Here is a 56,297-nt window from a genome sequence, read left to right as displayed (position 1 = left end):
GAAAATGATCCCTGAAACCCCCGCCATCGCGCGGGGGTTTTCTTGCGGCTTGCGACGCAGCCGCCGATCTGAAACTCTGCGCCCATGCCGATGATTGCAGTGGAAACCCAGTTCGGATGCCTCGGGGTCGAAGAAGAGGACGGTGCCATCACCAGTCTGGTGTGGGACGGTCACACAACGGGTGAGACGACCCCGCTGCTGATCGAAGCGGCATCACAGATCAGGGCCTATGCCGAGGGCCGGTTGCAAAAGTTCGACTTGCCACTGCGTGTCGTTGGGTCCGAATTCCAGAAACAGGTCTGCGACTTGATGTCCGCGATCCCTTTCGGTTACACGCGGACTTACGGTGATATCGCGCAGGATCTTGGGTGTCCGGCGCAAGCTGTCGGGCAGGCCTGTGGTGCCAACCCGATTCCGGTGATCATTCCCTGTCACCGCGTTCTGGCGGCAAGCGGCCTTGGCGGGTTCTCGGGGCAGGGCGGGGTTGAGGGCAAGGTTGCCCTGTTGCGTCACGAGGGGGCTGCCAGTCTGCTGATCTGACCGCCGGAATCCGGTTGCAATCTTTCGCAAAGCGTCCCAACCTGAGACAGTTTTCGAACCCGAAGGACTGCAATTCATGACTGCGAAAATTGACCCCGCCGCCCGGAAGAAGGCCATCATTGACCAATTGATGGCGTTGGAGGCACAGGAGTTGGCGACGGCGCAGGCGCACCACGATGCCTTTCAGAAAGAGTCCCAATTGGATGACCGGGAAGGCCACGACAAGGATGATATCGCGGCATCGCGCGAAAGCGCAGATCTGGCCGCCGCGTTTGACGGGCCGGTGCATGCGCATCATGCCAAGATTGACGTGATCGAAAACACCGATTTCAGCCTGACGGATACAGTGCAGCCGGGCGCCGTAGTCTGGCTGGGCGATCGGCATTTCGTCGTCTGCGTGTCGACCACCAAGTTCGACGTGGATGGTGAAACATATATGGGGATTTCAACCCAAAGCCCGATCTATCTGGCCATGGCCGGAATGCGCAAGGGCGACGTCTTCACCCATAATGGCACCGAGTTCGAGATTCGGGAAATTCTCTGATCTGTGATTTTCGCCCGTTCGGGCCGCGTCTCAATCGCGGCTCGGCGGCATGATTTGCTGGGCGATCCCCGCCGAGACCAGATACAGGCTGGTCACAACCAGACCCCAATGCGCCCAGCTTTGCGGGTGAAAATCCACCCAAGCGGCCCATCCGGCAAAAAATGTCCATGCGAAGGCCATGGGCAGGGACAGGTTGCGCCAGCGTTCGGTGCGCACGGGGTGAATGAATTTCAGGGGCAGAAACATTGCAACGGCCAGCAACGCCACAAGGACGAGGCTGAACCAGAAGTCGGGCTTCAGCGCAAAGATCACCACCACGACCATGTTCCAGCAGCCGGGAAACCCGGAAAAGGAATTGTCCTTGGTCTTCATCCGTGTGTCGGCAAAATACATCGCGCTGGCGAATGTGATGACGATGATCGCGAACCAGCCGGTCCAGCCGTCCATCAGACCGGATTTGAACAGCGCATAGGCCGGAATGAAGACGTAGGTCAGATAGTCGATGATCAGATCCAGCAGAACACCGTCGAACTCGGGTGCGTTCTTTTTGACGTGATAGTGCCGCGCCAAGGGGCCGTCGATTCCGTCGACGATGAACGAAACGACCAGCCACAGAAACATCAGGCTCCACTTTTCCTCGACCGCGGCCAGCATGGCCAGCATCGCAAATACGGCTCCGGTCGCGGTGAACAGGTGAACGGCTAAAGCTTTGAATCTGAGTGTCATGACCCGTGTCATGTACGATGCGCGCCCGAGATGCAAAGCAAAAAGCCCCCGGTATCGGCGCCGAAATGTGGTTGCTGCAATTCCGCCGCGTCTCAGGCTTTGGGGTGCGCGCGGTTGTACACCTCCATGAGGCGCGCGGTGTCGACCGCTGTATAGGCCTGGGTGGTCGAAAGGGAGGCGTGACCCAGCAGTTCCTGAATGGCCCGAAGGTCTCCTCCGGCCGACAGAAGATGGGTGGCAAAGCTGTGCCGCATCGCGTGTGGAGTGGCCGTTGCCGGAAGACCCAGTTGCATACGCGCTTTGGCCATGACGCCCTGAATCGCCCTTGGATTCAGAGCCTTGCCCCGTACGCCGCGGAACAATGGGGCGGTCGGGCTTTGGGGATGTGGGCACAACTCAAGGTATCGGTCGACCGCTTGGCGCGCAGCGGGGATGACAGGAACGATCCTTTCCTTGTCACCCTTGCCGACAATTCTCAGCGTGTTGGGCAGGGGGGCATCCGCGCCGGTCAGGGACAGGGCTTCGGAAATGCGAAGGCCGCAACCATACAGCAGGGTCACGACGGAAACGTCGCGGGCGGCAACCCAATCTGACACGGACTGCAGCTCGACCGTCTCGATCATGGCGCGGGCGGCGTCTTCGGCCAGAGGGCGCGGCAGTTTCTTGGTGTATTTCGGGGCGCGGGTGGACAGGACGGCGGTGGGCTCGAATCCCTCGCGTTCGGCCAGCCAGCGATAGAAGCTTTTGACGGCGGACAATTTTCGCGCCAGTGACCGCGCGCCGACGCCGGATTCGCGTTGCTGTGCCATCCAAGCCCGCATGTCCGAAACGGTGATGCGCTCGAGCGCCGCCAGCCCCTGCCGTTCGCTGTGATGCAAAGTCATGAAAGACAGGAAATCCGAGACATCCCCCCGATAGGCATTGATGGTGTTTTCCGAACGGCCCGCCAAAGCGGTCAACCCCTCCAGCCACAACTGCAACGCATCGCGGCAGGCTGGAGAGATCAGGCTCACGACAGCCAGTGGCGCATCGACCGTTCGAATACGCCTGCAAAAAAGGCCAGCAGATCAGTGCCCAATTGAGGCGAGAAGTGCCTTGGGTCGCGTGCGCTCATGACAATCATGCCCGGCAGACGCCCTTTGCCGAGATCCAGCTGCATACATGCCTCTGATTCCAGTTGGTCCAGCTGATCCCCGTGCACTCTGCGGTTGGGCTGGCGAATTTCGCGCAGGACAACCTCGCGCGCGGGGTGGTTCGGTGCGTTTTCCATGTAAGAATGCACGAAACCCGGTTCCGCCACGGTCAGAACACCGTCCAGCCGGTCGATGCTTGGGTCCTGCTGGACCATCGTCGTTTCCAAGACCAGCGTGATGCGGTCGACGCGGAGGATTTCGGCAACTTCCGTACCCAGCACGCGCAGGAAGTCCTCGAATTCCGTCGGCTCAAGAAGGCGCAGGATGGCTCGGTGAACCTGGTTGGTTCCGGCGAGGTTCTCGTAGGCGGCGGCGATGACCGAGCGGTGAGTGTCCTCCAGCCGGTCCAGCCGTGCCTCAAGCCGTTGCATGGCGATTCCGCGCAGGTCGATTATGTTGTCTCCGCGGGCGCGTTCGTTCGCGGCGACCAGCGCCTGCATCAGATCCTTGTCGTCCAGTACGGCGTCCGGCTCGGCCAGAATCGCGGCGCGGAGGTTGTCCTCGAGTTTGGGATTGCTGCTCATATCCTGTCCGGTCTTTTTTTGTTGGGGGCGTTATAGCACGGGTGCCCGTAAATACCTTGGGAAAAATGCACGTTTAGGTGGATTAGGCGCTGTGTGTGGGGGCGTGGCTCCCGCCTGCAGGCGTCTGATCAAAGATCAGGCCCACTGAAGTTGGGCCAGGTGCGGCCCCAGTCGGGGCCGCGCGGTTGTACATGGGATCAATGGATCACAGAATCTTCTGACCGGTCTTGGCCCAATCCGACAGGAAGGCCTCGAGCCCTTTGTCGGTCAGCGGGTGATCAGCCAGCTTCTTAATCACGGCAGGCGGCGCGGTGATCACGTCGGCGCCGATGCGGGCGCTGTCGGCCACATGGTTTACGCTGCGGATCGAGGCGGCGAGGATTTCGGTTTCGAACCCGTAGTTGTCATAGACCTGACGGATGTCGGCGATCAGGTCCATACCGTCGAGGTTGATGTCGTCCAGCCGTCCGATGAAGGGCGAAATGAAGGTCGCGCCCGCCTTGGCCGCCAGAAGCGCCTGATTGACCGAGAAGCACAGGGTGACGTTGACCATCTGGCCTTCGTCGCTGAGCGCCTTGCAGGTTTTCAGGCCGGCCCAGGTCAGCGGCACCTTGACGGCGATGTTCGGTGCGATCTGCGCCAGCTTGCGGCCTTCGGCGATCATGTCCTCGGCCTCGGTGGCGACGACTTCGGCGGAAACCGGGCCATCGACCAGGTCGCAGATTTCCTTGGTCACTTCCAGAATGTCACGACCCGATTTCAGGATCAGCGAGGGGTTGGTGGTGACACCGTCCACCATGCCCAGGTCGTTCAATTCGGCGATGGCGTCGATTTCGGCTGTGTCTACGAAGAATTTCATCGGGGCAGTCCTTTGATGGGTTGGCCTTGCTCGCGGATGCCTTTACCTCAAAGAGACCCGTGCTGAAACCCCTGCTGAAGAAAGGCGCGCATTGAGCGACCCGGTGCATTTCGACCAAGGTGAGCTGGTGGCGGTTCTGACGACCCAGCCGCTGGACCGGACGTTGGATTACAAGGCGCCCGAGGGGGGGTGTTTCCTGGGGGCCTTCGTCGAGGTGCCGCTGGGCCCGCGCAAGGTTCTGGGTGTGGTCTGGGGCGCGGGGCGCGGCGATTTCGACCGCAGCAAGATCCGCTCGGTCATCCGGGTGCTGGACGTGGCGCCCATGCGCGAAGAGATGCGCCTGTTCCTGCAGCGCGCGGCCGACTACACGCTGACGCCGATGCCGGCCATGCTGCGGCTGGCTACTCGCGCGCCCGGGCTGGGCGACCCGCTGTCGATGCGCAAGATCTATCGGCTGGGCAGCGGCACGCCTGACCGCATGACCGATGCCCGGGCTCGGGTGCTGGAGGTGCTGCGTGACTATGGCGGGCTGGCCTTTACCCTGAAAGAACTGGCCGAGATGGCCGGGGTCACCTCGTCGGTCGTCAAAGGGTTGGTCAAGCAGGGCGCCGTGCGCGAGGAGGACAGCCCGCGCGACCTGCCTTATCCGACGCTGGACCCGGACCGGCCGGGTAAGGCGCTGACAGCCGATCAGACCGCTGCCGCCGACACGTTGCGCGCAGCACTGCGCAGCGGCGCCTATGGCACCACGCTGCTGAAGGGCGTGACCGGGTCGGGCAAGACCGAGGTTTACCTTGAAGCGGTGGCCGAAGCGCTGCGCATGGGCCGGCAGGCGCTGGTGCTACTGCCCGAGATTGCCCTGACCGCCGAGTTTCTGACACGGGTCGAGGAGCGGTTCGGCGCGCGCCCGGCCGAATGGCATTCCGGTGCCACGATGACTGAACGCCGCCGGGTCTGGCGCATGGTCGGGCAGGGCGATGCGCAGATGGTGGTCGGCGCGCGGTCGGCGCTGTTTCTGCCGTTCCGCGATCTGGGCCTGATCGTGGTGGATGAGGAACACGACACCTCGTACAAGCAGGAAGACGGCGTGCATTACAATGCGCGCGACATGGCGGTTCTGCGGGCGGCGATCTGCGGGTCGCGGGTGATCTTGGCCAGCGCCACGCCCTCGCTGGAAAGCTGGGCCAATGCCGAAGCCGGCAAGTACGACCGGTTGGACCTGACCTCGCGCTTTGGGGCGGCGGTGTTGCCGGACATGAAGACCATCGACATGCGTGCCGAGAAGATGCAGCCGGGCACCTGGATTTCCCCCAGTCTGCGCCAAGCGGTGCAGGCGCGGATCGAGAAGGGCGAACAGTCGCTGCTGTTCATCAACCGCCGGGGATATGCGCCGGTGACGCTGTGCCGGGCCTGCGGCGAACAGATCGCCTGCGACCACTGCGATGCGCGCATGGTCGAACACCGGTTCCTCAAACGTCTGATGTGCCACCAATGCGGCGAGACCAAGCCCATGCCCGAGGCCTGCCCCGCCTGCGGGGTCGAGGGCAAGCTGGCCCCGGTCGGTCCCGGTATCGAACGTCTGGCCGAAGAGGCCGAGGCGACCTTTCCCGACGCCCGCATCGCCATGCTCAGTTCCGACCTGTTCGGCTCGGCCCGGGCGCTGAAGGCCAAGATCGAAGAGATCGCCGAGGGGGACGCAGATATCGTCATCGGTACGCAGCTGGTGGCCAAGGGGCACAATTTCCCGAACCTGACGCTGGTCGGGGTGATCGACTCGGATCTGGGCCTGCACGGGTCCGACCTGCGCGCGGCTGAGCGGACCTTTCAACTGATGCGGCAGGTGGCGGGCCGGGCCGGGAGGGCCGACAAGCCGGGGGCGGCGCTGCTGCAGACCTTTCAGCCCGAACACCCGGTGATCCGCGCGATCCTGTCGGGGGACGAGGAAGGGTTCTGGCGGGCTGAGGCCGCCGGGCGTCAGGCGGCCGGGGTGCCGCCCTATGGCCGGATGGCGGGGATCGTGCTGTCCGGCCCCGAGGTCGGCCCCGTCTTTGACATCGGAAACGTATTGGCGCGCAATGACGCGCCGCTGCGGCAGATCGGGGCACAGGTCTTTGGACCAGCCCCGGCGCCGATTGCCCGTATCCGCGGGCGGCACCGGGTGCGGCTGCTGGTCAAGGCGCCCAAGGGGGCACCGATCCAGGACGCCATCGCCCGCTGGATCGCACCGCTGCGCCTGAAGGGTGACATCCGCCTGACCGTCGATATCGACCCGCAGAGTTTCTACTGACCCTGCATCAGCGCAGACCCGGTGTGCACTGGGGATTTCCTCTCGCCAGCCGGGCGGATTGGGCGTAGAGAACTCTCATGCTGAAACCGATGCCCCTGTCCCAGGCCCAGAGCCTGCCGTTCTGGCGCCGCCCCGTCACGTTGCTGTTCGTGATGGCGCTGACCATGCCGATCGCCTTCAACGCGTGGAGCGCGCTGCTGAACAACTTCGTGATCGAAGTCGCGGATTTCGACGGGGCAGACATCGGCCTGCTACACACGGTGCGAGAAATCCCGGGCTTTCTGGCCGTGTGCGTGATCGCGGTGATAATTTTCGTGCGCGAGCAGGTGCTGGCCATGATTTCGCTGATGCTGCTGGGCGTCGCCACGGCGGTGACGGCCTGGTTTCCCAGCCTCGGCGGGCTGCTGTTCGTGACCCTGTTCAGCTCGATCGGGTTTCATTACTACGAAACGGTGAATCAGTCGCTTCAGCTGCAATGGCTGCCCAAGGACCGCGCCCCGCAGGTGCTGGGCTGGCTGGTGGCGATGGGGTCGGCCTCGACGCTGGTGGTCTATGGGCTGATCGTGCTGACCTGGGATCGGTTCGATCTGTCCTACAACACGGTCTTCATGGCGGCTGGTGGGCTGACCGCGGTACTCGCACTGTTCTGCCTGATCGCCTATCCGCAATTCGATGCGCCGACACCGCAGACCAAGAAGATCGTGCTGCGCCGCCGCTACTGGCTGTATTACGCGCTGCAGTTCATGGCGGGCGCGCGGCGGCAGATCTTTGTCGTGTTCGCCGGGTTCATGATGGTCGAGCGCTTCGGCTTCGAAGTGCATCACTTGACCAGCCTGTACCTCATCAACCTGATCATCAACATGGCCGCCGCCCCTTTGCTGGGCAAGGCCGTCGCGGTGTTTGGCGAGCGGCGTACGCTGATCTTCGAGTATCTGGGCCTTGCCATCGTATTTGCGGCGTATGGCGGCATCTACTGGTTTGGCTGGGGCGTGCTGCTGGCGGCCATTCTCTACGTCATCGACCACGTGCTGTTCGCGCTGGCTCTGGCGCTCAAGACCTATTTCCAGAAAATCGCCGATCCGGCCGATATTGCCCCCACCGCGGCAGTGGCCTTTACCATCAACCACATCGCGGCGGTGTTTCTGCCGGCGCTTCTGGGGCTGCTGTGGGTCGTGTCGCCGGGGGCGGTGTTCGGCCTGGCGGCGGGTATGGCGCTGATCTCTCTGGCGCTGTCGCTGCTGATCCCGCGCCACCCCGAACCGGGGAACGAGACCATCTTTTCGAAATACGCCCCCGCGCCGGCCGAATGACACCCGGGACGCTTGACCTCGGCGGCTGACGGCCCTAGGCGCAAAGGCGGTTTCTGCAGGAGGTTCCCATGCCCACATTCACCGCCCTGACCACCCTGAAAGGCAAAGCCGCGGCCGAAAGCCTGGGCGAAGCGATGGAGCGTCTGGATCCCGAACCCACCGGCGTGGGCGTCTTCGAGGTCGAGGACGGCTCGGGCCTGTGGGAGGTCGGCGGCTATTTCACCGAAAGCCCCGACGAGGCCGCCCTGGCCCTGCTGGCGGCGGCCTTCGAAGCCAAGCCCTTCGTGGTGTCGGAACTGCCGGAAACCGACTGGGTCGCCCATGTCCGGCGCGAGCTGGCCCCGGTCGAGGCCGGGCGGTTTTTCGTCTATGGCAGCCACGATGCCGACAAGCTGCCCGAGGGGCGCATTCCGCTGCTGATCGAAGCGGCGATGGCCTTTGGTACTGGGCACCACGGAACGACGCTGGGATGTCTGAAGGCGCTGGACAAGCTGATTGAGACTGGGTTCGAGGCCAGCAAGGTCGCCGATATCGGCTGCGGTACGGCGGTGCTGGCGATGGCGGCGGCGCGGGTCTGGGAAGGTGACATCCTGGCCAGCGACATTGATCAGGTCGCCGTCGACGTAGCCGAGGCCAACCTGAAGGCCAACGGCATGGCCGGGGCCGTCCTTTGTGTCGAGGCTGCCGGATTTGACCATCCTGACCTCCAGGCGGTGGCGCCTTACGATCTGATTTTTGCCAACATTCTGAAGGGCCCGCTGGTGGCCCTTGCGCCGGAGATCGCGCAGAATCTGCGCGGAGGCGGACATGCGATCCTGTCGGGAATCCTCAACGAGCAGGCCGACGAAGTGGAATCGGTTTATGCACAAAACGGGTTCAATACGATGGATCGGTCAATGATTGGTGAATGGACGACGCTAGTCTTAACCAAACAGGGCGCAAATTAGACCATTTGCAGGAGTTTTGTGGATTTTTGCCACGGTTTTGACGCATTCTCTTTCTATCGTCATCCAATGAATTTGGGGGGCGGTTTTTGGAGGCTGCCATGACAGGAAAACAACTTGAATTCGATCAGCGCGTTCATCGGCTGACAAAGAAACACAACAAGATGAGCCGTGGCTATCGCGCGACTATGCGCAAAGATGGTCTGGTCGTCATGAAACCCCAGCGGGTACGCTCGGCGGTTCCGGCCAAGGTTCTGTTGCTGTGCCTGTGCGGATTTTTTGCTTTCAAAGCGTTCCTGCTATCCAATCTCGGCCCGACCGGATACCAGTATCGGGTGGATGCCCTGAACGAAGGGACATCGGTTGAACAGGCGGGCGCATGGATCATGCAGATCGATCCATTGTCGCAGGCCCTGTCGACACAGCTGAACAAGATTCTCTACTGAACTCTCTCTCCTAAAGAGCCTTCAAAAGACAAAAACACCGCGTACCTTTCGGTCCGCGGTGTTTTTGTGCTGCCCCGAGGGAGGATAGGGGCGAGAGCGGGTGGTTTCAGTACAGACGGCGGCGGCCAGCAGCGACTTCGTCGATGTCACCGCGGCACAGGCCGATATCTTCCAGTTCACGGTTGCTCAGACCGTTCAATGCATTGCGCGTCACGCGTGCGTCGTTCCAGGCGACAACGGCGTTCACAACAGATGCCAGAAAGGCGCCGATACGGCCGACAAGGCCAAACGAGCCAATCGAGGCGCGGGTTGTGTCAATTGCAGCCATATCCTGCTTCCTTCTGTTCAGTGTTGACGTTTGAATGTCGAATTCTCGGGCCAGTTAGTGATGTCGGATTGACCTTGCAAGTGCTGAAACTGCATGTGTCCTATGCAGTTTTTGCAATGCTTCGAAAATGATGAAAGTCCCTTAAATTATTGGTGAAAACTGCTTTGGGAATGTGTCGGTTTCAGACTTTCTAGGGTCGCAATGCGTCCGAATTGTCGTGGACGGAACAGGCGTGTCGCATTTGGGCGTCGGATCAATTTTCTTGGAAAATGTTCACGCTTCGTGCTAATCGAGAGAAAAGACAATGAAAACCCGAGCAGGCCGAGGCACAACATGCGAATTCTGGGCATTGATCCGGGGCTGCGAACCCTGGGGTGGGGCGTCATCGAATCACATGGCAGCCGACTGAGCCATGTTGCCAATGGCCTGTGCAAATCCGACGGGGATGATCTGGGCGAGCGGCTTTTGTCGCTGCACAACCAGATCGTCGAGGTGATCGCCGAACATCAACCCGACCAGGCAGCCATCGAACAGACCTTCGTCAACAAGGACGGCGCCGGGACGCTGAAGCTGGGTCAGGCGCGCGGAGTGGCGTTGCTGACCTTGGCGCAGGCTGGGTTGCCGGTGGGCGAATACGCGCCCAACCGGGTCAAGAAAACCGTGGTGGGCGTGGGGCACGCCGAGAAGGAACAAATTCTGCACATGGTCAAACTTCAACTGCCGGGATGCCAGCCCAAGGGAGCCGACGCCGCGGATGCGCTGGCGATCGCGATTTGCCATGCGTTCTACGGGGCGACGCCGCAGGCCCGCATCAAACAGGTGGCCACATGATCGGCAAGCTGACCGGACGCATCGACTATCGCGCGGCGGATCACCTTCTGATCGACGTGCGCGGGGTCGGCTACATCGTCTACTGCTCGGACAGGACCATGGCGGCCCTGCCCGGGGTGGGCGAGGCGGTCTCGCTCTACACCGATCTGGTGGTGCGCGAGGACCTGATGCAGCTTTATGGCTTTCTGTCGCTGGTCGAGAAAGAATGGCACCGGCTGCTCTGCTCGGTTCAGGGGGTGGGGGCCAAGGTGTCGCTGGCCATTCTGGGCGCGCTGGGGCCGGACGGGGTCAGCCGGGCCATCGCTCTGGGCGATTGGGGCGCGGTGAAGGCGGCCAAGGGTGTTGGCCCCAAGACCGCGCAGCGCATCGTGCTGGATCTGAAAGACAAGGCGCCCGGCGTCATGGCGATGGGCGGCACGGTGACCGAGGCGATGGACGGCCCCGTGGCCGAGGTGGTTGAGCCCACAGACCCGGCGCCGGCCCCGGTGCGGGCCCCGAAACCCGGCGCGGGTGCGGCGTCGGCGGGGGCTTTGTCGGCGCTGTCGAACCTGGGCTATGGCCCGTCCGAGGCCGCCTCTGCCGTGGCCGCGGCCGCCGCCAACCTTCCCGATGCCGGCGAGGCCGAATTGATCCGCGCGGCGTTGAAACTGCTGGCTCCGAAAGGCTGAATGAATGGTTGATGCCGACCCGACCCTGCGCCCTCAGCCTCTGCCCGAGGACAACGACCGCGCCTTGCGCCCGCAGGGGCTGGACGAATTCATCGGCCAGGCCGAGGCGCGGGCCAATCTGCGCATCTTCATCCAGTCGGCCCGCCAGCGGAACGAGGCGATGGACCACACGCTGTTCCACGGCCCTCCGGGCTTGGGCAAGACGACGCTGGCGCAGATCATGGCGCGCGAGTTGGGGGTGAACTTCCGCATGACTTCGGGGCCGGTTCTGGCCAAGGCCGGGGATCTGGCGGCGATCCTGACCAACCTCGAAGAGCGCGACGTGCTGTTCATCGACGAGATCCACCGCCTGAATCCGGCGGTGGAAGAGGTGCTGTACCCGGCGATGGAGGATTTCGAGCTGGATCTGGTGATCGGCGAGGGCCCCGCGGCCCGTACCGTGCGGATCGAACTGCAGCCCTTTACCCTGGTCGGGGCGACCACGCGGATGGGCCTGCTGACCACCCCGCTGCGCGACCGGTTCGGCATTCCCACCCGGCTGCAATTCTACACCGTGGAAGAATTGCACGAGATCGTCACCCGCAACGCCCGCAAGCTGGGCGCGCCGGCCGATGACGACGGTGCGCGCGAGATCGCGCGCCGGTCGCGGGGCACTCCCCGTATCGCCGGGCGGCTGCTGCGGCGGGTCGTGGATTTCGCCATCGTCGAGGGCGACGGCCGCATCACGCGCGAATTGGCCGATGGCGCGCTGACGCGGTTGGGCGTCGATAATCTGGGCTTGGACGGTGCCGACCGCCGCTATCTGAAACTGATCGCCGAAAATTATGGCGGTGGCCCGGTAGGGATCGAGACCTTGTCGGCCGCCTTGTCCGAGAGCCGCGACTCGCTGGAGGAAGTGATCGAGCCCTATCTGCTGCAACAGGGCCTGATCCAACGCACGCCGCGCGGCCGGATGCTGGCGCAGAAGGCCTGGACGCATTTGGGCATGGCCGCGCCCAAGGGACAGAGCGACCTGTTTGGCTGACGACTGTAGATCAGCCTTTACGCTCGCGGATTTTCACCAGCATCTCGTACTCGGGTTCGAAATGAGGACGGAATGCGGCCAATTTTTCCGCAGACAGCTTTTTGCGTGACAACGACCTGTTTTCGTGGCGCATAGGCAAGTCCACCGAGAACAACGCCTGGGCGCTTTCAAGCAAATTGCCGAGTTCGTGAAAGAAACCGACTTGATCTAGAGAGGACACAGCCTCGACAGCCTCGTCCACGTCGAAGTTTTCGCTGAACATAAAAAGCTGACGCAGCAGGTGATCGCGGTCAGCGGATGCGATGAAATCGGCAAAGTCGCCCTTCGCCCAATCGCCTTCGGATGCCAGGCAGGGGTGATCGACGCCGTTTTCAATATACCCTTTCAGCATCAAAAAGTGGCTGTAGGCCCGCTCGACCGGATCGCGGAACACAGTAAATGTGCAGGTCTTGGCAGGCACCTTCAGTGAATGGAACGGCGAATGTGAAAACGCGTAGGCAAAGCTGCCCGCCTTTATCAGCCGCTCGTTCCAGCCGACCGCAGGTCCGATCTCGCCGGCAATTCGGTGTTTGGGGGCGCCCGCAAGAGCTTTCACTGTCACACGCTTGCCGGCGAACGCCGACAGGAACGCCGCATTCAACGAAGAGCCGGCTGTTTTTCTGATGTGATAATGGTAGACGCGGTCAAATTCAGGAGTTAGCCGTCCTTTGTGCTGTGGCGGATTTCTTCTGATCCAGGAAAGCATTGGGTCGATGTTTCGTCCTTGTCAGAGATGGCCGAGACCGTCTGTTCTGGTAGTGTCGGTAACGCCTGGCAACATGGCGTTTGTCGTGGGCATATCTTTGTTTGCGACAGTAAACAACGGCCCCGAGACTGAAAAAAGAGGGAATTGCCAATGACGCCTGAGGGTGTTGCCGAGTTGTTTTGCCGCGCGGACGGGAACTATCTTTTCGCACGTTGGGGACGGCCCATCGTGCCGATCGTATTTGGTGTGGAAGACAAGACGCTAGCAACGGTCAAAGGCGCGTTCGAGGCGGTCGTGGCACTGGCCGGCCATAAGATGGCCGAGACCGACCCCGAGTTGGGCGCCAACTGCATGGTGTTCTTTTTTCGCGATTGGGCCGAGCTGCTTGAAGTGCCTGACCTTGACCGGCTGATACCGGACCTCGCGCCACTGGTCGAGCGGCTCGATGCTGGCGGAGCCAACCAGTATCGAGCCTTCAGGTTCGATCCGGACGGCGCGATCCGTGCTGCGTTTGTCTTTGTGAGGATGGACCGTGAGCTGTCGAAAGTTTCAGCCGAAACGCTGGCTTTGTCGCAGGTCGTTCAGACTATTCTGTTGTGGTCGGACACAGCCTTCCGAGAGCGCTCGCCCCTGGCCGTGGCGGGAGACACGACGATCCTGCGGCCCGACATTGCCGCGCTGATCCGTGCAGCCTATGATCCGGTTTTGCCGGCGGTGGCGCGGGACCCGTCCCATGCGCTGCGGCTGTTCGCACGCATGGAGCCGACGCAATGAAGCATGTCTTTCCCGTCCGCGTCTACTACGAGGACACCGACATGGGGGGCGTGGTCTATCACGCCAACTATTTGCGCTATATCGAGCGCGCCCGGTCGGATTGGGTGCGCAACCTGGGCAATGACCAGAACGCAATGCGCGAGGCTGGTATCATCTGGGTCGTGCGAAGGGTCGAGGCCGACTATCTGGCGTCTGCCCGGTTCGACGACGAGTTGCTGGTCGAAACCGAGGTCGTCGCGATTTCCGGCGTGCGACTGACCATGGCTCAACTCATCCGGCGCGGCGAGACCGAAGTCTTCCGCGCGACCGTGACGGCCGTTTGCGTCAATCAGGATGGCCGGCCGATCCGGCTCCCGGCAGAGATTCGCGCATTGCTGTAACAATTTGCTCAGCCCCTGTGGTTCTGTTGGCAATTTGCCCCTAACTACGCTAGCGTTTGGCAAAACAAGGCCAATCAACGGCTGTCAGGCAAAACAAAGAGCAGGTTCATGGAAGCTGAAACGCTGGCGCTGGCGCAGGAGATCGATTTCTCCATGTGGGGGCTGTTCGCCCGTGCGACATTCATCGTGAAAGTGGTGATGCTGATCCTTGTGGTCGCATCCTTCTGGTCATGGTCGATCATCATTCAAAAGCTCATCACCTATCGCAGCGCGCGACGCGAAGCGCAGGTGTTCGACGAGGCGTTCTGGTCGGGCAACCCGCTGGACGAGTTGTTTGAACAGATCGGAACGCAGCCGGATGGCAGTTCCGAAAAGATCTTCGCAGCCGGCATGATCGAGTGGCGCCGCTCGCACCGCGCCGACGGTGGACTCATAGCCGGCGCACAGGCCCGGATCGATCGTTCGATGGATGTGGCCATCGCAAAAGAGGCCGAAGGCTTGCAAAAGGGGCTTTCGATCCTTGCGACCGTGGGTTCGACCGCGCCGTTCATCGGCCTGTTCGGTACGGTTTGGGGCATCATGAACGCCTTCATCGAAATCGCCGAACAGCAGAACACAAACCTGGCCGTCGTGGCGCCGGGCATCGCCGAAGCTTTGCTGGCGACCGGGCTTGGCCTGCTGGCCGCAATTCCGGCCGTGATCTTCTACAACAAACTTAGCGCGGACAGCGATCACATCGTTGGCGGATACGAGGCTTTTGCCGACGAATTCGCAACCATTCTGTCCCGCCAGTTGGACAGCTGACATGGGTGCGGCGATCCAGCAATCGTCTGGCGGCAACGGACGACGCCGAGGGCGGCGGCGCGGGCGTGCGCAGCCGATGGGTGAAATCAACGTCACACCCTTTGTCGACGTGATGCTGGTGCTGCTGATCATCTTCATGGTCGCGGCTCCGCTGATGACCGTGGGGGTCGAGGTTGATCTGCCCAAAACTGCCGCCAGCGCTCTGCCCGGCGACAACGAGGAACCGCTGACCGTCACGCTGACAGCCGAAGGGCGGGTTCAGATACAGACCACCGAGGTGTCCCGCGACGAGTTGATCGGTAAGCTGCGCGCCATAGCTGCCGAGCGCAGCAGCGACCGCGTCTACCTGCGGGCCGATGGCGCCATTCCTTATGCGCAGGTCATGCAGGTCATGGGTGCGTTGAATGCCGGCGGGTTTTCGAATGTGGGCCTTGTCACCGATACTGGCGGGCCGGCGCTGGACGCGGGCGGAGAGTGAGGCTGCGCGGTGGATACCGGCACCAAGATTTCGGCGATTGCCCATGTGACATTGATCGGATGGGCCCTGTTCGGCGGCACGTTCCGATCCGAGCCGCTGCCTTTTGCAGTGCAGGAGGTGTCGGTGGTTTCGGCTGAGCAATTCGCTGCCCTGACGGCGCAAAGCGATGCGCCCGAAGTTCCGACGCCCCCCAACGCATTGGAAGATCCGATCGTACAACCCCCGGCACCCGAAGTGCCGGAGCCGTCGGTCGAAGAACAGCCGCGCCCCGAGCCGGCCACGCCACCTGAACCGGAGCCGGAGCCGCAACCCGAGGCAGTTGAGACTCCACCTGAACCCGAAGTGATCGAGCAGCCTCCGGTACTGGATGAACCGGAACCCGAGGTTGCGGTTTTGCCGGCGCTGCCCGAGTCCCAGCCCCGCCCGGCGGACAAGGTGGCCCCCGAACCCATCGCTCCGCCGCCACTGGATGCAAAGCCGGACGATATCGAAACACCGGCGGTTTCGCTGGATGAAGGGGCTGAGATCCAGCAGGAGCAGCAAGACCAGACCGCGCCCGAGGAAGCCACGGACCAGATCGTGACCGAGGCGGAAGAGGCCAAGGACCTGTCGCCACAAAGCTCGCCGCGTCCCCGGGTTCGGCCCAATCGGCCCAAGCCTACGGAAACCGAACAGACCGCGACCGCCGAGCCTGTCGAACAGGCTGCGGAACCCGACGAGGCCGCGATCAATGACGCGCTGGCCGAGGCCTTGGGCGGTGCGTCCGAGCCGTCCGGTCCGCCTCTCACAGGCGGTGAAAAGGATGCGATGCGTCTGGCTGTTTCGCGGTGCTGGAATGTGGGCTCGTTGTCGACCGACGCGCTCAAGACGGTTGTGGTGGTCGGTTTCTCGCTGAACCGCGACGGCTCGATCGTTCCCGGCAGTCTGCAGCTTCTGGATAGCTCTGGTGGCTCGGACGGTGCCGCAAAACAGGCATACGAGGCCGCCCGGCGTGCGATTTTGCGCTGTGGAGCAAAAGGATATGACCTTCCTGCTGACAAATACGAGCATTGGAAGGATATTGAGATCACCTTCAATCCCGAGAGGATGCGGATCAAATGATGAAACTTCTGACCAGCCTCTTCGTTGGCCTGACCCTTCTGTCGGCCCCCGTGTCTGCGCAAACCGGCCCACTTCGGCTGGAATTGGATGAAGGCATCATCGAACCTTTGCCATTTGCGGTGCCCAGCTTTGTACCGGACAGTCCGGCGGCCAGCCAGTTTGCGGCTGACATCAGCCGCGTCATCGCCGAAGACCTGACCGGAACCGGCCTGTTCCGTGAGATTTCGCCGGATGCATTCATCAGCCGTGTCAGCAGTTTCGAAGCGCCGGTCCAATTTGCGGATTGGAAGGCGATCAATGCCGATGCGCTGGTCACCGGCGCGGTGAATGTCTCGGGCAATACCCTGTCCGTCCGGTTCCGGGTCTGGGATGTATTCTCGGGTCAGGAATTGGGCAACGGCCTGCAATTTGCCGGTACAACCGAGGGCTGGCGTCGAATGGCGCACAAAGTGGCTGATCAGGTTTACAGCCGCATCACTGGTGAGGGAGGCTATTTCGACAGCCGCGTGGCTTTTGTCTCGGAAACCGGCCCAAAGGATCAGCGCCGCAAGCGGCTGGCCATCATGGACTATGACGGGGCGAATGTTCAGTACTTGACCGACAGTGCCGCGATCGTTCTGGCCCCGCGCTTTTCGCCAACGGGCGACCGGCTGCTCTATACCAGCTACGAAAGCGGCCGGCCGCGGATTTACGTTCTGGATGTTGGCCGGGTCAAGCGGCAGGAATTGCAGACTCAGGAAGGTACGATGAGTTTCTCGCCGCGCTTTTCGCCTGATGGCCGCTCGATCGTCTATTCGCTGACGCAGGGCGGCAATACGGATCTGTGGAAAATGGATCTGGCATCCGGGCAAAGCGTGCGCCTGACCAACACGCCTGCAATTGAAACCGCGCCCAGCTATTCACCCGACGGATCGCGGATCGTCTTCGAGAGCGACCGGTCCGGCAGCCCTCAGCTGTACATCATGCCGGCAAATGGCGGTGAGGCGACCCGCATCAGCTTTGGCCAGGGGCGCTATGGGACGCCCGTCTGGTCACCACGCGGAGATCTGGTGGCCTTTACCAAGCAGAACAAGGGCCGGTTCCATATCGGCGTGATGCGACTGGACGGTAGCGAGGAGCGGCTGTTGACCGCCTCGTTCCTGGACGAGGGACCCACATGGTCGCCCAATGGCCGGGTCATCATGTTTGCGCGGGAAACACAGGGCGCCAGCGGGCGTTCGACCCTGTACTCGGTCGACATTTCGGGCCGAAATCTGCGCCCCGTACGCACCCCGGACGGTGGCAGTGACCCGTCCTGGGGGCCACTGTTGAATTAAGAGACCACCGGTCGGGCCGAAGTTCACAAGGCAGGCTGGCTGTGATAGACAGACGTCAATAAACAAACGGGACAAGAGGCAACAGAAATGAACGTATTGAGCAAGTTTGCGGCTCTGGGCGCGCTGGCGCTGGTGGCCGCATGTACCAACAACGATCCCTCGGCTTTGGGCGGTGGCGCCGGCGGCAACGGCGCAATCGTCCCGGGTTCTCCCAGCGACCCACGTTCGCCCGCCTATTTCCAGCAGGCGATCGGTGACCGGGTCCTGTTTGCCGTGGATCAATCCACGCTCTCGCCCGAGGCGCAGACGATCCTTCAGGGGCAGGCCCAGTGGCTGTTGGCCAATACCGACTACGTCGCCACGATCGAAGGTCACGCGGATGAACAGGGCACGCGGGAATACAACCTTGCGCTGGGCGCCCGTCGGGCGAATGCAGCGCGTGAATACCTGATTTCCCGCGGTGTGGCCGGAAACCGTCTGCAGACGATCAGCTATGGCAAGGAGCGCCCGATCGAAATCTGCAGCACCGAGGAATGCTATTCCAAGAACCGCCGCGCGGTCACCGTGCTGACCGGTTCCACAACGGGGTAACAGGATGAGAATTGCGGGATTGGTTCTGGCGGCGGCTTTGACCCTTGCCAGCGGCGCGCAAGCGCAGGATCAGCAGACTCTGGCCGATATTCGCCAGGAACTGACGGTGCTGCATGTCGAGATCCAACGGCTCAAGCGCGAGTTTTCCACGACAGGTTCGCCCGCGCCGAACCTGTCCGGCAGTTCGATATTGGAACGCGTTGACGCCATCGAGGCCGAGTTGCAGAGGCTGACCCGGCAGACCGAGCAGCTGAATCAGCGTGTTCAGAATGTCGTGACGGACGGAACCAACCGGATCGGAGATCTGGAGTTCCGTCTCTGCGAGCTGGAGCCCGGTTGCGAGTTCACCGGCGAAGACACACCAACATTGGGTGGAGATAGCGACACAGCGGCCATCACCGCTCCGGTGACGACGCCCGGCGATGCCGCCGACGGCGACCAGGTCGAACTGGCCGTAGGTGAACAAGCCGATTTTGATGCCGCGTCGCAAGCCCTTGCGGACGGAGATTTCCAGACGGCGGCCGATCTTTTTGCGCAATTTGACAGCGCGTATCCCGGAAGCCCGCTGGCCCCCGAAGCCAATCTGAGGCGAGGGCAGGCCCTCGAAGGGCTGGGTGATACCCGCGAAGCGGCCCGGGCTTTCCTTGCCAGCTTTACTGGCGATTCCGAAGGGCCGGTGGCCCCCGAGGCCTTGTACGAACTTGGGGCAGCATTGGGCCGGTTGGGCCAGGTTGACCAGGCTTGTATCACGCTTGGAGAAGTCGGCGTCCGTTTCCCGTCGTCCGCCTTTGTGGCCACGGCAACCGAGGAAATGGCGTCGCTGAGCTGTTCTTGAGCTCACCAGCCGACACCCTTCCGGAGCGCGTCAGGGCGCTGTCGCCCGAAACGCTTCCGTCGCGACTGGGCGTGGCCGTGTCCGGTGGAAGCGACTCGCTTGCATTGCTGCATCTTTTGGTCCGGATCGCCCGGGATGAAGGTGTTCGGCTGTTTGCGGCCACTGTCGACCACGGCCTGAGGTCGGATGCGGCCGCCGAGGCCGCCAGTGTTTCCGAGACATGCGCACATTTGGGCGTGTCCCATATCACTCTGAAATGGACAGGATGGGACCGGTCGGGAAACCTGCAGGATCAGGCACGGCAGGCGCGCTACGCCCTGCTGCGGGACTGGGCGGTGTCGCAGGACATTTCCGTGGTCGCTCTGGGCCACACCGCAGATGATCAGGCGGAAACCGTGTTGATGCGTCTTGGGCGCGCCGCTGGCGTGCGCGGATTGTCGGCCATGTCTTTTGCGCGCGATCTGGACGGGGTCACGCTATGGCGACCTTTGCTGGGCGAAACGCGCACCGCTTTGCGGGACTACCTGCGGGCTGAGGGGGTGCGATGGATCGAAGACCCTTCGAATCAGGACCTGCGCTTTGACCGGATCAAAGCCCGCGAGGCGTTGGGCCATCTGTCCGGCTTGGGGATTACGGCTGAAACTTTGTCCCGCGTTGCCGCGAACCTCGGGCGTGCGAACCGGGCGCTTGAGCATTTTGCGCAGGAATCCGCCCGCCGTGTTGCGAAGGAGATAGCTTGTGCGGTGCGTGTGGATCGCGCCGGTTTTGCCGCGCTACCTGAAGAAATACAGCGTCGGCTTGTAGTCGGTATCCTCCAGCGGATCTCGGGTCCGGGGTACCCGCCGCGGCAAAGCAAAGTCGAGCAAGTCGTACAGGCCGTCATTGCGGGACGTTCGTCGACGCTGAGCGGTTGTCAAATCCTGACGGACGGGAATAGTTCGTGGTTTTGCAGAGAGCTGACCGCCGTTTCGGCATGCGTGGCCCGACCGGCCGAACTCTGGGACGGGCGTTGGATCGCGACAGGACCGGACACGCCCGGAGCACAGATCCGTGCGCTTGGCGAGACCGGGTTGCCACAAGTACCCGACTGGCGCGCGACAGGGGTGCCGCGCATGGTGCTGATGGTCACGCCCGCCGTTTGGCTGGGCGACCAAATCGTGTCTGCGCCATTTGCCGGTTTTTTGAACGGATGGTCGTTTGAAATGAACCCGAAATTCCCCGAGTTTTCGGCTTCTTTTTTATCGCATTGAACCTGCTTCAATCATCTCTATTTTAAGAGGCAACCCGGCAGCGCCTCATCTGCCGATGTCTTTTGGGAGAATTTTCTTGGGCAACGCTCGCAATATAGCCTTCTGGGTCGTTCTCTTCCTGTTGATCCTTGCACTGTTCAATCTGTTCAGCGGACCGGGAGGAACCCTTCAGAGCAATGAAAAAACCTATTCGGATTTCGTAAGCGCCGTCGAAGCAGGCGATGTAAAAGGCGTGACGCTGGATGGTGAGCAGATCCGTTACACAACCGGTTCCGGCGGGAATTTCGTCACGATCAAGCCCGGTGATGCCGAAGTCACCAAGCTGCTGATCGAGAAAGACATCCCCGTGCGGGCAGAAAAGCAGCAGCAATCGGGTTTCCAGTCTTTCCTGATCACGCTGCTGCCGTTCCTGCTGCTGATCGGTGTCTGGGTCTATTTCATGAACCGGATGCAGGGCGGTGGCAAAGGCGGTGCCATGGGCTTTGGCAAGTCCAAGGCCAAGATGCTGACCGAAAAGCATGGTCGTGTGACCTTTGACGACGTGGCGGGCATCGACGAGGCCAAGGAAGAGTTGGAAGAGATCGTCGAATTCCTGCGCAACCCGCAGAAATTCTCGCGCCTTGGCGGCAAGATCCCGAAAGGTGCGCTGCTGGTTGGCCCTCCGGGTACCGGTAAGACGCTGCTGGCCCGAGCGATTGCGGGTGAGGCCGGCGTGCCGTTCTTCACCATCTCCGGCTCGGACTTCGTGGAAATGTTCGTGGGTGTGGGCGCGTCCCGCGTACGCGACATGTTCGAACAGGCCAAGAAGAACGCGCCCTGCATCGTCTTCATCGACGAGATCGACGCCGTGGGTCGCCACCGTGGCGCCGGATATGGCGGCGGCAACGACGAGCGGGAACAGACTCTGAACCAGCTGCTGGTCGAGATGGACGGGTTCGAGGCTAACGAGGGCGTCATCATTTTGGCTGCAACCAACCGCAAGGACGTGCTGGACCCGGCGCTGCTGCGCCCGGGCCGCTTTGACCGCCAGGTGACCGTCGGCAACCCGGACATCAAAGGGCGCGAAAAGATCCTTGGGGTTCACGCCCGCAAGACGCCTTTGGGTCCGGATGTCGATCTACGCATCATCGCCCGCGGCACACCCGGCTTCTCGGGGGCTGATCTTGCCAACCTGGTGAACGAAGCCGCGCTGATGGCCGCACGGGTCGGTCGGCGTTTCGTGACCATGGAGGATTTCGAGAACGCTAAGGACAAGGTGATGATGGGGGCCGAGCGCCGTTCGATGGTGCTGACCCAGGACCAGAAGGAAAAGACCGCCTATCACGAGGCCGGCCATGCCGTGGTCGGCATGACCCTGCCGTTGTGCGATCCGGTCTACAAGGCCACGATCATCCCGCGCGGCGGCGCGCTGGGCATGGTGGTCAGCCTGCCTGAGATGGACCAGCTGAACTATCACAGGGACGAATGTGAGCAGAAGCTGGCCATGACCATGGCGGGCAAGGCGGCCGAGGTCATCAAATACGGCGAAGACCACGTCTCGAACGGCCCAGCGGGTGACATCATGCAGGCCAGCCAACTGGCACGGGCCATGGTGATGCGTTGGGGCATGTCCGACAAGGTCGGCAACATCGACTATGCCGAGGCGCATGAGGGCTATCAGGGCAACACGGCCGGGTTCTCGGTTTCGGCCCATACCAAGGAACTGATCGAGGAAGAGGTCAAACGGCTGATCCAACAGGGATATGACCGCGCCCATCAGATCCTGACCGAACATAAGGAAGAATGGGAGCGTCTGGCTCAGGGTCTGCTTGAATACGAAACTCTGACGGGTGACGAAATCAAGCGCGTCATGAATGGCGAACCGCCGAATGAGAGTGACGACGAAAGCGACAAGTCCGATCACGGCAATGCCGCGAGCGTGACGGCGATTCCCAAGACCAAGGTCAAGAAGACCCCGCCCGAGGGCGGGATGGAGCCTGAACCTTCGGCATGATACAACAGACCCGGCCCCAGAGCCGGGTCTTTTCTTTTCGGCCTTTCCATCAGGGCAGCGAGCGTTAGGCTGCAGCGAACTTTGATCCGCTGTCGAAAGGAAATGGCATGCCTGTCCTGCGTGAAACCGAATTCAAGGCCCGGGTCGTCTGGTTGGGCCACGTTCCCGCCGGGCACTCCCTGCGGGCTCAGCCGGTGCCGCAGCTCGACCTTGGGTTCCCGGGCGACATTGGCGCGCGACATGAAGGGCTCAATCGACCATCCTGCGTGCGGGTCAAGAACCTGTACCCGGAAGGCACCGAAATCCGCAACGTGCGACAGCTGACGATCCTGGCTGCCGAGGAAATGGCGGCCATTGCTTCTGACATGGGCGTGGACCGGCTGGATCCGGCCCTTTTGGGTGCAAGCATCGTTGTCGAGGGCATTCCGGATTTCACGCATGTTCCGCCCTCGTCACGGCTGCAGGCGGATACGGGATTGACCATGACAGTCGACATGGAGAACCGCCCTTGTGTTCTGCCCGGACGTGGAATCGAAGCAGAGTCACCGGGGCACGGCGCCCGCTTCAAACCGGCCGCACAGGGCCGGCGCGGGGTGACCGCCTGGGTCGAACGGCCGGGACTTCTGAGGCTCGGAGACAGTCTGACCCTGTTCGTCCCCGATCAGCGCGCATGGGACCCAAAACAGACGGCGGTTTCCGATTAGATACGTCCGAACAAGGCCTACGCCGTTTCGCGGCCTGAAAATGTCGGAATCCACATCCATTCAAACCGTACACAACGGTATGGATTTGACAGCACCGACGCGCGGCGTCGGTTTTGCACGGAATTCAATCAGGGATCTTGCCCAATGAGCTACAAATCCGACATTGAAATCGCTCGCGAGGCGAACAAGAAGCCAATCCAGGAGATTGGTGCAAAAATCGGCATCTCGAGCGACGACCTGTTGCCCTACGGCCATGACAAGGCCAAGGTAAGCCAGAATTTCATCAACTCGGTCCAGGACCGCGAAGATGGCAAGCTGATCCTTGTGACTGCAATCAACCCGACGCCTGCGGGCGAGGGCAAGACCACCACAACCGTCGGCTTGGGTGATGGCCTGAACCGGATCGGCAAGAATGCGATGATCTGTATCCGCGAGGCCTCGCTTGGTCCGAACTTCGGCATGAAGGGTGGTGCGGCGGGCGGTGGCTATGCGCAGGTCGTGCCGATGGAAGAGATGAACCTGCACTTCACCGGTGACTTCCACGCCATCACCTCGGCCCACTCGCTGCTGTCGGCGATGATCGACAACCACATCTATTGGGGCAACGAACTGGAAATCGATACCCGCCGCGTCGTTTGGCGCCGGGTCGTCGACATGAACGACCGCGCCCTGCGCCAGATCACGGCCTCTTTGGGGGGCGTGTCGAACGGTTTCCCGCGTGAAGCAGGTTTCGACATCACCGTTGCGTCCGAGGTTATGGCGATCCTGTGCCTGGCCAACGACCTGAAGGATCTTGAAAAGCGCTTGGGCGACATCATCGTGGCCTACCGCCGCGACAAGTCCCCGGTTTACTGCCGCGACATCAAAGCCGAAGGCGCGATGACCGTTCTTCTGAAAGACGCGATGCAGCCCAACCTGGTGCAGACGCTGGAAAACAACCCGGCCTTCGTGCATGGCGGCCCGTTTGCCAACATCGCGCATGGCTGCAACTCGGTCATCGCGACCAAGACCGCGCTGAAGGTAGCCGACTATGTCGTGACCGAGGCCGGTTTTGGGGCCGATCTGGGCGCCGAGAAGTTCATGAACATCAAGTGCCGCAAGGCCAGCATTGCGCCGTCGGCCGTGGTTCTGGTTGCAACGGTTCGCGCGATGAAGATGAATGGCGGCGTGGCCAAGGCCGATCTGGGCGCGGAAAACGTGGATGCGGTAAAATCGGGCTGTGCCAACCTGGGCCGTCACATTGAAAACGTGAAATCGTTCGGCGTGCCGGTCGTCGTGGCGATCAACCACTTCGTCACCGATACCGATGCCGAGGTTCAGGCGGTCAAGGATTATTGCGCCGAGCATGGGGTTGAGGCGGTTCTTTCGCGGCATTGGGAACTGGGCTCGGAAGGATCTGCAGACCTGGCAAAAAAAGTCGTTGAACTGGCTGATGCCGGTACCGCGAATTTTGCGCCGATCTACCCTGACGAAATGTCCCTGTTCGAAAAGATCGAGACCATCGCCAAACGCATCTACCGCGCCGACGAGGTTCTGGCTGATGCCAAGATCCGCAACCAGCTGAAGGAATGGGAAGCCGCCGGATACGGCAATCTGCCGGTCTGCATGGCCAAGACACAGTATTCCTTCTCGACCGATCCGTCGCTGCGCGGCGCGCCCACTGGCCACTCGGTTCCGGTGCGCGAGGTGCGCCTGTCGGCGGGTGCCGGCTTTATCGTGGTGGTCTGCGGTGAGATCATGACAATGCCCGGTCTGCCCCGCAAACCGGCGGCTGAGACAATCCGCCTCAACGACGAAGGGCAGATCGAGGGCTTGTTCTAAGCCGCTGAATAAGACATCTCGTGGTCCGGGGAATCCCCGGGCCATGAGGAGATTGCGATGCCCACTCTGACACTGCCGCAGGACTGTCATTCCATGCAGGAATTGCGGGTTCAGATCGACAAGCTGGACCGCCAACTGATCGAACTGTTGGCGGCGCGCGCAACCTACATCGATCGCGCGTCCGAATTGAAACCGGGCGAGGGCCTGCCGGCCCGAATTCCAGAGCGTGTCGAGGACGTGGTGCAAAAGGTGCGTTCAAACTCGGTTGGGGTGGGCATGGACCCCGATCTGACCGAAAGGCTTTGGCGCATTTTGATTGATTGGTCGATTGCGCGCGAGGAGAACGTGCTCGGCCCTGACTGAATGACCGGGCGCCCTTTGCGCCCGATCCGCTTTTTGAAAGAAGGGATCAAAGGATGGTAGCTCAAGTCATCGACGGCAAGGCCTTTGCGGCCAAGGTCCGCGCGCAAGTCGCCGACCAGGTTGCAAAACTCAAGGAAGAAAACGGCATCACCCCCGGTCTGGCAGTAGTCTTGGTCGGCGAAGATCCGGCCAGCCAGGTCTATGTCCGATCGAAGGGCAAGATGACTGTCGAAGTGGGCATGAACTCATACGAGCACAAGCTGGATGCCGACACGTCCGAGGCAGATCTGCTGGCCTTGATCGAGAAGCTGAACAACGATCCCGCGGTGCATGGCATTCTGGTCCAGCTTCCGCTGCCCAAACATCTGAATGAGGATTTGGTGATCAACTCGATCGACCCGGCCAAGGATGTCGACGGGTTCCACATCTCGAATGTGGGTCTGTTGGGCACCGGTCAGAAATCCATGGTCCCCTGCACGCCGTTGGGCTGCCTAATGATGCTGCGCGGTCATCATGGCTCGTTGTCCGGCATGGATGCGGTAGTGATTGGCCGGTCGAACATCGTGGGCAAGCCGATGGCGCAATTGCTGCTGGGCGACAGCTGCACCGTGACCATCGCGCACAGCCGTACCAAGGACTTGCCCGATGTCGTGCGTCGCGCCGATATCGTTGTGGCCGCCGTGGGCCGCCCCGAGATGGTGCCTGGCGACTGGATCAAGGAGGGCGCCACCGTCATCGACGTTGGCATCAATCGGATCGAGCGCGATGGAAAAACCAAGTTGGTCGGCGACGTGGATTATGCCAGCGCGGCCGAGCGCGCAGGCGCCATCACACCGGTTCCCGGTGGCGTTGGTCCGATGACCATCGCCTGCCTGTTGGCCAACACTCTGACGGCCTGTTGCCGGTCGAACGGCCTGCCCGAGCCCGAAGGCCTGACGGCCTGACTACTGGCGGTCTTGGGGCGGAGCGTCCGCCCCGGGGCCAACGTGGGGATGAAACGACCCCTGCCAGCACGCCGCAAACGTGTTTGATTGTCTGACATTTCGTGATAAGCTTGAGTTTCCAGCCAGTTACGAAGTGAATAAGTGGGCGTCTGAGGGACAAGGGCTGGGTCCCGAAAGGCTGCTCATTGATTTTGATATGTTGTCAAAACTGAGCCCATTCTTTGCAGAATGCACGCCTCAGAGGGTGGTCGCCGGTATTCTGTTCATCCCGTTGCTCGCCTATACTTTTCCACCGTTCCGAGAAATGGATCTGCCCTTCTCCGTACGCCTGGCGTTCTGGGCAGGAGTGATGATCCTAGCGGTTGTGGCAACGTGGGGATCTCGGCAGTTGGTGAAGGATCGTTTGGACCATGTCGGACTGACGGTCCGGGACGTGGCGTTTGCCTTAGTGATCCTTGTATTGTTCACGCCCGCGTTGTGGATCCTGACGTGGATCCTGTGCGCTGCCAGTGGCCACGATGCCCCCGGTTTGCTGGCAGTCGGCACCTACGGTGCGCTGTTTAGCACAGGACTGGTACTGGTCAGCAAAGGCGAAGCCCCGCCTGAAAACGACGAGGTCATCGAAGCACCCCAACCCCGTCTGGTGAGTCGTCTGCCGGATGGGTTTCGTGGTGATATCTTGCGGCTAGCGGTCCGGGATCACTACGTTGATGTGGTTACCACCAGCGGAACCTATACGATCCGGTCGCGCTTTACTGACGCGATTGCTGAGATGGAGCCGATTTCGGGCCATTGTACCCACAGATCCCATTGGGTTACGGACGCGGCCATTCTGGAAATCCAGAAAAACAACGGCAAAACCTACCTGCGCCTTCGGAACGATGATCTGGTTCCCGTCAGCCGCAAGTACAAACCCAAACTGGAAGAAGACGGTGTGATCTGAACCAGCTGTCGCCTAACGCGGCATCGCCGTCAGCTGTGGCTGTGGGCCCGTCAGAATGGCGCGGGCGTCCCGCTGCATCAGCCGAGACAACGCGGTATCCGAGCTGCGCAGCCCTCCGGTATATGTTCCATAAGCCGGCATGATCAGCCGGCACCCGTCAAACAAGAAGGCCGGGCGCGAAATCATGCGACCCCGCGCATTGAGCCGGACCTTGGGGTGAAAATGCCCTGAAACTTCGCCCTGCGCGTCGGGTTCCGCTATATGGCGGAAGACCAGCACGTCCTGGCTCCACTCGGCCAGATGGGTGCCGCTCAGCGCGACGGGACCCGGATCATGGTTGCCCTCTATCCAGATCCACAGCCGCCCGGCCTGCAGCGCAGAAATCTCGAGCCGATCTGCGTCGCTCAGCGTTTCCGAGGCTTCGAGATCATCGAAACTGTCCCCCAAGCAAACCACCGTCTTGGCGCCGGTCGCGTCCAGATCGGCGGCCAGTCGGGACAGTGTCTCTCGGTTGTCGTAAGGGGGCAGTGCCGGTCCGCCCCGCCGAACGACCCGAGATGACTTGCCCAAGTGCAGGTCCGAAACACAAAGAAGATCGTGCGCCGGCCACCAAAGCGCGCCCGATCCCATGGCGTGCAGTCGGGCACCCGCAAACGAAAATTCAAGGCTGTTCATGGTCCGTTCTTTGCCTGTCAGGGCGTGATTTGCAAGTCGTTTCTTCAGGCGGGTTCCAGGCCGGCGTCGCGCAGCAAACGGGCGCTTTCTTCAGACAGCAGCCGCTCTTCGGCCGCGCCCTTGACCGGGACCTTTCCCACCTCGAGCAGCAACGGCGCCGCCAGCGGTGACACCCGGTCCAGCCGGATCAGGTCGATACGGTCGCCGATGCGCGCGATCATGGCCTCGATCCGTCCGAAATCGACCAGCCCGCGCATGGCTTCTTCGCGGGTGATCTGCATCAGCAGGTGGTCGGGGTCGTATTTCAGCAGCGTGTCGTACAGGATGTCCGACGAAAAGGTCGCCTGCCGCCCGCTTTTGCGCTGCCCGCCCGTGTTCCGTTCGATCAGCCCGGCGATGGTGGCCGAGGCGCGGAAGGTGCGTTTCATTACCGCGTTGCCTGCCAGCCAATTGTCCAGCCCGTCGCGCAGGGCGTCGATCTGGAACAGGGGGCTGGGATCGGTCACCGCGTCCAGTCCCCAGATCAGCGTGGCATAGTCGGTCGCGACAAAGCCCAGCGGCGCAAGCCCGGTTTCCTCCATCCGTTTGGTCAGCAACAGGCCCAGCGTCTGTTGTGCGTTGCGTCCGGCAAAGCCGTAAACGCACAGGTTTTCGCGGCCGTCATTGGGAAAGCTCTCGATCAACAGCCGGTCACGCCCGGGCAGCCGCGACATCCGGCGCTGCAGGTCCAGCCATTCACCCGTATGTTCGGGCAGCTGTGGCCAGTCGGGCTGTGCGAACATCCGCAGGATGCGGTCGCTCAGCTGGGTCGAGGTGGCGAACTTGGTGCCCGAGAAGGTGGCGACCTTGGGCTTTTTGTCCGCACGGCGCGTGACCTCGACAACCATTTCGCGCAACCCTTCATAGCGTACGATCTGACCGCCGATCAGGAAGGTGTCGCCGGGCGTCAGCGATGCGGCAAAGGCCTCCTCGACCTCGCCCAAAGGTTTGCCACCCCGGTTGCGTTTCAGCCGGACTTTCAGGGTGTCGCTGTCCTGGATCGTGCCCAAGTTCATGCGGATGCGTTGCGCCGCGCGCGGGTCGCGCAGCTGCCACAGCCCGTCGGGGCGCTGTTGCAGGCGTTGCCAGCGGTCATAGGCCCGCAGCGCATAGCCACCGGTTGCGCAGAACTCCAGACAGGCATCGAAGGCCGCGCGGGTCAGATCGGCATAGGGACCGGCCGAGGTGACCTCGACATAAAGGGCATCGGCATCAAACGGCCCGGCGCAGGCCGCGATCAGGATGTGTTGGCACAAGACGTCACGCGGGCCGGGGCCGCGCGGCTCGCCGTCCAGATCGTGCGCGCGTGCGGCCTCCAGCGCGGCAACACATTCGACCACCTCGAACCGGTTGGCAGGCACCAGCAGAGCCTTGGACGGCGCGTTGTAGCGGTGGTTGGCACGCCCGATCCGCTGGACCAGGCGCTTGACGTTCTTGGGTGCGCCGATCTGGATCACAAGATCCACGTCGCCCCAATCGATCCCCAGATCGAGGCTGCCGGTGCAGACGATGGCGCGCAGGTCTCCACGGACCATCGCCGCCTCGACCCGTTCGCGCTGTTGCCGGTCGAGGCTGCCGTGGTGGATGCCGATGGGCAGGCCTTCGTCATTGGCCAGCCACAGGTTGTGAAAGAAGATCTCGGCCTGGGCGCGGGTGTTGTGGAAGATCAGCGTCGTCTTGTGCCGCCGGACCTGCTCCAGTACCGCCGGAATGGCATAGGCCGCGCCGCCCCCGGCCCAAGGCGGCATTTCGGCCGTTTGCAGCATGGCGATATCGGGGTAGGGGCCGGGGTCGGCCAGAACGATGTCGCAAGGGTCGGGGTGGCGGGCCAGAAAACGCGCGATGGCGTCCGGGTCCTCGACCGTCGCCGACAGTCCCACGCGCCGCAGATCGGGGCACAGGGTCTGAAGCCGGGCTAGCGCCAGCATCAACTGATCGCCCCGCTTGCTGTCGGCCAGCGCATGTATCTCGTCCACGATCACGCGCTGGACGCCTTGGAACATGCGTGGCGCATCTTCGTAGGACGTCAGCAGCGCCAGGCTTTCCGGTGTCGTCAGCAGGATATGCGGCGGGTCTACGCGCTGGCGTTTCTTCTGGGTGGGGGTGGTGTCGCCGGTGCGATCCTCGATCCGGATCGGCAAGCCCATCTCGTCAGCCGGGCCGCGCAGGTTGCGCTTGATGTCGGCGGCCAGCGCTTTGAGCGGCGAGACATAGATCGTGTGCAGCCCCTCATGCTCCTCGGCCAGTTCGATCAGCGAGGGCAGGAACCCGGCCATCGTCTTGCCGCCGCCCGTGGGCGCGATCAACAGCGTCGCCGGGGCCTGCGCCCGGTCGATCATGGCCTGTTGATGCGGGTGGATGGACCAACCCCTGGCTGTAAACCAGGTGTCAATCCGAGCGGGAATCTGCGTCATATGCGCAGACTAGCCCGCCCGGTGACAAAGCGGAATGCGGTTTGGGCCCGTCTTACTTAACGATTTCCTCGTCCTTGACGAACATGTTCGCCCAGGCGCGGTCGATCAATTCCGGGCTCATTTGATAGGGGATGCCCTCGAATTCGCAGATCGAGATCATCTGATCGATCAGGAAGATCGGCTGATAGTTCGCATAGACATTGTTGATGGTCGGGTATTTGACCTTCAGCAGATGTACCAGCGCGGCCTCGTCCAACGGAATGCCGCGCTTGCGGGCCACCATGGCGAAGATCTTCAGGAAGTTTTCCTGGTTCGGGCCGTCAATCTTGATCTTGAAGAAGATCCGGCGAAGCGCGGCCTGGTCGAAGATCTCGTTCGGGTGGAAGTTGGTCGAGAAGATGACCAGTGTGTCGAAGGGAACTTCGAACTTTTCACCCGACTGAAGACCCAGAATGTCCTTGCCCTCTTCCAGCGGAACAATCCACCGGTTGATCAGGGCCTGCGGCGGCTCGGCCTGGCGGCCAAGGTCGTCCACGATGAAGATGCCGCCGGTCGATTTCAGCTGAAGCGGCGCCTGATAAGTGCGCGCCGTGGGGTTGTAGACAAGGTCCAGCATGCTCAGCGACAGTTCACCACCCGTGACCACAGTGGGGCGTTCACACTGGACGTACCGCGTGTCGAACCGCTTGCGGCGGCGCAGGCTGTTCGGGTCGTCAGCCTCTTGCTCGATCGCTGTGTGCACGATCGGGTCGTACACGGTGATCACCTGACCGGCATATTCGATGGCATACGGAACAAAGACGTTGTCACCCAACGCATCCCGAATTCCGTTTGAAATCGAAGACTTACCGTTGCCCGGCGGGCCGTACATCAGGATCGAGCGACCGGCGCTGACCGCAGGACCCAGGTGGTCAAGCAGGCTGTCCGGCAGGACAAGATGCCCCATGGCGCCGGTCAGCTGATCGCGTGTGACTTGGATGTTCCGGATCGACTGTCGTTTGACCTGCTCGCGGTAGACTTCCAGCGGAACGGGCATGGCGCCGAAGTATTCGGACTGGCTCAGCGCGTCCAACGCCCGTGCCTTGCCGGCGTCGGTCAGCTGATAGCCCATTTCGTTGCCGCTGTTGGCGTTCAATGTCCCAGTCGCCTCAAGCAGCTTCTGTTCGCGGGCGATGTCGACCAATTCCTGCGTCACCGAACTCGGCAGGCAGATCGAGGCGGCGATCTCGCTCACCGTGTCCACATTCTTGCGGAAAACGGTCTTCAGAAGGATGTCCCGCATCATAACCAGCGGAAGCTGCATTTCCCCCAGACCCTTCGGGGCAGGAGGAGCCATAACGGATGAGGTCTGCATGTTCATGAGCGCGGCTCGTCTATCCAGTTGTCAATCCTTGTGTCCCGAAAGGGACCACTTGCGGAAAATCTGGCGCAGCTTTGTGGCAGGACCAAGGCGCGGGCAAGGCGCAGACATGATGGTTTACGAGCCGTTAATTGCGCCCAAAATCAAATAGATGCCAAGACTCGCACCCAAGGCCAGCCCCATGGGGAATTTCTTGCCCTGATCCCAGCTTTCCCAGTTCGGAGCGATCTGGCGCAGGCGGGAGTATTTGGCCAGCCGATGGGTGGCAAACGCGGCCAGCGTCGTGACCATCAGAATCACCATCACCAGCAAGAAATCACCAACCCACACGAACGGAGCCGCAGCTGCGCAGAACTTGGCGTCGCCCGCACCCATGGCGCCTGCGGCATTGAGAAGAATGCCAAAAAACAGCACGACCACCAGATGGAACAGTTGCCAGGCATAGACCGGCAGAGAAAACTGCAAAGGCCCGATGCTGGCCCCAACCCATTCGCCCGACCAAGGTGGCAGCACAATCAGCCCGACCACCACAAAAACCAGCGCCAGAGCTGTGACCGCATGGTTCTTGATCTTCATTTCCCGCATGTCGGTGAACGCGACATAGAAACAGATGGGCAGCACAAATGGTAGAAACCACTGGGCTGCCACTGCAGGAATTTCCATGCCTTATGCTTCCTCGAGCGCGCGGAGCGACCGAACCGCTTCGTCGAAATGCTGCGGATGGGTGGCGATGGCTTCCCGGAACAGGTTCTTGGCAGTGTTGATGTCACCGCGCTTCACGGCCGAGATGCCCATCGTGTTCAAGAGTTCCGCGCGTTCGGTCTGGGACATCGGGATCACCGGCATGGAATAATTACCCTGCGCCGAGCGGGCAAGAACCAGGTTGTTCTTCGCCGTGAACAATGAACTGTCCTGTCGGATGGCTTCGGTGAACAGGCGCTCGGCCTCGGAATATTGGCCGCGGGTCAACTTGGAATACCCCCAGTTGTTCATCACGCCAGCCGGCCGTGTTGTCAGCCCGATTGCGGTTTCATAGAACTGGTCCGCACGCTTCCAATCCTTGCTGGCGTCTGCCACCAAGGCTTCAAGCCGATAGCGTTTGAACGTCTCGTAGGTCGGGGGGATCTGGTCCAGCGCTGCCTTTGCCGCCTTCCAATCACCACTGCGGACCAACGAGTCCGCATAATCGACGCGATCCGCGTTCGTTGCACCGGACATCGCGGTCACGCGCTTCCAGGCGGCCGATGCTTCGGTGCTGCGCTTGGCGCGGGTCAGCGAAATGGCAAGGCCGCGCTGCAAATCGATCCGATCTGGATTCTTGCCGGCGGCTCCACGGAAATAGGTCACTGCCTCGTTCGGGTCAGCCGCATTGAGCATCACGTCGTTGAGGTTCGTCTCGTCGATGACGTTCACTTCCTGGAACGTGCGTTCGACCTTTTCCTCTTCGGTTTCTTTTGCGCATGCAGACAGGATCAGCCCGCACACGACGACTGTCGGAATCAGGAGTTGTTGGCGCATTTTTGCGTCCCTTACTGCTCTTGCCTCTGTTACTGGTTCTTCCGCAGCAGGAAAGCTCCGTTCCCTTGCTGCTCCAGCGTATATTCTTGTTCTTGTGGTGTATTATTAACAGGATTTTCCATTTTTGCGAGCGCTAAGCGAAGATTGTCACGGATTGCGTCACTTTCGCCATTGTCCAGCGCATAAGCCCTTTGGAAGACCTGCGCGGCCTCGGCATACTCACCTTTTTCCATCAGCAGAACGCCGAGATTGTTCCACGCAACCGACCAATCCGGGTCTTCTTCGGCCGCTTGTCGCAACAGGGGCTCGGCTTGTCCCAGCCGCCTGAGGCCGAGATTGGCGGTTCCGATCGAGGTCAGGATTTCCGGGGTCATCCCTTCCGTCAGGGCCGCGCGGGTGAACGATTCCATGGCCAGTTCGTATTCTCCGGCTGCCATCAATCGGTTCCCGACAGCAATTTCGTCAATCGGCCCACCTTTGGGGTCGACGCCGGGGGCGAAAGGCCCGTTCGAAACACTTGGGTCCGTACACGAAGCCACCACGGCAAGAACCGCGGTGGCTATCATCAGGCGGTGGAACCCGAAGCGGGCGCACCGGTTGCATGAGGGCATGGGCTTATTGGCCTCTGTTACCGAACTCCATGATGCCTTTTGCCGAGGGACCGACCAGAATGATCAGCAGCGGCGGCACCGTCAGCATCATTGTGGCAAGGGTCATTTTCGTTGGCAACTTGTTCGCGGCTTCTTCGGCGCGCATGACGCGTTTGTCGCGCATCTCGCCGGCATAAACCCGCAGGGCGTCGGCAATCGACGTACCGAATGTGGCGGATTGGATCATCACCGTCACGAAAGAGCTTACATCCTGGACACCGCAGCGCGTCCCGAAATCGCGCAGAACTTGATCCTTCTCTTTGCCGGCCTTCATCTCATAGGCGACGATCTCGAATTCCTGGGCAATATCGGGGTAGGAGGCTTTCATCTCGCCGGCCACACGCACGATCGCCTGGTCCAGAGACTGACCGGCTTCCACACAGACCAGCATCAGGTCAAGCGTGTCGGGAAAGCCCGCGGTAATGTTCTCTTTGCGCTCTTCGATCCGGCGCGTGATCCAGTATTTGGGGATGTAGTATCCAATGGCACCCGGTACCAGAACGCGGATCATCATTTGCTGACCGGTGAATTCCTGCCCGTTTGAAAACACGGTCACCAGGAGAACACCCAATACGATCCCGGTGATCCCCAACGCAAATTGCGCAAAGTGGAAGAACCGAACGGAGTCTTTCGAGCGGTAACCGGCCTGGCGCAGCTTGAGCTCCATGGCCGAGTATTCTTCTTCATCTTTCGGCTCGAGGAAGGTCGCGAACTTTTCAAGCTGTTCGTTCCGGCCCGAGTTGCGCAACTGATCCTTCTTGCCGCGTTTTTCCTTTTTGGGTGCAGCATTTGCACGCTGCAGTTTTTTCAAGGGATCTTCGGGCTGGTTCAAAAGGATCGGAATGGTCACCAGAACCATGAACAATCCCAGCACGCCGACGACGATCAGCGGGCCGAACTCGCCCAATTGATCCGTCAGCATGTCGTTGATTTGGGTCAGAAATTCCATGGTCGTGCCCTCAGACCTTGATGTTGGTGAGAATGCGCATGACGATCAGGTTCAGCGTCAGCATGATCCCCACGACAAAACAGGCGGGAATGAACCATTTGTGGTCCAGAACCGAGTCATAGTACCCGGGGTCCTTGACCAGAATGAAAACCAGGCAAAACAGTGGGAACCCCGAAAGGAACTTGCCCGACCACTGCGCCTCGGCCGTGATCGCCTTGACCCTGCGGAACAGACGGAACCGTGCACGGATCACCTTGGCAAGCCCGTCAAGGATCTCGGCCAAATTGCCGCCCGACTGCTGCTGGATGCCAACGGCGACCGCGAGAAAGCGCAAATCCTGCATGTCCAGACGTTCGGCCATGTCCTTCAACGCCTCGCCCACGTCACGGCCATAGGCGCATTCGTCGGCAATCACGCCGAATTCGGTCGCAAGCGGATCCTGCACCTCGTTCGCGACGATCTGGATCGTCGAAACGAAAGGGTTGCCGACCCGAAGTGAGCGCACCATCAGTTCCACGGCATCGGGCAACTGCTCCTCAAGCATGCCCATACGCTTCTTGGCTTTGTGATTGACCCAGGCATAGACAGCGCCGACACCGATTGCGATCGACAGAGCTGCCCGCAGGATGGTGTCGGTTCTGGTGCCGATGCTCAGGCCCATGAACGCGACCACGGACACCAGCGCCATGATCATGACCAGTTGCCGCGGGCTGAAGGCAATCGCTGCCTTCTGGGCCTTGTCGGCCAACAGCGAGTAGAGTGGAATGCTCTGCGACTTCATGTGCTGCTGCATTTCCTTGCGCAGCTGCTCCAGAACCTGTTCGCGTCCGACGCCTTTGTCGATCATGTCCAGACGACGATTGACGCGGCTGTTCAGGCTGATGGATTTGCCGAAAGCCACCAGGTAGATACCTTCGACCAGCGCCAGAACCCCGACGAAGATCGCGACATAGATGAGCGCCTCGGTTGGCAGTTGCATGCCCTGATCTCCTACATTGTCGTCGGTTCGTAAATCGATGCGGGCAGGTCATACCCCCACAGACGGAACCGTTCGGAATAGTGGCTGCGAACGCCGGTGGCCGTGAAATGACCAATGATCTTGTTGTCGGGCGTCAGGCCAACTCGTTGGAATTTAAAGATTTCCTGCATCGAGATTACGTCACCTTCCATGCCCGTGATCTCGGTGATCGAGGTCATACGGCGCGAACCATCCTGCAGACGGCTGGCCTGGACGATCAGGTTCACAGCGCTTGCGATCTGGCTGCGTACGGCCTTGATCGGCATTTCGATCCCGGCCATCGCGATCATGTTTTCAAGACGCGAGATACCGTCACGGGCCGAGTTGGCGTGGATCGTGGTCATCGAGCCGTCATGGCCAGTGTTCATGGCCTGCAGCATGTCGATCACCTCGGCGCCGCGCGTTTCGCCCACGATGATGCGGTCAGGGCGCATCCGCAGAGCGTTCTTCAGACAGTCGCGCGGGCTGACTTCGCCTTTGCCTTCCACGTTGGGCGGGCGGCTTTCCATCCGACCAACATGGGTCTGCTGCAGCTGCAGTTCCGCCGTGTCCTCGATGGTCAGAATGCGTTCTGCGTCATCGATGAAGCTGGACAGCGCGTTGAGCGTGGTCGTCTTACCCGAACCCGTACCACCAGACACGATGATGTTCAGACGAGTGGAGACGGCGGCCTGAAGATAAGCTGCCATTTCTTCGGTAAATGCGCCGAAATTGACCAGGTCGTCGATGCCAAGCTTGTCTTTCTTGAACTTCCGGATGGAAACCAGGGACCCGTCCACCGCGATCGGCGGAACCATGGCGTTGAAACGAGACCCGTCGCGCAGACGGGCGTCAACATAGGGGTTGGATTCATCGACCCGGCGACCAACGGCGGACACGATCTTGTCGATGATCCGCATCAGGTGCTTTTCGTCTTTGAACGATACGTCGCTCAGTTCGAGCTTGCCGAAGCGTTCAACAAAGATCTGATGCGGGCCGTTGACCAGAATGTCGCTGACCGAGTCGTCTTGAAGCAGTGTTTCCAGTGGACCCAGACCGGTGACTTCGTCGTACAATTCCTTGTTCAACTGGGTCCGGTCTTCGCGATTGAGAACGATGTTCTTGGCTTCCAGAACCTCGCTCGCGATCGCGCTGATTTCGGTGCGCAGTTCGGCTTCGGCTGCGTTTTCCAGAGCCGCCAGGTTCAGGTTTTCCAGAAGTTCCCGATGCAGCTCGATCTTGATTTCACTCAGCCGTTCCTTGCGCTTGCGTTCGCGGTCGTTGCCCTTGGCTTCCGCGGCGGTTTTGGCCACCGGTTTGCGGGCAATCGCGGTGGACGGCGAGGGGGCAGCTGCCGGAGCAGCCGGGGCTTCGGCGGCCTTGGGGGCTTGTGCAGGGGTCGTAACCGGCTGCGCACCTGATGGTTTCTTGTAACGTGAGAACACGGCGGTTTCTCCCCCTAATAGCCTTTGTTATGCCGCTTCAGCGCTGTTGCTGCCGAGGCTGTGCAAGGATTGCGCCAGCTTTGCGATTTCGCGGCGAAGAGGGTTCTTGCCGGCCGAGCTGGCCAAAGGCAGACCATGGTCGCCGCTTTGCATGACCGGCTTGCCGCCATCCGGCAGTTGCAGGTCGATTGAGATTCCCAGGCTTTCACCCATGCGCTTGACGCGACTTTTGCCGCTCAGGTCCGTGAACTTGGGTGCGCGGTTCAAGGCAAAGCGAAGCTTGTTGAACGGCAATTCCTCGGCTTGAAGGGCACGTTTCAGACGCAACGCGTTCTGAGCGGACCGCATATCCAGTTCGATCAGAGCAAAATAGACATGCGCAGCCTGCAAAACGGTCTCGGACCAGTGCACCAGCGTTTTCGGCATGTCGACCACGACATAGTCGTAGTGCTTGCGGGCCATGTCGATCACCCGCTGGATGTCTTCGTGCGTGAGAATATCCAGAGGCACCATGTCGGTCGGGGCCGTCAGAACATCCAGCTTCTCGTCGAATGTCTGCAGTGCCTGCCCAAACACTTCGTCATCCATGGCCACGGTGTCCGACAGCATTTCGAACACGGTTTCACGGCGGGGCAGGTCCAGATAGGTCGAGATGGTTCCGTATTGCAAATCCAGGTCGATCAGGCAGACCTTGGGTGCATCCTTTTGCGATACGGTGGCCAATTCCCAGGCCAGGTTCACGGCCAGAGTCGTTGCACCGACACCACCGGCCAAGCCCTGAACAACAAACAAAGCGCCTTCTTTCGAAGCTCCTGAGGCCAGCGGGACGGAAACCTGTTGCGGAGTCACGACAGGTTCTGGCGCATTCATGCGGTCGATCGCTTCCTGCAGTTCGTTCTCGGGAAGAGGGTAGGGGACGAATTCATCGGCACCCTTTCGCAGCAACTGATGAAGAGCGGCGGGGGTCACGTCCTCGGCAATCAGGACGACTTTGATCTTCTTTTCCTTGGCCTGGGTGATGATCTCACCCATCAAGGTCAGATTGTCCTCGTCCTCACCGTCGATCGCGAGGGCCACGAATTGAAGAGACTCAGCTTCAGGCTGGCTGAAAAAGGCCAGAGCCTCGGCAAAGCCAAGGTCACCCCAGCGCTCGCCCAAAGCGGCTTCCATGTCCTCGATCAACAGGTCGAAGTTCTGGACATCTCGGCTGATGGTGCAGGCCAGAATGCCGGTGTCGTCGTTTTGCGGCGTTGCGCTCGTCATTAACACAATCCTCGTCGTGAGAGCGCAGCAAACGTCGATACAATACCAGTCCGTGTTTCAGCTTGCTGTCGCCCTAAGCGGTCAATTCTGGCCGCAGGTCACCCAATTGTTCACAATGTTGCGTGGAAGTGGGGCAAGAATTGGGCGCAAAAAAACCAATTGTAGGGAATTGGGCGACGATGCCGCCCAATTTCTGATTATTGTTCGCTGGTGTCGCCGATAGCTGTTTCGCGGCGCAGCTGGCTCTTGAATGTCGCGCTTTCGATGTACTCGCGATAAACGAAGTCAGCATACTTGCCGTCCAGGATGTTGGGATGGCGATCGACCAGACCCGACACCTCGGTAACGGTGCGGCGGTTGCGGCGATCCCGATTTGGCGTGGCCACCAGTGGCTGCGTTTTGCCATACGAAACAACAGCTTCCAGGCGCGAGCGGGAAATACCCTGTTGCGCGAAGAAGTTGACAACCGCTTGTGCGCGGCGCAGACCCAGACTGTTGTTGTAGGACTGGGATCCGACGGCGTCGGTGTGGCCGTACACGCGGAAACGTGCTTCGGGGAACTGTTTGATCCAGTTCGCCTGATACAGCAGAATCTGGCGTGCTGCCGAATCCAGCTGCGCACTGTCGAAAGCAAAGTTGATCTGGGTCGGAACCTCGGCAGCGAATCGCTGCGCCAGGATCTGGCCATAGGTCAACTCGCCATTCATGACCTGGATGTTGTTCAGCGTTGCGTTGCCGAACGCGCCCTGGTCCACTTCATAGCCGGCCTCACGGGTACAGCTGGCGACAGCGACTGTAAGACCCAGTGTGATGATCCACTTCTGCATTGGTCTGTCCTCCCTATCAATCCAGGACGTAGCCGTAGGAATTGCCAAAGTCCTGCTTGGCGACTTCCGATGCGGCTCCATTACCAACCCGTTCCGTCCGGGCAGTTCTGCCGTTCATGAACAGGTCGAATTCGCTGGGCGGCTTCACGCGGTCGGTCGGCAGCGCCAGGGCTTCGCCACGGGTCGGGGAAACCAGATGCGCGGTGATGATGATCACCAGTTCGCTCTGCTCGCGCTGGTACTCCGCACTGCGGAACAATGCGCCCAGAACAGGTACGTCACCCAACCACGGGATTTGGTTGCTCAGGTCTGTGAAGTCGTCCTGAATCAGGCCGGCGATCGCAAAGCTCTCACCATCTCGCAGTTCGACCGTTGTGCTGGTCTGGCGCGTGATGAAGCTGGGGACTGTGTCACCGTTGATGGTGAAGTTCGAGCTGGTGTCGATGCTGGACACCGCTGCCGCCATCTCAAGGTTGATCAGGTCACCGTCGACGACGCGCGGAACGAAGTCGATCTCGACACCGAAAGCCTTGTATTCAATGGCAACCACACCGTCATCCTGAGGAACCGGAATCGGCACTTCACCACCGGCGAGGAAGGTTGCTTCCTGCCCGGACAGCGCCGACAGGTTCGGCTCGGCCAAGCTCCGTGCCAAGCCTTTGGCTTCCAGCGCTTCCAGCAGCAGCCGGACTTGCGTGGAACCTGCGCCAAAGCCAAACAGAATTGCGCCGGTATTCGACTGAACCGCCGGGATGTTGTTGGCCAACGCGTTGCTCAGGGACAACTGGTTGTTCAGCGTGTTGATACCACCGGTCGCGTCACCGCCGGAGAAACCAAGCGAGGCGGACAGGTTCTTGGCGACCGACCGGTTCATCTCGGCAAAGCGGACCTTCAACATAACCTGCTGTACGCCGCCGACATTCATCAAGTTCGACACACGCTCGGGCGCATAGCGCTCGGCCAGTTCCAGAGCACGTGCCAATTTGGCTGCGCTGGAGACCGTGCCCGAGAGAACGATGCCGTCATTGGCGGTACGCACTTCGATTCGCTCATTTGGCAGAATCTGGCGCAGGCGCTCTTTGAATTCGGTCACATCGGGCGCAACGCGAACGCGGACGTTCGTGATCAGGTTTCCGGCGCCGTCAAACAGTGTCAGCGTCGTCATGCCTGGCGCTTTGCCCAAGACGTAAATTGTACGGTCCGAAAGCGACGAGATGTCCGCAATCCCTGCATTCGCGATGCTGAGCTCTGCAAACGGCTGTTCGCTTTCAACCACGATGGCGCGGTTCATGGGCACATTCAGCGTTTCCGCCGTACCCTTTTTGACCACGCGAAGATTTTGGGCCCAGGCGGAATCGCCGACCGGGCTCAGAACTAGGGCCAACCCCAAAAGGGTCGAACCAATCAAGGAACGTATTGTCATGTGACCTGCCTCTCCGATCACCACTCTATTTTTTTGGGTCTTATGCCCTATGGTGACGAACTCTGCGCGAATTCCGGATTTATTGCAATAATCAAGGGTTTCTGGAATTTTCCTTATGTGGACAATGCGCAACAACCCAAACGAAACGAGCCGCGCATTATGCGCGGCTCGGGCATGGTAACGCTCTGAATGGGCGTCAGTTTGTGCAGGGGATCGGGGTCTCGACGATCTGGTCGCCGCGGCGAGTCCGGATGGTGCAGACCTTCTCGGCCTCTTTCTTCGGCGCGGGGGCTGCTTCTTCGATTCCCAACAGTTTGCGTTGGTCAACCTCGATCGCACTTGCGACGGTTTCATCCTGAACCCCGACCAACGCCAGAGACAGGCGTCCGGTGTTTTGCGCCTGCGCCAGGGCCGCGATCTGTTCCGGGGTGGCGGCGACGGTGACGGTCCGGGCAATGGTTGTGCCGGTGACATCCGATCCCGCCGTCTGATCGACGGCGATCAACTCGATATTGGTCTGGATCAAGCGGGTGATTTCCCCGTTTGCCCCTTCGACCGCGCTGCGCAGCGATCCGGTCCAGTACACATCAACAACGTCGCCGGGGCGAAGAAAGCCCGAAACGCCCGAGGCAACATCAACACTGATGGCGAACGCGCGCATACCTTTTTCGAGGCGCGAGGTCAGGCCGGCCAGCTCACCCGGACGGGTGATCTTGACCTCCATGATGGCCTCGTCCTTTTCCATGGTGCGCAGAACAAAGCGTTCATTGTTGCCGGTTTCCGGGAACAGGGCCGTCATATCGGTGAACGACCCCTCCGGAACAGCATTCTCAGGCCATTCCACGACGCGCACATCTTCCTGGGTCAAACGCTCACCGTATTTCAGAGGACGCTCAGAGACGATCACGCCGACGGTCGGAACGACGTCGACCTTGGCGTTGGCAAGGGCCTCTTCGGCCATCTGCCGTTCACGCGCCAGGGCGTTCTGATACTCGGCAATATAGTTGCGGGCCATATAGACCGCGCCGCCAGCCAAGGCGACCCCGACGATCAGGACAAGACCAAATACAGCTCGCATGCGTATACCTCTTTATTGCTCTGGCCGGACCTGTATCGGTCCGGGCAGGACATTGAAACAGCATATTTCCTAAATCGGAATTGTGTCGAAATGTGGGACAAATGGATATTTTTCGTTGTTTTATTGGCACAGAACGTTGCGAACGAGCATCTCGTGACGTGGCGTCTGCTGTATCCCAGCATGGGTTGTGCGGTGCGGAGAAGGCAGGGGGCAAACGCGAACAACCGCGCCCGGCTGGCGCGGTTGTCATGTGGCCGGTTGGCCAAGTTCCCGAAAATCAGTTGCCGCCGGATCCGTTCGATCCACCGGTGATGATCCCGCCAACGGCCGTGTTGCTGTCGCCGGTGCTGATGCTGATCGCCGAGTCGGAAAGGGCCGCCTCAACATCGTCGGCCAAGCCCTCGGTCCCGCCTTGGATCAAAGCGTAGGCAATCGCTGCCAGGCCGGTGACGGCTGCGGTCAGTACCACCCAGTCGACGGTGATCGCACCGCTATCATCTTTTTTGAAGTTCCTGATGAACTTGATCATTTCGCGTCCCTCCTGACAGAGTGATTCCGCCCAGTTCCGGTTTCTGATGGCGACCAGAATTCTCGCGGGCACCTAAAAACTAATTATCAAGGACTTAAACGCGTCGCCGTGGCGGAATTTAGGCCAAACGTGGGCCATGCTTGGCCCGGCGCCCGAAATCCGATGCGCAGCGTCTGTCTTGCTTCAAAGGAAAAGGCCGCGCCCTCAGGCGCGGCCTTGTATCCCGATTGGGATGAAGTCAGTTTAGTTGCTGCCGGCGGTGGTGATACCACCAGCTGCCGAGTTCGAACCGGTGCTGATCGTTGCGCTGGTCAGGGCGCTGGAAACGTCGGTTGCCAGGCCGGTCGCGCCGCCTTCGATCTGCTGGTAAGCAACGGCTGCCAGGCCAACAACGGCTGCGGTCAGAACGACCCAGTCAACAGTTACGGCGCCGTCTTCGTCTTTGCGGAAGTTCTTGATGAACTTGATCATGTTACGTCCCTCCTAAAGGATCAAAAAGTCAATAAAACCTCGGGGTCTTTCAGAGCTTCATCTCTCAGTCGGCTCATGACCGTCTCGGTATGGCACTATGTTTGCCCCTCGTGCGTGGCAGGAATTGGGCCAAACAACGAATTTTTTGCCTCAGGCTTAACTTTTTGGTCACTAATCTGGTAATCTATTGAAATAAATAATAAAAAATTTCCCACACCAACCCGCTGTGCTGTTTCGGCGGTGCAAAATTGCGCCAAATGAGGCAAAACCGCCCCAATTCGCTTTGTTTTTCTGGCCTTGCGGGAAGATTCGCGTATCAAATCAACTCAAAAGAACAGATGAGGCAGGCAGAAATGATTTTCCGGGACGCACTGACATGCGCCGGCGTTTTGGCGTTGCTGGTTGCCGTGGCGGCTCCGGCACCTGCTGCGGATATCGAGCCACGCGGCGTTTACAAACGGATCAAGGCTCCCAAAGCGGGGGAACGCCCGCGAGTGACGGTTCAGATCAGTCCGCAAGAACACGCATCAGCACCTTCAGCGCCCAGCACGGGCCCCGATTTGGTCGTGCCCGATATCATAGCCCGGACCAAAGTCCCTCCGGCGGCCTTTCCGGACATAATGAAGAAAAAGACCCCTGAGGGCGCGTACAAGGCGTTCTGGGAAAAGGTATCGCCGGATATGACCCGAGCCGGCCCCGGCCGCCTTGACGAAGCCCTGCAGGCTTTGGCGGCGACCCAGATTTCATCTCCGCGGCTGCAGAACCTTCAGAAGATCGTCGAGCAGCGCGGGGTCGATATTCTCCGTACGACCGTAGGAACAAAAGTGTCGCCAGCGCTGGTCCTTGCGGTCATGTCCGTTGAATCAGGCGGTCGCCCCACTGCCGTCAGCTCCGCCGGAGCACAGGGTTTGATGCAACTGATGCCTGCCACAGCCAAGCGGTTCGGCGTGACCGACAGCATGTTGCCGGAACAGAATATCGCCGGCGGCGTGAAGTACCTCGATTGGCTGATGGGTGAGTTCAACGACGACCCGATTCTCGTCCTGGCGGGATACAACGCCGGTGAAGGCGCGGTGCGAAAGCACAATGGCGTCCCGCCTTATGCTGAAACGCGCGACTATGTCCCCAAAGTTCTAGCCGCCTTCCAGGTGGCCCGAGCGTTGTGTGCCACTCCTCCGATGCTGATTTCCGACGGGTGCGTCTTTCAGTCCATGAATTGAAAAAGGCCCGCCGATTGGCGGGCCTTTCGGTTTCTCTGTTTGCTCAGAAATCAGCTGACGATGGTCGCCTCGGTCGCCGCGCGCATCTCTTCTTCGCTGACGCCATCGGCCAGTTCGACGATCTTCAGGCCGCCTTCGACCACGTCCAGCACGCCCAGGTTGGTGATGATGCGGTCAACCACGCCCTTGCCGGTCAGCGGCAGGGTGCATTCCTTCAGCACCTTGCTGTCGCCGTGCTTGTTGGTGTGGTCCATCACCACGATGACCCGTCCGACCCCGGCCACCAGGTCCATGGCGCCGCCCATGCCCTTGACCAGCTTGCCCGGAATCATCCAGTTGGCCAGATCGCCTTTCTCGTCGATCTCCATCGCGCCCAAAATCGCCGCCGCGATCTTGCCGCCGCGGATCATGGCAAAGGACGTAGCGCTGTCGAAATAGGCCGTGCGGGGCAGTTCGGTGATAGTCTGCTTGCCGGCGTTGATCAGGTCGGGGTCCTCTTCGCCCTCATAGGGGAAGGGGCCCATGCCCAGCATGCCATTTTCCGACTGCAGGGTGATATCCTTGTCGCCCACGTAGTTCGCCACCAGCGTCGGAATCCCGATGCCGAGGTTCACATACATGCCGTCTTCCAGTTCCTCGGCGGCACGCGCGGCCATCTGATTGCGGTCCCAGGGCATTACGCTTCCTCCTTCTTGCGGGTGGTGCGCTGTTCGATGCGCTTTTCGTGCTGACCTTGAATGACCCGGTGCACATAGATGCCGGGCAGGTGAATGCAGTCGGGGTCCAGCGAACCGCGCGGCACGATCTCTTCGACCTCGGCCACGCAGATCTTGCCGCAGGTCGCCGCCGGCACGTTGAAGTTGCGGGCGGTCTTGCGGAACACCAGGTTGCCGGTGTCGTCGGCCTTCCATGCCTTGACGATGGCCAGATCGGCAAAGATCCCTTCCTCGAGGATGTAGGTCTCGCCGTTGAACTCCTTGTGCTCCTTGCCCTCGGCGATTACGGTGCCGACGCCGGTCTTGGTGTAGAAGCCCGGGATGCCCGCGCCACCGGCGCGCATGCGCTCGGCCAAGGTGCCTTGCGGGGTGAATTCCAGCTCAAGCTCGCCCGACAGGTACTGGCGCATGAACTCGGCGTTCTCGCCGACATACGAGCTGATCATCTTCTTGACCTGCCGCGTCTGCAGCAGGATGCCGATGCCGAAATCGTCGACGCCCGCGTTGTTCGAGGCAAAGGTCAGATCCTTCACGCCCGACTCCTTGATCGCCTGCAGCAGCAATTCGGGAATGCCGCACAGGCCGAACCCGCCGGCCGCGATCAGCATGCCATCCCGAAGTATCCCATCGAGGGCCTCGGTGGCATTGGCATAGACTTTCTTCATGGAAAACTCCCCCAATGACATGGTGATGGGCAGGTTGTGCCGCCACGTCATTGGGAAGTCAATGAAACCTGCGGGCGGGTGGTATTTCTACCTAACCGCCCGCAGGGGCCGGGATCAGCTGGCTTTCTTCTTGGTGGCTTTCTTCTTGGGCGCGGCCTTTTTGCGGGTGCCTTTCTTGGCCGCCTTCTCATTGGCTAGCTCCACCGCCATTTCCAGCGTCACGTCCTCGGGCTTGATGTCCTTGGGCAGGGTCGCGTTGACCTTTTCCCACTTCACGTAAGGCCCATAGCGCCCATCCAGAACCTGGATCGCGCCGCCATCGGGATGCTCGCCCAGCTCTTTCAGCGGTTTGGCCGCAGCCCGCCCGCGCCGCCCGGGGTTGGCGCGCTTTTCCGCCAATAGTTCGACGGCCCGGTTCATGCCGATCTCGAACACGTCGTTGGGGTCCTTGAGGTTGGCATAGACCGGCTTCGCCTCATCCGGCAGCTGATGCATGATATAGGGACCGAAGCGCCCGAAATTGGCGCTGATCATGCCGCCCTCGGGGTGTTCGCCAATCTCGCGCGGCAGGCTCAGAAGGGTCAGCGCCTTCTCAAGGTCCATGTCATCCTTGCTCCAACCCTTGGGCAAAGAGGCGCGCGGCGGCTTCTTGTTCTCGGGCGTGGCTTCGCCGCGCTGGACATAGGGGCCGAAGCGTCCGGATTTCAGCCAGATCTCATCCTCGCCATCCATGCCCAGCAGACGTTCCTCGCCCTCGGCACCTTCACCGGCGATGGGGCGGGTATAGGTGCATTCGGGATAGTTCCCGCAGCCCACGAATCCGCCGGTCCGCGAGGTTTTCAGGTGCAGCCGTCCGACCCCGCATTTGGGGCAGATGCGCGGATCCGAGCCATCCTCGCGCGGGGGGTAAAGCTGCGGGGCCAGCGCCTCGTCCAGTTTGTCGAGCACTTCCGAAATCCGCAGCTCGGACGTCTCGGCGATCGCGGCCGAGAAATCGCGCCAGAACTTGGACAGCAGGTCCTTGTAGTCGCGGGCGCCGGCGCTCACCTCGTCCAGCTGCTCTTCGAGGTTGGCAGTGAATTCGTATCCCACATACTGACGGAAGAAATTCAGCAGGAAGATCGTGACGATCCGGCCCTTTTCCTCGGGGATCAGGCGGTTCTTGTCCTTGCGGACGTAACCGCGGTCCTGAATCGTGGTGACGATCGAGGCATAGGTCGAGGGTCGCCCGATGCCCAGCTCCTCCATCCGTTTGACCAGGGTCGCCTCGGTATAGCGCGGCGGCGGCTGGGTGTGGTGTTGCAGCGCCAGAACCGCCTGGTTGTCCGACAGGATGGCCTTCTTGTCCGCGCCGTCGGCGGTGGCCTTGTCAAACTGATCCTTCAGCGTGGTCTTGGCAAAGCGCGCCGGATCACCCTGCGTGATCTGGGGCAGGCGCTTGTCATCCTCGTCCTCGACATCGTCGCGGCCTTCCTCGTAGACGCGCATGAAGCCGTCGAACAGCACGACCTGACCGGTGGCGCGCAGGCCCACCTGACCGTCATCGCTGCCGATTTCGACGGTGGTGCGTTCCAGCCGCGCGGCAGCCATCTGGCAGGCGATCGTACGTTTCCAGATCAGATCGTACAGCTTGCGCTGATCGTCATCCGACAGTTTCAGGGCGGCCGCATCCTTGGTCATGTCCGTGGGCCGGATGCATTCGTGCGCTTCCTGCGCATTCTTGGCCTTGTTCTTGTACATGCGTGGGCTGTCCGGCACGTATTCGGCACCGAACCGGTCCTTGATCGCGTCCCGCGTGGCGGTGACCGCCTCGGGTGCCATGTCGATGCCGTCAGTTCGCATATAGGTAATGTGTCCGGCCTCGTACAAACGCTGGGCCACCTGCATCGCGTGGCGGGCGCCCATTCCGAATTTGCGGCTGGCTTCCTGCTGCAGGGTCGAGGTCATGAACGGCGCGCTGGGGTTCCGCGCGGCTGGCTTCGCTTCGACCGAGGTCACGCTCAGTGCGCGGCTGGTGATGGCCTGCACCGCCAGTTCGGCCTGCGTGGCGTTGGCGATGTCATGTTTGTCCAGCTTCTTGCCGGCCAGCGTGATCAGACGCGCCTCATAGGTCTGGCCGCGCGGCGTTTCGAACAGCGCCTTGATCGACCAGTATTCGACGGGCTTGAACGCCTCGATCTCCATCTCGCGCTCGACGATCAGGCGCAGGCAGACCGATTGCACGCGCCCGGCCGATTTTGCGCCGGGCAGCTTGCGCCACAGAACCGGCGACAGGTTGAAGCCGACCAGATAGTCCAGCGCGCGCCGGGCCAGATACGCCTCGACCAGAGGCATGTCCACCTCGCGCGGGTTCTGCATCGCCTTGGTCACCGCATCCTTGGTGATGGCGTTGAACGTCACACGGCTGACGGCCGTATCCTTCTTGATCGAGCGACGTTTGGTAAGCGCCTCCTGCAGGTGCCAACTGATCGCCTCGCCCTCGCGGTCGGGGTCGGTTGCCAAGATCAGCGCGTTGTCGTCCTTGAGCGCGTCGGCGATGGCCTTGACGTGCTTGCGGCTGTCCGTGCCGACCTCCCAAGTCATCGAAAACTCGTGGTCGGGATCCACCGATCCATCCTTCGGAGGAAGGTCGCGAACATGTCCGTAAGAGGCCAGGACCGTGTAGTCGGGGCCAAGGTATTTATTGATTGTTTTTGCTTTGGCCGGGGATTCTACAACAACTACAGGCATTTAGTTAAAAACCTCGCTCGACGGGTTGGGCGCCTTCTATGGCCGTGCAAAATGTGTAGGGCAAGATGGATTTGTCAATGCACAGTCTGAAAGGTCCGAAATCCGGCCTAATTGAGACCGTTTGTCCGGGTTGGAACCACCTCGGCAGATCAGACGGCGAGGCTCAGCAACCCGCCCGGCTGGCGACGGATCAATCCATCCAGCTCCAGATCGGTCAAAGCGGGGCCGATCACGCTGGCGGGCGCATCGACATCCCGGATCAATTGGTCCTCGGCCAAGGGCGAAGGCCCCAACCGTTCGAGGATTCGGGCGTGGAGCGTCTCGGGAGGAGTGATTGTCTGCGCGGCGGGCGCCGTGTCGGGGGCAGGTTCCAGCGCGCTGCGCGGCTGCGGGGGCAGGGCGTCGATCACATCCTGCACGCAGCGTACCAGTGTGGCGCCTTCACGGATCAAAAGATTGCATCCGGCGGCGCGGGCGTCGAACGGATGGCCGGGCACGGCAAGAACCTCGCGTCCCTGGTCCAGTGCGTCGCGTGCCGTGATGAGGCTGCCGGACTTGGCGGCAGCCTCGACGACGACGACGGCCTGAGACAGACCCGATATGATCCGGTTGCGGCGAGGAAAGTGGCGTGCCTGCGGGGTCACGCCCATTGGTTGTTCGGAGATGCGCAGCCCTCTGGTTGCGATGTCGCGCGCCAGTTCCTTGTTTTCCGCCGGATAGATGATGTCGACGCCACCAGCCATGACCGCAACGGTTCCCGTTTGCAGCGTAGCCAGATGCGCGGCGGTGTCGACGCCGCGGGCCAGGCCGGAGACGACTACATAGCCACTCTCACCCAAACCACCCGCCAGAGCCCGCGCCATCCTGGTTCCCAAGGACGAACAGTTGCGGGCGCCGACAAGCGAGATCATCGGGCGCTGAAGCACCAAAACGTCGCCTATTGCCCAAAGCAGAGGAGGGGCATCGTTCAGATCGGTCAGTGCCATAGGATAGTCGGCGGCCCCAAGGCACAAAAGCCGCGCTTTGGCGGCTTTTGCGGCCTTGAGTTCCGCCTCGATGACGCCGGGCGGGCATATTTCATACCCTTCAATTCCGGCAGCGCGTGCCAATTCCGGCAACGCGGCCAGCGCATTCTGCGCCGAGCCATGTTCGTGCATCAGGCGCCGGAACGTTGCCGGGCCAACCTTGCGCGAGCGCAACAGGCGAAGCCAGGAAAACCGGTCCTCTTCCGTGGTGGGTGGGAGTGGGGGGTGATTGGAAGAAAGCTGCTCTTCGGTCATCCGTCGCTCCGCCTGATTGCAGAACTGGTTTACGGCGTGACGGGTTAACAGCTTGTGAATCGCAGAAAATTTTAGCGTGTTCCAGTGTGGGTTTCGCGGAATAGGCGCGCAAATCTTTGAAAGTAATAACTTTTCTCAGGCTTTCGTTTTCGATGCGCTACGGTTCATTCCTTTTGTGGCCGGCAGCACGGATTAACCATGGTGCCGGCCGCAAGCACACGATTCGCATCAGGCGGCGGATCCTCCGACCGTCAGCCCCTCCATCAGCACCGTAGGCTGACCCACACCCACGGGCACCCACTGACCGTCCTTGCCGCAGGTTCCCATGCCGGGATCCAGGGCCATGTCGTTGCCCAGACCCCGGATACGTTTCAACGCTGAAGGACCGTCGCCGATCAGCGTTGCGCCTTTGACCGGCGCGCCGATCTTGCCGTTCACGACCCGGTAGGCCTCGGTGCAGCTGAACACGAATTTGCCGTTGGTGATGTCGACCTGACCGCCGCCGAAACCCACGGCCCAGATGCCGTCCTTGATCTCGGCCACCAGATCCGCCGGGTTGGCATCGCCGCCCAGCATGATCGTGTTGGTCATGCGTGGCATCGGTTTGTGCGCATAGCTTTGCCGGCGCCCGTTGCCGGTGGGGGACACGCCCATCAGGCGCGCATTCTGCCGGTCCTGCATGTAGCCGGTCAGGATACCATCTTCGATCAGCACAGTGCGCGAACTGGGCGTGCCTTCGTCATCTACGGTGATCGAGCCGCGACGATCCGGGATCGTCCCGTCATCCACCACGGTCACGCCCTTGGAGGCGATCCGCTGCCCCATCAGCCCGGCAAAGGCCGAACTCCCCTTGCGGTTAAAGTCTCCTTCCAACCCATGCCCGATGGCCTCGTGCAGCAGGATACCGGGCCAGCCGGGGCCCAGTGCAACTTCCATCACGCCTGCCGGAGCGGGAATTGCGTCAAGGTTGACCAAAGCAATGCGCAGCGCCTCTCGGACCTTGTCCTGCCAATCGGACGGGTCAATCAGGCCGTCCAGACCAACGCGGCCGCCACCGCCGGCCGATCCGCTTTCGCGCCGACCGTTCTGTTCGACGATGACCGACACGTTGAGGCGCGTCATCGGACGAACGTCGCGTACCATGGTGCCATCGGGGCGCAGGATTTCGACCTCTTGCACGGACGCGGCGATCACGGCGCTGACTTGGACCACCCTGGGGTCCAGATCGCGCGCAAATCCGTCGATTTCGCGCAGAGTCTCGACCTTGACCGGGAAGCTGGCGGAATCGATCGGGTCTGCATCCGTATAAAGCTGTTTGTTTGTGCGCCTTGGCGCGTCGGCCAAAGTGCCTCCTCCGTCACCAACCGCCAGCCGGGCGGTTTCCGCAGCACGTTTCAGCGAGGGCATTGATACATCGGTCGAGTGGGCATAACCGGCCACATCACCCTGCACTGCACGCAGCCCGAATCCCTCGGACGCATCGTAAGATGCGGTGCGCAGGCGCCCATCGTCAAAGGCAAGTGTTTCGGATTTCCGACGCTCTACAAACAGCTCGCCGTCTTCGGCCCCGGCGGTGGCCGAGCGCAGTACGGCCAGCGCCTCGTCATGCGGCAATGCGGTCTCGAACGGACGAAACGGGGCTTGAGTCATGGGTTGCGGCCTTTCGCGTTTGATCCAGATCAAAAATAGCGTCTGTTTGACGCAAGCATTTTGCTTTATCTACCTCCCGGAATATGGTTTTTAACGCGGCCAAAGACAACGGGAGAGGTGTGACCGATTCACACCTGTTCGCCAGAGACGCAAAGATCAAACGATCAGGACAGAAAATGAAGAATGCTTTGATGCTTTCGGGGGTGTTCGCAGCCCTCTCCAGCCTTCCCGCCATGGCTCAGGACCTTGAGATCATCGGCAAGCCGGTCGACGGCGGCATGGGCTTCCAGCCGGCGGCCACCAGCCTGGCCGAAGGGATTCACCGCCTTGACGGTATGATTCTGGTTATCATCACCGCGATCTGTCTGCTGGTCGCAGGCCTGCTGGTATACTGCATCGTGCGCTACAACCAGCGTGTAAACCCGACCCCGGCGCGGTTCTCGCACTACACTCCGGTCGAGATCGCCTGGACCATCGGCCCGATCCTGATCCTGGTCTTCATCGGAGCGTTCTCGCTGCCGGTGCTGTTCAAGCAGCAGGAAATCCCCGAGGGTGATGTCGTCATCAAGGTGACCGGCAACCAGTGGTACTGGACCTATGAATATGTCGATCACGACTTTGCGTTCGACAGCTACCTGCTGGGTCACCCGGCCACCCTGGACGAAGGTGCACGCCCCGCCGATGCGGATGTAACCCCGTTCGTTCTGGACGATGCGATGCGTGCCAAGCTGGCCGATGCCGGCTACAGCGAGGATGAGTGGCTGCTGGCCACCGACACCGCAGTCGTGGTTCCCGTCAACAAGGTGGTTGTGATGCAGGTCACGGCGGCCGACGTGATCCACTCATGGACGATCCCGGCGTTTGGCGTCAAACAGGACGGCGTTCCGGGCCGCCTGGCCGAGCTGTGGTTCCAGGCCGACAAGGAAGGCATCTACTTCGGCCAGTGCTCCGAGCTGTGCGGCAAGGACCACGCCTACATGCCAATCACCGTCAAAGTCGTCAGCGAAGAAGCCTATCAGGAATGGCTGCAGGGCGCGTTGGACGAATACGCCGGCCAGCCGGCATCGTTCCAGATCGCGTCGAACTGACGATCCCGGGGCCTGAGGCCCGTTCGAAACCAAGGACAGGCTGCGCGGGTTTCGCGCAGCTTTCGCACCACAAGGACCTGACATGACCGACGCGAGCATCAATGCCAGCACACTTGCCGCACAATCCCGTGCGGACGAGGCCGGCTTTGGCGACTATTTCGCCCTGCTCAAGCCGCGGGTGATGTCGCTTGTCGTATTCACCGCGTTGGTGGGTCTGCTGGCCGCCCCTGTGCCGGTACATCCGTTCGTCGGCTTTTGCGCCATCCTGTTCATTGCCATCGGTGGCGGCGCCTCGGGCGCGCTGAACATGTGGTGGGACGCGGATATCGACAAGGTTATGAAGCGCACCAAGGGCCGTCCGATCCCGTCGGGCAAGGTTGAGCCCGGCGAGGCGATGGCGCTGGGCCTGGCCCTGTCGGGTCTGTCGGTGATCATGCTGGGCTTGGCGACCAACTGGTTCGCGGGCGCGTTTCTGGCCTTTACCATCTTTTTCTATGTCGTGATCTACACGATGTGGCTCAAGCGCCTGACGCCGCAGAACATCGTGATCGGAGGCGCCGCGGGCGCTTTCCCGCCGGTAATCGGCTGGGTTGCCGCGACGGGTTCGATGACGCTCGAGACGTGGCTGATGTTTGCCCTGACCTTCATGTGGACCCCGCCGCATTTCTGGGCGCTGGCGCTGTTCATGCGCTCGGATTATGACGACGCCGGCGTGCCGATGCTGACCGTAACGCATGGACGCCGCGCCACGCGGACCCATATTCTGGTCTATACCGCATTGCTGGCTCTGCTGGCCGTGGGCACGGCGTTCTCGGGCATCGGTGGGCCGATTTACCTCGCTGTTGCCGTGGTGTTGAACGCTCTGTTCCTGCGGGGGGCATGGGCCATCTCGCGCCGCACCGAAGACGACGCGGAGGCGGACAATTTCAAGGTCGAGCGCAGCTTTTTCAAGCTGTCGCTGCTGTACCTGTTCCTGCATTTCGGCGCGATCCTCGCCGAGGCGCTGCTGAAACCCTACGGGTTGGGAGGCTGGTCATGAGCCTGCGCAAAAGCCATGAGCTGCACCAGCGTCGCTTCGGCCGCAACCTGGGTGTCGGGCTGACGTTGGCGGCGTTCATCGTGATCATCTTCGGCCTGACCATCGTCAAGGTCTCGGGCAGCGATTTCGGCGTGCCCAGCGAGGAGGTTCAGAACTGATGGCTTTGAGCGGACCGCAGAAGACCGTTGCACAGACCGTTGGTCTGGTTGTTCTGATGGGCAGCCTGGCCTGGGCGGCCGTGCCGTTCTACGACTGGTTCTGTCGGGTCACCGGGTTCGGGGGCACCACCGGCGTTGCCGAGGCCACGCCCGACGATATCCTCGACCGGGTGGTGACCGTTCGCTTCGACGCCTCCAAGGCCAAGGACATGCCGTGGGAATTCAAACCCGTCGAGCGAGAGATGAAGGTGCGTATCGGTGAGACCGGTCTGGCCTTTTACGAAGCATACAATCCGACCGACAAGCCGGTTGCGGGACAGGCATCGTACAACGTGACGCCCTATTCCGCCGGCGGATACTTCCAGAAGATCGCATGTTTCTGTTTTGAGGAGCAGGTTCTGGAGCCCGGCGAACGCGTCGAGATGCCCGTAACTTTCTTCGTCGACCCCGAAATGGTGGAAGACCCCGAAGCACAGTATGTTCATACGATCACGCTGTCGTATACATTCTATGAAATAGACCTGCCCGAGGGCTATGCCGCCCTGGATGCGCAGGCAGAAACAAACACGAACTAACGCCTGTAGGTGAGGGACGCTGATGGCACACGCAAAAAACCACGATTACCACATTCTGGCACCTTCGATCTGGCCGCTGATCGGCGCGATCGGTGGCTTCGTCATGCTGTTCGGAGCCGTTCTCTGGATGCACGGCATGACCTCCTTCGTGTTCTGGGGTGGTCTTGTGGCGGTTCTCTACACGATGTTTGCCTGGTGGTCCGAGGTCGTGGCCGAAAGCCGCGCGGGTGATCACACCCCGGTGGTCCGGATCGGGCTGCGCTATGGGTTCATCCTGTTCGTCATGTCCGAGGTGATGTTCTTCTTCGCCTGGTTCTGGTCGTTCTTCAAGCATCGCATGTATCCGATGTACGACTATGCCGGCACCGAATACATCCAGCCTGACATCCACGCGGTGGACCCGTTCCACCTGCCGTTGATCAACACTCTGGTTCTGTTGCTGTCGGGCTGTGCGATCACTTGGGCGCACCACGCGCTGGTTCACGACAACGACCGCAAGGCGCTGATTCAGGGTCTCGCGATCGGTATCGTCCTAGGCATCGCCTTCACCTTCCTGCAGGCCTTCGAATACTACGAGCTGCTGGCCCACGAAGGGTGGGAGTTCGGCGGCGATCAGTTCTACTCGAACTTCTTCATGGCAACCGGCTTCCACGGCGCACATGTGATCATCGGCACCATCTTCCTGACGGTCTGTCTGATCCGCGCGCTGCGTGGCGACTTTACCCCGGAGAAACACGTCGGGTTTGAGGCGGCCGCATGGTACTGGCACTTTGTCGACGTTGTCTGGCTGTTCCTGTTCTTCGCAGTCTACATCTGGGGTCAGGCACCGCTGATGTAACGCCCCGCGAGGCTGTCGAATTGCAAAAGCCGCCCCTCGGGGCGGCTTTTTCTCGATCAGGGGCGCAAGGGATTGCGCCCCGTACAATTGCAAGGTTGCATTTCCTTGCGCACAGACCGTAACAAGACGCCGGCTTGACCCCGAGCCGCTATGACACGCAACAAGGGCCATACATGCGCCGCATCCTGTTTCTGCTGATTTTCGGGCTCGCCGGGCTGGCGGTTCTTGTGTCTCTAGGCACTTGGCAGGTTCAGCGTCTGGCGTGGAAAGAGGGCATTCTGGCCGACATCGAAGCCCGGATCGCCGCCGATCCGGTGCCGCTGCCCGAGGCGGTCGATCCCGAAGCCGACCGTTATCTGCCCGTCGAAGTATCGGGCGAGATGCTGCCCGGCGAAATCCATGTACTGGTTTCGGTCAAACAGGTCGGGCCGGGCTATCGGATCATCGCGCCCTTCCGAACTGGTGATCGCACGATCCTTGTGGACCGGGGCTTTGTGCCCACAACGGCCAAGCAGGCCGAACGCCAGATCGGGCCCATGCAGGTTGTCGGAAATCTGCATTGGCCCGATGAGATCGACAGCTATACCCCCGATCCGGACCGGGCGGGCAACATCTGGTTTGCCCGCGACGTGCCCGCGCTGGCCGATGCGCTTGGGGCCGAACCGATCCTACTGGTTGCCCGCAGCCAGACCGATCCCGCCATCACGCCGCTGCCGGTGGATACGGCGGGTATTCCCAACGACCATCTGCAATACGCGGTGACATGGTTCGGCCTGGCGCTGGTCTGGGCCGCAATGACCGGATATTTCCTGTGGCGCGGCCGCGCCCCATCAGAAAGTGACGCGCAATGAAATATATCTCGACCCGCGGGCAGGCGCCCGAACTGAGCTTTGAAGAGGCGATGCTGACCGGTCTGGCCCGCGACGGCGGCCTGTACCTGCCTGCCGAGATTCCGGTTCTGAGTCAGGACGAGATCGCCGCGCTTGCCGGGCTGCCCTATGAAGAGATCGCGTTCCGCGTCATGTGGCCGTATGTCAGCGGCTCGTTCGCCGGGGACGAATTCAAAGAGATCATCGCCCGCGCCTATGCCGGGTTCGGCCATGATGCCCGCGCGCCTTTGAAGCAGCTGAACGAGAACCACTTTCTGCTGGAGCTGTTCCACGGGCCCACGCTGGCCTTCAAGGATTTCGCCATGCAGCTTATCGGCCAGCTGTTCCAGGTGGCGCTGAAGAGGCGGGGCGAACGTGTTACCATCGTCGGCGCCACCAGCGGCGACACAGGATCGGCCGCGATCGAGGCGTTCCGGGGGCTGGACGCGGTCGATGTGTTCATCCTGTTCCCGCATGGCCGCGTCTCCGAGGTGCAGCGCCGTCAGATGACCACACCCGCCGACAGCAACGTGCACGCGCTGGCCGTCGATGGCGATTTCGACGA

At 61.1% G+C, this 56,297-nt stretch carries 59 protein-coding genes (2 of these 59 cut by a window edge); 33 read left to right on the top strand and 26 right to left on the bottom strand.

All coding sequences use genetic code 11. The annotated features are described in order from the left end of the window. From ileS to ACR0JC_RS06695, 3 genes are all read left to right on the top strand, one after another. On the top strand, positions 1-2 hold a 2-nt sliver of the coding sequence (gene ileS, locus ACR0JC_RS06705) for an isoleucine--tRNA ligase (RefSeq protein WP_170337851.1). The gene continues 2,917 nt to the left of window position 1, outside the view; only 2 of the gene's 2,919 nt are visible here; the start codon falls outside the window, past its left edge; its stop codon straddles the left edge of the window (only 2 of its three bases are visible, at positions 1-2). An 82-nt stretch (positions 3-84) separates the two neighbouring features. Further along, a complete protein-coding gene (locus tag ACR0JC_RS06700) occupies positions 85-540 on the top strand; it encodes a methylated-DNA--[protein]-cysteine S-methyltransferase (RefSeq protein ID WP_170337853.1) in 456 nt (151 codons plus the stop codon). 76 nt (positions 541-616) lie between these two features. Then, positions 617-1,084 carry a hypothetical protein gene (locus ACR0JC_RS06695; RefSeq protein ID WP_170337856.1) on the top strand — a complete coding sequence of 156 codons (468 nt, stop codon included), beginning with the start codon at positions 617-619 and terminating at the stop codon, positions 1,082-1,084. A gap of 30 nt (positions 1,085-1,114) precedes the next feature. On the opposite strand, the gene ACR0JC_RS06690 is transcribed toward ACR0JC_RS06695, so the two are convergent. From ACR0JC_RS06690 to fsa, 4 genes are all read right to left on the bottom strand, one after another. Then, a complete protein-coding gene (locus tag ACR0JC_RS06690) occupies positions 1,115-1,810 on the bottom strand; it encodes a CDP-alcohol phosphatidyltransferase family protein (protein ID WP_093962794.1) in 696 nt (231 codons plus the stop codon). Positions 1,811-1,902: 92 nt separating this feature from the next. After that, positions 1,903-2,823: a tyrosine recombinase XerC gene (locus ACR0JC_RS06685; RefSeq protein ID WP_170337858.1), complete on the bottom strand. Its 921-nt coding sequence runs from the start codon at positions 2,821-2,823 to the stop codon at positions 1,903-1,905. Then, on the bottom strand, positions 2,820-3,527 hold the full coding sequence (locus tag ACR0JC_RS06680; protein WP_170337860.1) for a DUF484 family protein: 708 nt from the start codon (positions 3,525-3,527) through the stop codon (positions 2,820-2,822). The genes ACR0JC_RS06685 and ACR0JC_RS06680 overlap by 4 nt, the downstream gene beginning before the upstream one ends. A gap of 205 nt (positions 3,528-3,732) precedes the next feature. After that, the gene (fsa, locus tag ACR0JC_RS06675; protein WP_170337862.1) at positions 3,733-4,386 is read right to left on the bottom strand and encodes a fructose-6-phosphate aldolase; all 654 of its coding nucleotides are present in this window, start codon (positions 4,384-4,386) and stop codon (positions 3,733-3,735) included. A gap of 91 nt (positions 4,387-4,477) precedes the next feature. Here fsa and ACR0JC_RS06670 point away from each other — a divergent pair, with 91 nt between their 5' ends. The 4 genes from ACR0JC_RS06670 to ACR0JC_RS06655 all read left to right on the top strand — a co-directional run bounded on the left by ACR0JC_RS06670 (position 4,478) and on the right by ACR0JC_RS06655 (position 9,373). Beyond that, positions 4,478-6,673 carry a primosomal protein N' gene (locus ACR0JC_RS06670; protein WP_170337864.1) on the top strand — a complete coding sequence of 732 codons (2,196 nt, stop codon included), beginning with the start codon at positions 4,478-4,480 and terminating at the stop codon, positions 6,671-6,673. A 77-nt stretch (positions 6,674-6,750) separates the two neighbouring features. Further along, positions 6,751-7,983, top strand: coding sequence for an MFS transporter (locus ACR0JC_RS06665; RefSeq protein WP_480763547.1), 1,233 nt, complete (start codon positions 6,751-6,753; stop codon positions 7,981-7,983). A gap of 68 nt (positions 7,984-8,051) precedes the next feature. After that, positions 8,052-8,930 carry a 50S ribosomal protein L11 methyltransferase gene (locus ACR0JC_RS06660; protein WP_170337869.1) on the top strand — a complete coding sequence of 293 codons (879 nt, stop codon included), beginning with the start codon at positions 8,052-8,054 and terminating at the stop codon, positions 8,928-8,930. 98 nt (positions 8,931-9,028) lie between these two features. Next, a complete protein-coding gene (locus tag ACR0JC_RS06655) occupies positions 9,029-9,373 on the top strand; it encodes a hypothetical protein (protein WP_093962787.1) in 345 nt (114 codons plus the stop codon). Between the two features lie 106 nt (positions 9,374-9,479). Here ACR0JC_RS06655 and ACR0JC_RS06650 read toward each other — a convergent pair whose 3' ends face one another. Then, the gene (locus ACR0JC_RS06650; protein WP_093962786.1) at positions 9,480-9,701 is read right to left on the bottom strand and encodes a DUF1127 domain-containing protein; all 222 of its coding nucleotides are present in this window, start codon (positions 9,699-9,701) and stop codon (positions 9,480-9,482) included. Between the two features lie 333 nt (positions 9,702-10,034). Between ACR0JC_RS06650 and ruvC the strand changes: the two genes are divergently transcribed. From ruvC to ruvB, 3 genes are read left to right on the top strand one after another with little or no spacing between them, the layout of a single operon-like run. Next, positions 10,035-10,532 (top strand): crossover junction endodeoxyribonuclease RuvC, encoded by a 498-nt coding sequence (ruvC, locus tag ACR0JC_RS06645; RefSeq protein ID WP_149775764.1) that lies wholly within the window; start codon positions 10,035-10,037, stop codon positions 10,530-10,532. Next, on the top strand, positions 10,529-11,200 hold the full coding sequence (ruvA, locus tag ACR0JC_RS06640) for a Holliday junction branch migration protein RuvA (RefSeq protein WP_170337871.1): 672 nt from the start codon (positions 10,529-10,531) through the stop codon (positions 11,198-11,200). Before ruvC ends, ruvA begins: the two co-directional genes overlap by 4 nt. A gap of 4 nt (positions 11,201-11,204) precedes the next feature. Further along, positions 11,205-12,224, top strand: a complete 1,020-nt coding sequence (gene ruvB / locus ACR0JC_RS06635; RefSeq protein WP_170337873.1) for a Holliday junction branch migration DNA helicase RuvB — start codon at positions 11,205-11,207, stop codon at positions 12,222-12,224. A 10-nt stretch (positions 12,225-12,234) separates the two neighbouring features. Here ruvB and ACR0JC_RS06630 read toward each other — a convergent pair whose 3' ends face one another. Continuing rightward, positions 12,235-12,969, bottom strand: coding sequence for a hypothetical protein (locus ACR0JC_RS06630; RefSeq protein WP_170337875.1), 735 nt, complete (start codon positions 12,967-12,969; stop codon positions 12,235-12,237). 150 nt (positions 12,970-13,119) lie between these two features. Here ACR0JC_RS06630 and ACR0JC_RS06625 point away from each other — a divergent pair, with 150 nt between their 5' ends. The 15 genes from ACR0JC_RS06625 to ACR0JC_RS06555 all read left to right on the top strand — a co-directional run bounded on the left by ACR0JC_RS06625 (position 13,120) and on the right by ACR0JC_RS06555 (position 27,266). After that, positions 13,120-13,743: a hypothetical protein gene (locus tag ACR0JC_RS06625; protein ID WP_170337877.1), complete on the top strand. Its 624-nt coding sequence runs from the start codon at positions 13,120-13,122 to the stop codon at positions 13,741-13,743. Continuing rightward, a complete protein-coding gene (ybgC, locus tag ACR0JC_RS06620; protein WP_093962779.1) occupies positions 13,740-14,123 on the top strand; it encodes a tol-pal system-associated acyl-CoA thioesterase in 384 nt (127 codons plus the stop codon). The genes ACR0JC_RS06625 and ybgC overlap by 4 nt, the downstream gene beginning before the upstream one ends. Positions 14,124-14,231: 108 nt before the next feature. Next, positions 14,232-14,927, top strand: coding sequence for a protein TolQ (gene tolQ, locus ACR0JC_RS06615; protein ID WP_170337879.1), 696 nt, complete (start codon positions 14,232-14,234; stop codon positions 14,925-14,927). A gap of 1 nt (position 14,928) precedes the next feature. Further along, entirely contained in the window at positions 14,929-15,405 is a 477-nt protein-coding gene (tolR, locus tag ACR0JC_RS06610; protein WP_170337881.1) for a protein TolR, read from the top strand. A gap of 9 nt (positions 15,406-15,414) precedes the next feature. Beyond that, entirely contained in the window at positions 15,415-16,506 is a 1,092-nt protein-coding gene (locus ACR0JC_RS06605) for an energy transducer TonB (RefSeq protein ID WP_170337883.1), read from the top strand. Beyond that, on the top strand, positions 16,503-17,822 hold the full coding sequence (gene tolB / locus ACR0JC_RS06600; protein WP_093962775.1) for a Tol-Pal system beta propeller repeat protein TolB: 1,320 nt from the start codon (positions 16,503-16,505) through the stop codon (positions 17,820-17,822). Before ACR0JC_RS06605 ends, tolB begins: the two co-directional genes overlap by 4 nt. Before the next feature lie 87 nt (positions 17,823-17,909). Further along, positions 17,910-18,413, top strand: a complete 504-nt coding sequence (pal, locus tag ACR0JC_RS06595; protein WP_093962774.1) for a peptidoglycan-associated lipoprotein Pal — start codon at positions 17,910-17,912, stop codon at positions 18,411-18,413. 4 nt (positions 18,414-18,417) lie between these two features. Beyond that, positions 18,418-19,248, top strand: a complete 831-nt coding sequence (gene ybgF / locus ACR0JC_RS06590) for a tol-pal system protein YbgF (RefSeq protein ID WP_170337885.1) — start codon at positions 18,418-18,420, stop codon at positions 19,246-19,248. Beyond that, complete coding sequence (gene tilS, locus ACR0JC_RS06585) at positions 19,245-20,498, top strand: tRNA lysidine(34) synthetase TilS (RefSeq protein WP_170337887.1); 1,254 nt, start codon at positions 19,245-19,247, stop codon at positions 20,496-20,498. Before ybgF ends, tilS begins: the two co-directional genes overlap by 4 nt. A 76-nt stretch (positions 20,499-20,574) precedes the next feature. Then, complete coding sequence (ftsH, locus tag ACR0JC_RS06580) at positions 20,575-22,491, top strand: ATP-dependent zinc metalloprotease FtsH (RefSeq protein WP_170337890.1); 1,917 nt, start codon at positions 20,575-20,577, stop codon at positions 22,489-22,491. 107 nt (positions 22,492-22,598) lie between these two features. Continuing rightward, positions 22,599-23,195: an MOSC domain-containing protein gene (locus tag ACR0JC_RS06575; RefSeq protein ID WP_170337892.1), complete on the top strand. Its 597-nt coding sequence runs from the start codon at positions 22,599-22,601 to the stop codon at positions 23,193-23,195. Positions 23,196-23,339: 144 nt separating this feature from the next. After that, entirely contained in the window at positions 23,340-25,016 is a 1,677-nt protein-coding gene (locus tag ACR0JC_RS06570) for a formate--tetrahydrofolate ligase (RefSeq protein WP_170337894.1), read from the top strand. A 57-nt stretch (positions 25,017-25,073) separates the two neighbouring features. Further along, positions 25,074-25,379, top strand: a complete 306-nt coding sequence (locus ACR0JC_RS06565; protein ID WP_170337896.1) for a chorismate mutase — start codon at positions 25,074-25,076, stop codon at positions 25,377-25,379. 53 nt (positions 25,380-25,432) lie between these two features. Then, the gene (folD, locus tag ACR0JC_RS06560; protein WP_170337898.1) at positions 25,433-26,323 is read left to right on the top strand and encodes a bifunctional methylenetetrahydrofolate dehydrogenase/methenyltetrahydrofolate cyclohydrolase FolD; all 891 of its coding nucleotides are present in this window, start codon (positions 25,433-25,435) and stop codon (positions 26,321-26,323) included. 133 nt (positions 26,324-26,456) lie between these two features. Further along, entirely contained in the window at positions 26,457-27,266 is an 810-nt protein-coding gene (locus ACR0JC_RS06555; protein WP_480763537.1) for a LytTR family DNA-binding domain-containing protein, read from the top strand. A 12-nt stretch (positions 27,267-27,278) separates the two neighbouring features. Here ACR0JC_RS06555 and pdeM read toward each other — a convergent pair whose 3' ends face one another. The 15 genes from pdeM to ACR0JC_RS06480 all read right to left on the bottom strand — a co-directional run bounded on the left by pdeM (position 27,279) and on the right by ACR0JC_RS06480 (position 42,904). Further along, positions 27,279-27,941: a ligase-associated DNA damage response endonuclease PdeM gene (gene pdeM, locus ACR0JC_RS06550; RefSeq protein ID WP_480763534.1), complete on the bottom strand. Its 663-nt coding sequence runs from the start codon at positions 27,939-27,941 to the stop codon at positions 27,279-27,281. Between the two features lie 44 nt (positions 27,942-27,985). Further along, complete coding sequence (locus ACR0JC_RS06545; RefSeq protein ID WP_170337902.1) at positions 27,986-30,394, bottom strand: ligase-associated DNA damage response DEXH box helicase; 2,409 nt, start codon at positions 30,392-30,394, stop codon at positions 27,986-27,988. Positions 30,395-30,446: 52 nt separating this feature from the next. Next, positions 30,447-31,754: a P-loop NTPase family protein gene (locus tag ACR0JC_RS06540; protein WP_093962764.1), complete on the bottom strand. Its 1,308-nt coding sequence runs from the start codon at positions 31,752-31,754 to the stop codon at positions 30,447-30,449. 117 nt (positions 31,755-31,871) lie between these two features. After that, the gene (locus tag ACR0JC_RS06535; RefSeq protein ID WP_170337904.1) at positions 31,872-32,417 is read right to left on the bottom strand and encodes a prepilin peptidase; all 546 of its coding nucleotides are present in this window, start codon (positions 32,415-32,417) and stop codon (positions 31,872-31,874) included. A 3-nt stretch (positions 32,418-32,420) separates the two neighbouring features. Beyond that, entirely contained in the window at positions 32,421-33,272 is an 852-nt protein-coding gene (locus tag ACR0JC_RS06530; protein ID WP_170337527.1) for a tetratricopeptide repeat protein, read from the bottom strand. A 29-nt stretch (positions 33,273-33,301) separates the two neighbouring features. Then, the gene (locus ACR0JC_RS06525) at positions 33,302-33,883 is read right to left on the bottom strand and encodes a tetratricopeptide repeat protein (protein ID WP_437342830.1); all 582 of its coding nucleotides are present in this window, start codon (positions 33,881-33,883) and stop codon (positions 33,302-33,304) included. A 4-nt stretch (positions 33,884-33,887) separates the two neighbouring features. Further along, positions 33,888-34,871: a type II secretion system F family protein gene (locus ACR0JC_RS06520; RefSeq protein ID WP_170337908.1), complete on the bottom strand. Its 984-nt coding sequence runs from the start codon at positions 34,869-34,871 to the stop codon at positions 33,888-33,890. Positions 34,872-34,881: 10 nt separating this feature from the next. After that, positions 34,882-35,850, bottom strand: a complete 969-nt coding sequence (locus ACR0JC_RS06515) for a type II secretion system F family protein (protein WP_170337910.1) — start codon at positions 35,848-35,850, stop codon at positions 34,882-34,884. Positions 35,851-35,861: 11 nt separating this feature from the next. Then, a complete protein-coding gene (locus ACR0JC_RS06510; RefSeq protein WP_170337913.1) occupies positions 35,862-37,313 on the bottom strand; it encodes a TadA family conjugal transfer-associated ATPase in 1,452 nt (483 codons plus the stop codon). Between the two features lie 27 nt (positions 37,314-37,340). Then, entirely contained in the window at positions 37,341-38,576 is a 1,236-nt protein-coding gene (locus ACR0JC_RS06505) for a CpaE/TadZ family protein (protein ID WP_093962757.1), read from the bottom strand. A 197-nt stretch (positions 38,577-38,773) separates the two neighbouring features. Continuing rightward, the gene (locus tag ACR0JC_RS06500) at positions 38,774-39,403 is read right to left on the bottom strand and encodes an OmpA family protein (RefSeq protein ID WP_093962756.1); all 630 of its coding nucleotides are present in this window, start codon (positions 39,401-39,403) and stop codon (positions 38,774-38,776) included. Positions 39,404-39,419: 16 nt separating this feature from the next. Beyond that, positions 39,420-40,826 carry a type II and III secretion system protein family protein gene (locus ACR0JC_RS06495; RefSeq protein ID WP_170337915.1) on the bottom strand — a complete coding sequence of 469 codons (1,407 nt, stop codon included), beginning with the start codon at positions 40,824-40,826 and terminating at the stop codon, positions 39,420-39,422. A gap of 196 nt (positions 40,827-41,022) precedes the next feature. After that, a complete protein-coding gene (gene cpaB / locus ACR0JC_RS06490; protein ID WP_093962755.1) occupies positions 41,023-41,904 on the bottom strand; it encodes a Flp pilus assembly protein CpaB in 882 nt (293 codons plus the stop codon). Between the two features lie 277 nt (positions 41,905-42,181). Then, on the bottom strand, positions 42,182-42,433 hold the full coding sequence (locus tag ACR0JC_RS06485) for a hypothetical protein (RefSeq protein ID WP_170337531.1): 252 nt from the start codon (positions 42,431-42,433) through the stop codon (positions 42,182-42,184). Between the two features lie 243 nt (positions 42,434-42,676). Continuing rightward, complete coding sequence (locus ACR0JC_RS06480; protein ID WP_093962753.1) at positions 42,677-42,904, bottom strand: Flp family type IVb pilin; 228 nt, start codon at positions 42,902-42,904, stop codon at positions 42,677-42,679. A 338-nt stretch (positions 42,905-43,242) separates the two neighbouring features. On the opposite strand from ACR0JC_RS06480, the gene ACR0JC_RS06475 reads away from it, so the two are divergent. After that, complete coding sequence (locus ACR0JC_RS06475) at positions 43,243-44,124, top strand: lytic transglycosylase domain-containing protein (protein ID WP_254430689.1); 882 nt, start codon at positions 43,243-43,245, stop codon at positions 44,122-44,124. 50 nt (positions 44,125-44,174) lie between these two features. Here ACR0JC_RS06475 and ACR0JC_RS06470 read toward each other — a convergent pair whose 3' ends face one another. From ACR0JC_RS06470 to tldD, 5 genes are all read right to left on the bottom strand, one after another. Beyond that, entirely contained in the window at positions 44,175-44,801 is a 627-nt protein-coding gene (locus ACR0JC_RS06470; protein WP_170337920.1) for a CoA transferase subunit B, read from the bottom strand. Beyond that, a complete protein-coding gene (locus tag ACR0JC_RS06465) occupies positions 44,801-45,505 on the bottom strand; it encodes a CoA transferase subunit A (protein WP_040634234.1) in 705 nt (234 codons plus the stop codon). Before ACR0JC_RS06465 ends, ACR0JC_RS06470 begins: the two co-directional genes overlap by 1 nt. Before the next feature lie 114 nt (positions 45,506-45,619). Beyond that, entirely contained in the window at positions 45,620-48,235 is a 2,616-nt protein-coding gene (topA, locus tag ACR0JC_RS06460) for a type I DNA topoisomerase (RefSeq protein WP_170337922.1), read from the bottom strand. Between the two features lie 149 nt (positions 48,236-48,384). Further along, positions 48,385-49,515: a DNA-processing protein DprA gene (dprA, locus tag ACR0JC_RS06455; protein ID WP_170337924.1), complete on the bottom strand. Its 1,131-nt coding sequence runs from the start codon at positions 49,513-49,515 to the stop codon at positions 48,385-48,387. Positions 49,516-49,743: 228 nt separating this feature from the next. Further along, the gene (gene tldD, locus ACR0JC_RS06450; RefSeq protein ID WP_170337926.1) at positions 49,744-51,165 is read right to left on the bottom strand and encodes a metalloprotease TldD; all 1,422 of its coding nucleotides are present in this window, start codon (positions 51,163-51,165) and stop codon (positions 49,744-49,746) included. A 176-nt stretch (positions 51,166-51,341) separates the two neighbouring features. Between tldD and coxB the strand changes: the two genes are divergently transcribed. From coxB to thrC, 7 genes are all read left to right on the top strand, one after another. Next, entirely contained in the window at positions 51,342-52,253 is a 912-nt protein-coding gene (gene coxB / locus ACR0JC_RS06445) for a cytochrome c oxidase subunit II (protein ID WP_170337536.1), read from the top strand. Between the two features lie 82 nt (positions 52,254-52,335). Further along, entirely contained in the window at positions 52,336-53,292 is a 957-nt protein-coding gene (gene cyoE / locus ACR0JC_RS06440) for a heme o synthase (protein ID WP_170337929.1), read from the top strand. Then, on the top strand, positions 53,289-53,450 hold the full coding sequence (locus ACR0JC_RS06435; protein WP_170337538.1) for a hypothetical protein: 162 nt from the start codon (positions 53,289-53,291) through the stop codon (positions 53,448-53,450). Before cyoE ends, ACR0JC_RS06435 begins: the two co-directional genes overlap by 4 nt. Next, positions 53,450-54,025, top strand: coding sequence for a cytochrome c oxidase assembly protein (locus ACR0JC_RS06430; protein ID WP_093962748.1), 576 nt, complete (start codon positions 53,450-53,452; stop codon positions 54,023-54,025). The genes ACR0JC_RS06435 and ACR0JC_RS06430 overlap by 1 nt, the downstream gene beginning before the upstream one ends. Before the next feature lie 22 nt (positions 54,026-54,047). Further along, positions 54,048-54,863: a cytochrome c oxidase subunit 3 gene (locus tag ACR0JC_RS06425; protein ID WP_093962747.1), complete on the top strand. Its 816-nt coding sequence runs from the start codon at positions 54,048-54,050 to the stop codon at positions 54,861-54,863. A gap of 173 nt (positions 54,864-55,036) precedes the next feature. Next, positions 55,037-55,714, top strand: a complete 678-nt coding sequence (locus tag ACR0JC_RS06420) for an SURF1 family protein (RefSeq protein ID WP_170358202.1) — start codon at positions 55,037-55,039, stop codon at positions 55,712-55,714. Then, positions 55,711-56,297 carry the 5' end (the start) of a threonine synthase gene (gene thrC, locus ACR0JC_RS06415; RefSeq protein WP_170390640.1) on the top strand. It continues 802 nt past the right edge of the window, so only the first 587 of its 1,389 coding nucleotides appear in the window; it begins with the start codon at positions 55,711-55,713; its stop codon lies off the right edge, out of view. The genes ACR0JC_RS06420 and thrC overlap by 4 nt, the downstream gene beginning before the upstream one ends.

It is taken from the genome of Ruegeria sp. CH5 (assembly GCF_056537025.1).
This window is presented reverse-complemented; position numbering and strand designations above follow the sequence as displayed.

Bases quoted from the DNA above. Each gene is read 5' to 3' on its own strand.
- ACR0JC_RS06700 (WP_170337853.1), top strand. From the start codon at position 85: ATGCCGATGATTGCAGTGGAAACCCAGTTCGGATGCCTCGGGGTCGAA.
- ACR0JC_RS06695 (WP_170337856.1), top strand. From the start codon at position 617: ATGACTGCGAAAATTGACCCCGCCGCCCGGAAGAAGGCCATCATTGAC.
- ACR0JC_RS06690 (WP_093962794.1), bottom strand. From the start codon at position 1,810: ATGACACTCAGATTCAAAGCTTTAGCCGTTCACCTGTTCACCGCGACC.
- ACR0JC_RS06680 (WP_170337860.1), bottom strand. From the start codon at position 3,527: ATGAGCAGCAATCCCAAACTCGAGGACAACCTCCGCGCCGCGATTCTG.
- fsa (WP_170337862.1), bottom strand. From the start codon at position 4,386: ATGAAATTCTTCGTAGACACAGCCGAAATCGACGCCATCGCCGAATTG.
- ACR0JC_RS06665 (WP_480763547.1), top strand. From the start codon at position 6,751: ATGCTGAAACCGATGCCCCTGTCCCAGGCCCAGAGCCTGCCGTTCTGG.
- ACR0JC_RS06660 (WP_170337869.1), top strand. From the start codon at position 8,052: ATGCCCACATTCACCGCCCTGACCACCCTGAAAGGCAAAGCCGCGGCC.
- ACR0JC_RS06655 (WP_093962787.1), top strand. From the start codon at position 9,029: ATGACAGGAAAACAACTTGAATTCGATCAGCGCGTTCATCGGCTGACA.
- ACR0JC_RS06650 (WP_093962786.1), bottom strand. From the start codon at position 9,701: ATGGCTGCAATTGACACAACCCGCGCCTCGATTGGCTCGTTTGGCCTT.
- ruvC (WP_149775764.1), top strand. From the start codon at position 10,035: ATGCGAATTCTGGGCATTGATCCGGGGCTGCGAACCCTGGGGTGGGGC.
- ruvA (WP_170337871.1), top strand. From the start codon at position 10,529: ATGATCGGCAAGCTGACCGGACGCATCGACTATCGCGCGGCGGATCAC.
- ruvB (WP_170337873.1), top strand. From the start codon at position 11,205: ATGGTTGATGCCGACCCGACCCTGCGCCCTCAGCCTCTGCCCGAGGAC.
- ACR0JC_RS06630 (WP_170337875.1), bottom strand. From the start codon at position 12,969: ATGCTTTCCTGGATCAGAAGAAATCCGCCACAGCACAAAGGACGGCTA.
- ACR0JC_RS06625 (WP_170337877.1), top strand. From the start codon at position 13,120: ATGACGCCTGAGGGTGTTGCCGAGTTGTTTTGCCGCGCGGACGGGAAC.
- ybgC (WP_093962779.1), top strand. From the start codon at position 13,740: ATGAAGCATGTCTTTCCCGTCCGCGTCTACTACGAGGACACCGACATG.
- tolQ (WP_170337879.1), top strand. From the start codon at position 14,232: ATGGAAGCTGAAACGCTGGCGCTGGCGCAGGAGATCGATTTCTCCATG.
- tolR (WP_170337881.1), top strand. From the start codon at position 14,929: ATGGGTGCGGCGATCCAGCAATCGTCTGGCGGCAACGGACGACGCCGA.
- tolB (WP_093962775.1), top strand. From the start codon at position 16,503: ATGATGAAACTTCTGACCAGCCTCTTCGTTGGCCTGACCCTTCTGTCG.
- pal (WP_093962774.1), top strand. From the start codon at position 17,910: ATGAACGTATTGAGCAAGTTTGCGGCTCTGGGCGCGCTGGCGCTGGTG.
- ybgF (WP_170337885.1), top strand. From the start codon at position 18,418: ATGAGAATTGCGGGATTGGTTCTGGCGGCGGCTTTGACCCTTGCCAGC.
- ACR0JC_RS06575 (WP_170337892.1), top strand. From the start codon at position 22,599: ATGCCTGTCCTGCGTGAAACCGAATTCAAGGCCCGGGTCGTCTGGTTG.
- ACR0JC_RS06570 (WP_170337894.1), top strand. From the start codon at position 23,340: ATGAGCTACAAATCCGACATTGAAATCGCTCGCGAGGCGAACAAGAAG.
- ACR0JC_RS06565 (WP_170337896.1), top strand. From the start codon at position 25,074: ATGCCCACTCTGACACTGCCGCAGGACTGTCATTCCATGCAGGAATTG.
- folD (WP_170337898.1), top strand. From the start codon at position 25,433: ATGGTAGCTCAAGTCATCGACGGCAAGGCCTTTGCGGCCAAGGTCCGC.
- pdeM (WP_480763534.1), bottom strand. From the start codon at position 27,941: ATGAACAGCCTTGAATTTTCGTTTGCGGGTGCCCGACTGCACGCCATG.
- ACR0JC_RS06545 (WP_170337902.1), bottom strand. From the start codon at position 30,394: ATGACGCAGATTCCCGCTCGGATTGACACCTGGTTTACAGCCAGGGGT.
- ACR0JC_RS06540 (WP_093962764.1), bottom strand. From the start codon at position 31,754: ATGAACATGCAGACCTCATCCGTTATGGCTCCTCCTGCCCCGAAGGGT.
- ACR0JC_RS06535 (WP_170337904.1), bottom strand. From the start codon at position 32,417: ATGGAAATTCCTGCAGTGGCAGCCCAGTGGTTTCTACCATTTGTGCTG.
- ACR0JC_RS06530 (WP_170337527.1), bottom strand. From the start codon at position 33,272: ATGCGCCAACAACTCCTGATTCCGACAGTCGTCGTGTGCGGGCTGATC.
- ACR0JC_RS06525 (WP_437342830.1), bottom strand. From the start codon at position 33,883: ATGCCCTCATGCAACCGGTGCGCCCGCTTCGGGTTCCACCGCCTGATG.
- ACR0JC_RS06520 (WP_170337908.1), bottom strand. From the start codon at position 34,871: ATGGAATTTCTGACCCAAATCAACGACATGCTGACGGATCAATTGGGC.
- ACR0JC_RS06515 (WP_170337910.1), bottom strand. From the start codon at position 35,850: ATGCAACTGCCAACCGAGGCGCTCATCTATGTCGCGATCTTCGTCGGG.
- ACR0JC_RS06505 (WP_093962757.1), bottom strand. From the start codon at position 38,576: ATGACGAGCGCAACGCCGCAAAACGACGACACCGGCATTCTGGCCTGC.
- ACR0JC_RS06500 (WP_093962756.1), bottom strand. From the start codon at position 39,403: ATGCAGAAGTGGATCATCACACTGGGTCTTACAGTCGCTGTCGCCAGC.
- ACR0JC_RS06495 (WP_170337915.1), bottom strand. From the start codon at position 40,826: ATGACAATACGTTCCTTGATTGGTTCGACCCTTTTGGGGTTGGCCCTA.
- cpaB (WP_093962755.1), bottom strand. From the start codon at position 41,904: ATGCGAGCTGTATTTGGTCTTGTCCTGATCGTCGGGGTCGCCTTGGCT.
- ACR0JC_RS06485 (WP_170337531.1), bottom strand. From the start codon at position 42,433: ATGATCAAGTTCATCAGGAACTTCAAAAAAGATGATAGCGGTGCGATC.
- ACR0JC_RS06480 (WP_093962753.1), bottom strand. From the start codon at position 42,904: ATGATCAAGTTCATCAAGAACTTCCGCAAAGACGAAGACGGCGCCGTA.
- ACR0JC_RS06475 (WP_254430689.1), top strand. From the start codon at position 43,243: ATGAGGCAGGCAGAAATGATTTTCCGGGACGCACTGACATGCGCCGGC.
- ACR0JC_RS06470 (WP_170337920.1), bottom strand. From the start codon at position 44,801: ATGCCCTGGGACCGCAATCAGATGGCCGCGCGTGCCGCCGAGGAACTG.
- ACR0JC_RS06465 (WP_040634234.1), bottom strand. From the start codon at position 45,505: ATGAAGAAAGTCTATGCCAATGCCACCGAGGCCCTCGATGGGATACTT.
- topA (WP_170337922.1), bottom strand. From the start codon at position 48,235: ATGCCTGTAGTTGTTGTAGAATCCCCGGCCAAAGCAAAAACAATCAAT.
- dprA (WP_170337924.1), bottom strand. From the start codon at position 49,515: ATGACCGAAGAGCAGCTTTCTTCCAATCACCCCCCACTCCCACCCACC.
- tldD (WP_170337926.1), bottom strand. From the start codon at position 51,165: ATGACTCAAGCCCCGTTTCGTCCGTTCGAGACCGCATTGCCGCATGAC.
- coxB (WP_170337536.1), top strand. From the start codon at position 51,342: ATGAAGAATGCTTTGATGCTTTCGGGGGTGTTCGCAGCCCTCTCCAGC.
- cyoE (WP_170337929.1), top strand. From the start codon at position 52,336: ATGACCGACGCGAGCATCAATGCCAGCACACTTGCCGCACAATCCCGT.
- ACR0JC_RS06435 (WP_170337538.1), top strand. From the start codon at position 53,289: ATGAGCCTGCGCAAAAGCCATGAGCTGCACCAGCGTCGCTTCGGCCGC.
- ACR0JC_RS06430 (WP_093962748.1), top strand. From the start codon at position 53,450: ATGGCTTTGAGCGGACCGCAGAAGACCGTTGCACAGACCGTTGGTCTG.
- ACR0JC_RS06425 (WP_093962747.1), top strand. From the start codon at position 54,048: ATGGCACACGCAAAAAACCACGATTACCACATTCTGGCACCTTCGATC.
- ACR0JC_RS06420 (WP_170358202.1), top strand. From the start codon at position 55,037: ATGCGCCGCATCCTGTTTCTGCTGATTTTCGGGCTCGCCGGGCTGGCG.